This is a genomic window from Cellvibrio zantedeschiae, assembly GCF_014652535.1.
GTDB classification, from domain to species: domain Bacteria; phylum Pseudomonadota; class Gammaproteobacteria; order Pseudomonadales; family Cellvibrionaceae; genus Cellvibrio; species Cellvibrio zantedeschiae.
The window spans coordinates 863,196-920,866 of the sequence record NZ_BMYZ01000001.1; the positions used below are offsets into that span (position 1 = coordinate 863,196).

Here is a 57,671-nt window from a genome sequence, read left to right on the forward strand (position 1 = left end):
TTGCGCAAGCTTTGGTAAAACGTCCACCGATATTATTGATGGATGAACCTTTTGGAGCGCTCGACCCTGATACGCGTGAGCAAATGCAATTGTATTTAATGGAGTTGCATGAAGAATTGGCGCTAACAATCTTTTTTGTTACCCATGATTTGGAAGAGGCTTGCTACATAGGTACACGTTTGCTAATGGTCTCGCAATATTATTCTGATGATCGCGGTCATGAGGATGGTGTGAGGCGCGGAGCAAAAATCGTAGCTGATCATTTGTTGCAAAGACAACCACTTGCAACAACGGTGAAAGATAGCCGCGAGTTCCGTGAATTTATTGCGGAGTTGCGCCAGACCGGTTTTAACCCGGCCAATAAGCAACATGCAAAAGAATTTAATTTGCGACATCCGCAATCGTTTCAAACGTTGACTGATGCAGAGCATGTTAGAACTTAACGAACGATGGAAAATCCTAAATGGATAATGTTTTTGCGAAAATTATTGGTAGTGATTACGCCTTATTGTCAGCCCCTGTTCGTGAGTTCCATGAGGTTCAGAATGCGGTCTACGAAGGATTTGCTGTTGTAAAGGGGTCAAATAATCCGATTTCCAGAATTGTACGCAGAATATTCAGTTTTCCCGTTCCTGCAAAAAATACTTCAGTGTCAATTCTTATAACTCGTACGCCTGAATTAGATCAATGGAGTAGGGATTTTGGTGGTAGAAAGTTTTCTTCTTCGTTCTCACAGAATAATGTTGGCAAGGTTTTAAGTGAGTCCTTCGGGCCATTTTATTTTTATTTTTCGCTCACGGTATCTGATAGTCGCCTGAATTGGAATTTTGAACGTTGGTCGTTAGGTGTACTTCCTTTACCAAAATTTCTTGGTCCTAAAATTAAATCGTGGGAGGGAGAGGGGGAAAATGGGGGATACCGTTTTTTCTCGGAAGCTCATTTTCCGGTACTTGGTCAGCTCATATATTACGATGGTACTGTTTTTAAAAAGACCACATAAGTAACGACTTATCTTAACTTCTATTTGAAAAGCTATTTATGAAAACATCTCGTCGCCCCTTAGATGGCATACGTGTTATTGAAATCGGCCAATTACTTGCTGGCCCTTTTGCGGGTTGTATGCTCGCGTATTTCGGTGCAGAAGTTATTAAAATCGAACCGCCGGAAGGTGATCCTATTCGTGGTTGGCGTGTGTTGGAAAATGGAACATCCCATTGGTGGCGCAGCATTGGGCGCAATAAAAAAAGTATTACCTTGGATTTAAAAAAATCCGAAGGTCAGCAAATCGCACGGCAATTAATTGATAAGGCTGATGTGGTGATTGAAAATTTTCGCCCTGGTGTTATGGAAGGCTGGGGTTTGGGGCCTGATGAAATCAAAAAGTCCAATCCCAAATTGGTTTACGCACGTATTTCCGGCTACGGCCAAACAGGCCCTTATGCAAGCAAACCCGGTTTTGCATCTGTATGTGAGGGTATGAGTGGTTTTCGTTACGTAAATGGTTTTGCTGATCAAGCACCGGTGCGTCCCAATTTAAGTATTGGCGATACAATCTCAGGTATTCACGCTGCGCTTGGTATTGCACTTGCGTTGCTTGAACGTGAAAGAAATGGCGAAGGTGAAGGGCAGGTGGTTGATGTCGCGCTCTACGAATCCATGTTTAATTTAATGGAAGCTGTGGTGCCCGAATTTTCAGGCGCTGGCGTGATTCGTCAACCATCGGGCACTACGGTTACGGGAATTGTTCCCACCAACACTTATCGCTGTAAGAACAGAAAATATGTTGTTATTGGTGGCAATGGTGATTCTATTTTTCAGCGTTTAATGGACGTTGCAGGTCATCCTGAAATGGCGAATGATCCGCGTATGGCTAATAATGCTGGTCGCGTAATTCATGAGGCTGAAATTGATCATGCATTGGCAACCTGGTGTTTGAGTAAAGACGCTGATGAGATTCTTGAATTGCTTGATAAAGCACGCGTGCCTGCTGGACCCATTTATAATGTGGAAGATATGTTTGCTGACCCGCATTTTAATGCGCGGGGGATGTTTGAGCAGGTTGAGATAAATGGCAAGCCGTTAAAGATTCCAGCGATATTGCCGAAGCTTTCGGAGACGCCGGGGAGGACAGATTGGCCGGGGGGAGAGGTGGGGAGTCATACACTTGACGTATTGGAAGGTATTCTGAATTTTAATGCTGGGGATATTGCTAAATTGAAAGAGCAGGGTGTTATTTAACTCTTTGTTTCGCCTCTTGGCGAGTCACTTTTCGTTCGGCAACTGCTCCTGCGTTGCTCTACCTCCTGCATCCATGCAGTCGTGCTTGTCCAACGAAAAGTAACCAAAAGGAAGGACACCCCATTCGTTCCTATTTCCCCGGTAACTGCTCCTGCGTTACTCTACCTCCTGCATCCATGCAGTCGTGCGCGCTTCAGAAAATTGCTGTCGTTCCGACGCGACATCCATGTCGCGTAGTCACTCAAGCGCACGTCCTGTGCGCTTGCCAACAATTTTCTTCCAGTGCTCGGGGAACTCATAAGGGGCCCCGTTTGGTGCCAAAAAAGAAGATCAAGTTTTTTAATTATTAAAAAGCTTTAGCTTTTAGCTGTACTACATCCCATGCGAGTTCCCCGAGCATCGCAGGAAAATTAGTGTAAAACGCACAAGAAGTGCGTTTTAGTGACGATGCGACATGGATGTCGCACCGGAACGACAGTGATTTTCTGAGAAGCACACGACTGCATGGATGCAGGAGGTAGAGCAACGCAGGAGCAGTTGCCGGGGAAACAGGAACGAGACGGGTCGCTTTTCTTTTGGATACTTTTCTTTGGCGAAGCACAAAATTACAGGATAATAATTTTGCACAGCGCAGCTGCCCGCAGGGTGAAAGCCATAGATGGCTTTCATGAACAAAAGTAACTCGCCAGCAGGCGAAAAAAACCTAAAAAATTTAAATTTGAATTATAAAACATGACTCTAAAACCCGGCCTATACCGCCACTACAAAGGCAATGACTACTACGTTTTCCAAGTCGCTCACCACAGCGAAACACGCGAAGCATTAGTTGTTTACCAATGTCTCTACGGCGACTACTCATGGTGGGTTCGTCCGCTTACTATGTTTACCGAAACTGTAGAAATCGGTGGCGAAATAATCCCGCGCTTTGCGTTTGTAAAAGAAATAAGTGCAGATGAAGCTGCGCAAATGAATAGATAGAGATGCAGAGGGCCCGATGACAGATGTTCAGCAATTAAATGACGAAAAATATATGCGTCGCGCCATTGAGCTGGCTGCGCAAGGCGAGCAATTGGGTGAAGTTCCTGTAGGTGCGGTGATTGTTTGTGATGACGAAATTATTGGCGAAGGGTTTAATCAACCCATTACCGGCCACGACCCTACCGCTCATGCAGAAGTAGTCGCTTTGCGTATCGCAGCTGAACGTGTTCAAAATTATCGGCTCGTTAATTCTACTCTTTATGTAACACTGGAGCCGTGCACCATGTGTGTGGGTGCTTTAATTCATGCGCGTATTGCTCGCTTGGTGTTTGGTACAACCGAACCAAAAGCTGGCGTTGTTGTAAGTCAGGCTCAGTTAATTGATTCCAGTTATTTTAATCATCGCATTGCAGTGCAGGGTGGTGTTTTAGCTGAAACGTGTCAGCATCAATTAAGTGATTTTTTTCGGCGCAGACGAGAAGAGTTAAAGCAGCAGAAGAATGAAAATAAATTGGTTGAGTAAATGAAAACTAATCAATGACTAATAGCCGGTCGGCTACTAGTCATTGATTAAATATTATTTCAGTGTGACTTTAGCATCGGCCCAATCTGTGTGATCAGCGTAGGTGCCGTTGGTTTGTCCTTCAGTAGTTACGAGTTTTAATTCAATAACATCACTAATATCAAGATCAACGGTTACGACTGGGTCGTTATCGTATTTGTCGCCACTGCGATACAACAATTTCCCATCACCATAAACAAGGAACTCTGCAGATGAAAGATGTTCTTTTGCATTGTCATCAATTCCAATGTCGCTGGTAAAACGCTTGGCCATTCCGTTGACTTGATAAACGATTGTGCTTGGTGCATGTGGCCCCAAACCTTTAGCATAAGTTTTTTCATCGAGAGACAAGGTGCCGCCACTGGTGCTTTTGTCTATCCCTATGGGACCCCAACCATTGGTCCAAGATTTCATGGCCATATCAGATAAATAAATTGTACCCGGGCCGGAATGAATATTTCTTCCGGTGGCGAGGGTGGCGACTTCCTGATTGCTCATTGCTGTATTGGATACGCAAAAATCAGTCATTTCCCCTTTGAAGTGATCATTGTAAGAACTGGTGTAACCAATACGATTAGGAAAGGGAAATGCGCTACCAATTTTAATAATGGGATTACCATTTAAACGTACGTTGCCGGTAGATACTGAGCCTTCGAGGATTCCATTTACATAGATTAATGTGGTGCCGTTTGTTTTGCTGCGTACTACCGCAATATGTTTCCAGGTGTTGGTTGTGACATCACTGCTTGATTGAACAGATACATTTCCTACGGTGAACTTCAAAGAGTCCGGGCCCGCACTGGTTCGCACACCACGCAATTCGAAACCTGATCCGTTATCGGCGCCTGCGTAAACTAAACCAACTCCCTCGGGAGTGCCTTCGGAAAATACCTGGTCAGACTTGATCCAAAAACTGATAGTAAAATCATCGCCTACGAGATTAGAAATTTTCAGGTAATCGTCTATACCATCGAAAATAAATCCGGAACCTGACCAGGTATTACTTTGATTGGCATTATTTATAATTCCGTGATTGCGGTTAGTACTTGTGTCATAAGCAAACTTGGCTAAAGGTGTTGTTAAATTAAGACAGGTTGAGCGACTGCTAAATCCACCGAAGGGCCCACCGGGAATCGCAGGAGAATTGCGATTACGTATTTTGAAACTATTTGCCCAGACCGGTTCACCGAAACCTGCGGTACCGCTCCATAAAAAACCATTCAAATAATCGCGATAGAAGGCCAACCAGGTTCCGAGGTTATCGGTATTGTCGCGGTAGTTTCCGACAATAGGTTCATCCGCGCCACAGTCGAGCATACCCGCACCTGTAGGAGTACACAGCTGAGTGATTTTTCTCAGATAACCTAAGCCGGGTTGTTCGAAATAGTAATCGAGCTGGTGCATAAATTCATGAACAGATCCACCCAGTTGCGCCATATCATTGCCAAAAAATAACGGACTTGAATCGTCAATAGGTACGTTACTAAAAGCACCATTAAAACCATTCATGGATACTGCAAAAGTCACGAGGCCGCCACCAATGGGCGCTGAGTGATTAATCAGTATTCCATCAAACCAACCTGCGTTAAGAATGATATCCATATCTTCTGGAATATCGGGCGGCGTTACAGCTCCACCATCTACAAAGCTGGTAAGAACGTAAGGAGATTCGTAGTAATAAACATTTAATTTTACGCGGCCATTGGTGTAGTCGTGAAAAAAGCGCGGCAATGCTGTCTCTGACCAGAAGCGTTGTTTTTGACGCGCGCTTGTTGATGTTTTTCGCTCGGGCATGCCCGGAATTTTTGATTCTGGTTTGGCGATGACTAATAAATTGAGTTCAGTTTTGGCTGCTGTGTCTGGCAATTTTCCAACTAGCATCCAACGTTGACCTGAATCACGTACACATTCCGCTTGCTTTGTATTTATTTCAGCAACACTGGATTTTGTGCTGAGCGATAAACATTTAGATTTCTCTCCACTAGAGCGAATTTCATAAATACCATTTCTGGTTTCTGAAGACAGCAGATCCATTTTGCTGGCGAGATTGAATCGCCAAAGGTTGGCGCTAGCTTGCATGCAGTTCGTCATAGTCAAAGTGTCTGACCCAAGATTGGATCGGCCAATACACCAATTATTATCTTGCGACACAATTTGATAATCGCTACCGCTAAGGGGATTAACTTCCCAATTCGCTCTAAATTGCGAGCAATCTGTTTGCACGAGCGCCGCACCTTCATCTGCAGAGTTCATAGCAGGTGCCAGGCACAAGTTGCTAAGCTCTGATTTAAATTGAATTGTGTTTGTGAAACTTCTGCGTGAGCTTGATGAGCTGGACGATGAATTCAATGAAGAAATTGAGCTTGATATTTTTGAGGAAGAACTGGAAGAAATTGCTGATGACGAACTCGATGAAGATTGTATTGAGCTGCTAGACGATGTTTGAGTAATAACGAGAGTTGATGAGCTTGTGCTACTGGACGAACTTGAAATAACCGTTTCAGAAAATTGTGAAGATTCGCTGAGGTTGGATAAAACGCTGGAGCTTGAATTGCTCGTGACAGCACTCGAGCTAGCGGAAGAGTTGATGTTACTGGAGCTGGTTGTTGCAGTGTTAACTGGAGCAGTTGTTGATGTTGAAGGGCTGGAGCCACCGCCACCGCATGCTTGTAATACCGTAATAAATGTTGCTAAAAAAAGCCAATGATAACGAGCCATCATGCATCCTTCTAGAAAAAATATTTGCCCTTATAGTTTTTTTCGCCATAAGTAATGAATTACTTTGTGCGATTTTAAGTGGGCGCAATTTTATCGGTTGGGATAGATATGGCTCAAGCTTGGTAAGCGGCTAATTTGTGAATTAACCGCCATTTACCAATAATGTTCTAATCAATTGTTACTCTTTCAACAAATCAGCAACTGCGTTCGCCAGGAAAATATGAACGGCGGCTTCGTCAACCACGTATTCATTTTCACCCCAGAAGAATGGCCAGTCTTCGTGATTCTCCGGATAATCGGGTTTTAACACTAGAACTCCCGGTACTACACCGCCTGGAATGAACGAGAAGTCTGCGCGGTTCATGCCGTATGCAACTTCTTTTGCATGAGTGCCTACGTTAGAAACAAAGGACAAATTATGCGCGGGGTGTGTGCCGTACAAATAAGTAATTCCTTTGAATACAGCTTCGCGATCAACCAAATCAGGGAATGCTTTGTGTAGGTAATAATTGTTTATCGCACCGCGAATAACAAAACTATTTCCTGCCCAACCACCTTCGGTAATAGTTACTCCGTAAGGGTTTTTCGCTTCGTTAACAGCCATTGCTTTTTTGTAGCCTTCTGCAAATTTGCGCATTTTTGCTGTGTAATCGCTGGGCATGTGTGGCATTGCGCGCATTAGCCAAGGCAAACGAATCGCGAAATCCATAGGTTTGGTTGGCAACAATTTTTCAATGGCTTTTGAATATTTTTGATCGCCGGTGGCAATTAGTAATTCAGTCGCTGCTTTTACCTTTTCATCTTCCAGGCGACCACCGGTGGTGTTGCCGTGATGGAATGAATCAGGTTTTGCTTTGGCATTTTCTTCGTCCCACACTTTTTTCGCGGTTGCTAAACATTCGGCAGCGAGTTCGTCGTTGTAACCTTTTAATGCACGGCTAGCCGCTGCAAGCGCTGCTATAGATCCGTAGTTCAATGGTGTGGATTTGCTGGTGAATGCCCAACGGTCGTCGAAGTTTCCGCTTTTAACGCCATCGGATTCGCCTTCTTTTTTGCTGGAATCATAAACCAGATTATCGGTTTTGGTGATGGCATCGCCAAGGTGCGTGTATTGATCAATATGTGCTTCCACTATGCCGTGGATCGCGTGGCCAACGGCGCGATGTTGAGCGATCAAGCCGAGAGTTCCATGTTCAATTTGTTGCAATAAATCGGGCTTGCCATCGGCAACATGCAAATCCACAAAGCGCTTTTTATAGTCGACAGAAGTTACATCGCGCTTGATACCAAAACGTTCCCAAGTATTTACCAAATTCATTACAACATCGTAATTGGTTTGCGTGCGTATGTCGTAATCGCCCGCGTCAAACCAACCACCAATATCCAAACCGGGAATGTGCTCGCCGGGTTTGTATGGAGTATCTGTTGTTGGGCCCTGGCGATAGAGGTCAAAATGTTCGTGATTAACGGGCGCTTGCAAAGCGTCGTCCAGGTGAGAAACACCGTGCCATACGCGATAAGCTTCGTTAACTGTCACGTGATCCATTTGGATTGGCAAATACATATCGAGGCTTGGGAACCATGCAGACGTATAAACATCTTTTGCGATACGGAAAGGGCCTGCTTGTTGATCTCCATAAACGATTTTGTAAAGGCCTTCTTCCTGAACTTTGCTGAAATCAAATTGGCGATATTCGTAACGCAAATATCTGCCCCAATTACCTAAGGTTTTTTCCAACACTAAGGTTTCCGAGCCATCTGCAGCGATTTTAAATAATTTTGCCGGTGGGTTGGTTTTGTCATTTTTATCCAGTTCAATCACAGCAACTTTTTGTTGTGCGGGGTGATAGCCCACTTGCGAATGGCCAATGACTGGCGTGCGTACCCAATCTTTAATCGTACCTGCATTCAATTGCCATTCGATAACTGCACCGCTTTTGCCAGCAGGAATTTTGCTGCGCACAACGAACCAACCGTTTTGTGCTTTACCGCGGCCATCATAAAGTTCGAGTGGAGTTGAATTGGATTCGATGCTAACTCTGCGCTCTGTATTATTTGGAGCCAGTACCAGATGCTTTCCGTTCGCTAACAAGGTTGGTTCAGCACTACCGTTAACTTCTTTTGCACCGCCGGGATAAATGGGGAAGGTGCCTGTTGTGGTGTCCATCATAAAAGCTTGATGGAAATAAGCGGAAGGTAAAAACTCCAAATTAAAACCGGCTTTGCCCTCCAGAGAAGCGGGTAAGGGTTTTGGAAGATTAACGGCAATGCGCACACCGGTTTCGTTTTTGGTGACCTTAATGGAGAAATCAAATTTCTCGTTCGGGTAATACATGAATGCTTCGATAGATTGTTCAGCGCGGTTAATTTTGCGCTCTTTAAACAGTGGGGTCATATCCCATTGTTCTGGTGTTGCGTTTAAGCGCACGTCACCGTTGGTTGCGGTACGTAAACCATGATGAATTAATTCAACACCACTGGTTTTGGAGTCGCTAAATAAGCCGTCGTACCAGTTGCTAAACACCATAACGTTTAGGCCCGGTTGTTCGAAATAATCTTTATCGTTCAACGTCAGTTTGGTTGAATCTGACCAAGTATATTGCGGCAGTAGAAATGCTAATGAGAATAAAGCGGCACTGAGATGCCGACGTGGAATAGACATGATGCGATCTCCAAGCGTTATTAGAAGTGGCTTATAGTCTATGTGATCATAAGTCGGTGAGATAACTCCTTTTACAAAAAATAACTGCTTGCCCACTCGTTGGGGTGAATCGTTTATTTTTGTAATCAAGCTTTACACAAAACGCGCCAATAAAAATGCCGCAACAAGTGCGGCATTTTTTGAGAACTCAAAATATTGAGCAGCTTTAAAGAAAAGAGAGGGATGAAGCGCTGCTCACGCGAAGCTGATTAAGCTTTTCCAGCGCACTTTTTGTTTGTGCTGTCTCGGTAAAATTTAATTCATCGCTACTGTTGCTGGTGGCGATACGCAATTGTTGTTGAGTTTCTTTGAATGCGAGGATTTTTTGATAATTAGTGATGTTTCTTACAAAAATAACCGGCTCCCACCCACGCGAATAACCATAAGTCGCCTTGGAAAAATATTCTTGCTTGGCTAGGAGGGGAAATACTTTGCTGACATCTTTCCAGCTGTTGGCGTCACCTTTTAAACGTCGGGTTAATGCACGCGCATCGTCCAAATGGCCGATACCTTGGTTGTAAGCGGCGAGCGCCATATATAGACGTTCCTCTTCGCCCTCAATACTTTTGGGGAGAGTATCCAACAAGTAGCGTAAGTATTTAGCGCCGCCGTAAATGCTTTGTTTGGGGTCATCCAAATTTTTAACACCCAACTCCCGTGCCGTATCTGGCGTCAACATCATAAATCCACGAACACCCGTGGGCGATTGTGCATTGGGAATCCATTGCGATTCCTGATAGCCCAGCGCGGCGAGTAACTGCCAGTCCAGATTGTATTGTGCGGCAGCTGCTTTAATGGTGTCTGCCCAGCGAGGGAAGCGCTTGTCGTAGCGCAGGCTAAACATCAACGCATCATCAGTATTAACTTCAATAAACTGTTCGAAGAAGTGCGATGAAATTTTAGCGAGCTCGCCATTAGCCTTAACCTTGGCGATATATTTTTCAGCCGCGTCGTAAAGACTCTTATCGCGCGATGGCTTGAAAGCCCAGGACAAAGGCTGAGCGGCATTCAAATCGAAGGCGACCTGGGTATGGGGATATGAGTAGCGGTGAATATCAAAAATAGCAGAATCAACAACAGCGTAATCCGCATGGCCGCGTTCAACCATATCGAGCAGATCCGTCATTTCCACGTTTTCTACCAGTTCCCATTGGATATCTGGCAATGATTGCTGGAGTTCTTGTAGCGGAACAGGAATAGAAGCCTTGTTCACCACCAATACGCGTTTACCGGCCAAGTCTTTAACGCTTGCAGGGGCTGTCTGGTTGCTGTTGTACACCAACTCCAGATTAAGCTTCATGAAATCTGAGGTGTAAGTGTAGTGCTGCTTGGTGGTATGGGCGTTGATTACGCTTGGGCTAGCAAGATCAAATTGTGGATTGTCGCTGTTGTCCAGCAAATCACTAATAGGTGCTTCATCTTTAATGACGAGCTTTACGCCCAATTCATCGGCAAAACCTTTGAGTAATGTATATTCAAAGCCTGTAATGCCTTCAGGGCCTTGGTAATGGCTGATAGGACCATTGCGGGACAGCACGCGCAATTCGCCTGCAGTGCGAACTTGCTCGAGCTTACTAGCGGGTGCACTGCGAACTAAAAGAGCAGTACAACAAATTAATAATATGGCAATTAATAAATTGGAAATGGAAAAACGTTTTACAACATTACGCTTTCGGCTTTCCATAATATTTAATCCGGCCATGGGGGAATCTCCGGTTTTTGAATTGCATCGCCCGAAATGGGAAATAACTTCGTATATGCACTCATGCCGAATCTAATCCATTACTGACCCGTGCAACATGGGGACCATGGTAAAGCCATAGGATACCCCTGCATAGCTTGTTTTCTGAGCAAAACTGGGGTAGTCACCTGGGTATAAAACAATCAAAAAAACGAAAAAATCTTTATAAACAAATGCTTATGAAAAGCTCTTTGCCTTGCTTCTCAGCATAAAAAAAGGTGAAAAAAATTGGATTTTTGTAGTTTCCTGAGCTACCAGAGCGAGTAAAAGTGGTCAAAACCAAGGTTTTTCTTAGATCTTTTTGTAAAAAACGGTGAAAAAAGTGCACAAAAACAGATCATTTGTCTGATGTTTCAAGTAAATGCGGGGCATTTGTTAACAAAAACAACGTACCTGGGGTTCCAGAATGAAACTTGACCCTCAATTCAAAAGCTACCGATTGAGCTCGCTTAATTGTGATACAAGCTTCAAGAATCAGAATTTGGGCTACTTGTAGTTTTTACACGATTGCTTCTGACAAAAAGATAAACAAGCACAACAGACAACACTGTACCTATGATGCTAGGTAATATTTGGCTCCAAGGTTGAAAGTCGCGTATTAAATTTCCAGAGGCAGCAGAAGCCGCCGCGAAGTAGTTGCCAACAATCTTGAATCCGTGGTCAACCGGCCAAATTTTACGTGTCCATGTTCTTACCCAAAAGTTTCGAGACAAGTCATATAAAGCGATAGCCGAGGTTATTCCCACGAGAGAATATCCCATCGTTGGGGACCAAGAGGCTGAACTATTTTTGGACATAAAGGTAAGCAATAGTGCGCCTGCACCTATGGCACAAACCGACATAGCATTGTCCATCAGCTGTGGACCTGTCGTTTTAATTTTGAGTGCACGAACACTGCTAAAGAACCCGTACCAAGCGGATAGGGTGATGGCGATCAATGCCGGTGGCGATCGAAAGAAAATTATTCCAATCAAGGCGCTGATCAATACAACCAAATAAAGCTTGGCATAAATACGGCCAGCGCGCTTATGCCAAGTTCCGCCTTTTTGGCTAATCAGGGGAATCAACCCCACAACGAGTAATAAGCCGCCGACAATAACATGAGTATATATATTAATTATTTGAAACAGACTCATTGTAGTTTCCTTGAGATTTAAATGGTTGTGTAGAATTTTGCCTTTAGATAATAGCAACGCCAACGACTACAAAAGTGAAGTAACCCAATAGCTGGCCAAGCTGCGCGTGCGAGTACCTTTCACAAGACCCAGTATAAAAAGCCACAACTATGGTGATTACCCTGCAACAGCATGGATGGAGACGTCACCAACAAGGTACTAGCGAAGGTGAATAGTGATATTAGTAGTGGAATCAACCGCAAATTTCGCCTCGGAATAGCTGGGTTGCCCCATGGCGCCACCGTTGTTGGAAAAGCCGTAACCCTCCTTGGGAATACCAATCAGGTTTTTATCAATAGAACCATTTTCGTTTTCGTCCTGAAACAATTTTATCGCGTAGTCCCCACTGGGCACATCAAAGTGGACGGTCATGGTCTTGTCTGTCACCGTCACTTTTTTTCCGCCAAAAGTGTTCTGGTTAGATTTGTAGGTAGCTTCTGAATTGTATAAAGCAATCATCATCACGCCTTTGGTTTTCTCAATGTTATCTATGGTGAGCACCAGGTCGTGAGCGAAACAATTAACAGAAAATAGACTGCTGGCAAATAAACTGCCGAAAAGAAGTGATTGTTTGGTGAGTTTCATCATTTAGCCCTGAGTTGTTTATTTAGGTTTGGAGAGATTAATGTTTAATTGGGTGTTGCGCGCGTGGAATCTGTCATGTTTGACGCGTGACAAATGGCATATGGCGAGCTAAGGGAGAGTTGGTTACTCTGGGAGGCTTCTAACTCGTGGCTCCGCCACCATAAGCAACCACCGATGCTGGCAATTGCATGAAATATATAAAAACAGAACAGCTGTTATTGACCTTGGCTGGAGTTACCACCTGGGCATTGGTCGCTTTAGTGGAGGTTAATGCCGTCAGGGGAAAGCCCTACTGGCATTGGATGGCAATTGGTTATGTGCTGTTTTTGCTCTTCTTTTTGTCTGTTGCCAGCGGTTATCTTCAACAAACTAGGCAGCAGCTTGGCAAGATGTTGCTTGTGCTGCAGCTTTCAATTGTTGCTGCACTCCTATTTGCTCATTCGTGGGTTGTCACCCCTGTATTATTAGTCATTTGGACGGGCTGCCTGCCGGATTTCTTCTCCCGTAAGAATGCCATTCTTCTAGTGATCTTAAGTGCGGTCGTTTTTTGTTGTAGTTTGAAGTTAGCCTGGCAGGGTAGGGCTTCGCTAATTATGGCCCTAAGCTATTTTGGGTTTCAGTTTTTTGCACTGAGTTCATCTTTTGCTCGCGTGAGTGAGCGTAGCGCGCGAGAAAATGTCGAACAGTTAAACCAAAAGTTGCAGGCCACGCGAATCTTGTTGGCGCAATCCAGCAGACAGGAAGAGCGCGTGCGTATTGCGCGAGATTTGCATGACATCCTTGGCCATCAATTGACTGCTTTAAATTTGCAGTTAGAAATTTTGCAACACAAGGTGCCAGAGGAATTGCGTGAATCAGTGCAACAATCCAAAAGTCTCGCCAAAACTCTGCTGGAGAATATTCGCCAGGTAGTTCGCGACCAGCGCAACTTGTTGTCGTTAGATATTCGTCAGGCTATACAAGGATTAGCGGCGAATATTCCCCAGCTTGGGTTAGATATTCGCGGAGAATTGCACCTGGATTCTGTGCAGTTAGCCGAGCAACTGGTGCTTTGCATTCAGGAAGGGATTAGTAATGCATTGCGACATGGGCGAGCCACACGCATAAACGTGCTTCTGCAGCAGCAATCAAATTCTATTCAAATTATGTTGGATGACAACGGCAATGGTTTGGCTGCTAGCACAGCTCATGGAACGGGTCTTCGCGGAATGCGTGAGCGTCTTGCAGTTTATGATGGCAGTGTTGAATTACTTGCGCTTGCAGAGGGTTGCCGTTTGATGATTTCCCTGAATACAGATACGAAGGAAGCTGCCCATGATTAAGGTTGGTTTGGTAGACGATCAGCAGTTAGTACGCGAAGGAATCGCGGGCCTTTTATCTCTATCCGGCAAAACAGAAATTCTCTGGCAGGCTGCTAATGGCGTCGAAGCGCTTGAAAAAATTTGCGTTGCTCCTGTTGATATATTGCTCGCGGATATACGCATGCCCACCATGGACGGCATAGAGCTTGTGCAAAAATTGCGTGAGCAAAATATTGCAGTTCCAATTTTGATGCTAACTACCTTTGATGACAGCGAACTTTTTGCGCGCAGTTTGGCTGCCGGAGCAAACGGCTTCCTACTGAAAGATGTTTCTCTGGAAAAATTAATTCACAGCATTGAGGCATTGGTTGCGGGTGGATTTATTACAGACAATACAGTGCTGAAAAAATGGCAACAAGAAAAATCACAACCGACTGTTTATTTGACTGACCGGGAGTTGCAGATTTTGCGTCTTTTGGTGGGTGGAATGTCTAATAAAGAAATAATGCACGCTGTGTTTTTAGCCGAGGGAACTGTGCGCAATCACGTCTCTAATATTTTAGCCAAGCTTGAATGTCGAGACCGCACCCAAGCTGTTTTGAAAGCACTGGAATTAGGGTTGGTCTAACGCAGGCTAATCAAGCGCTACCTGGTTGCGGCCTTTTAATTTGGCGTCGTAGAGGGCTTTGTCTGCACGTGTAATTAAACTCTCCAATGAATCATTTTCCCTGCGCGAGGTGACGCCACCTGACACTGTGAGTTTGCCTACCACGGGAAATTCTTCACTGCTAATAGAAGTGCGCAATCGTTCCGCAACTTTCATCGCGTCTTGCTCGGTGATTCCGCAAATCAATACCAGAAATTCTTCGCCGCCCCAGCGAATTAAATGACCATCGCTGCGCAATGCGCGGCTTACTCGTTCAGAAAATTGCTGCAACACCTTATCGCCTATCACGTGACCGTGGGTATCGTTAATAGGTTTGAAGTGATCGATATCTAGCATGATGATACTGCCGCTGGTACGGCTACGCATAAATTCATCCAGCAAGCGCTGGCCGCCCCAACGATTGTATTGCTGGGTCAAGGCATCGCGCTCTGCCAGGTTGTGCATGTGGAAATTAGCGTGTTGCAAACGCTCAAGCTGCAAGCGTGCCCTGCGTTGGAAAGGCAACAAAATGAATAAGAGGAAAATCGCCAGGCCATAGCTCATAAACATTTCGCGGCCGCGTGGCGTCCAGAGTTCTTCTTTATGCGTGAGCAAATATCCCAAAATCGGCAGGGCATTTAAGCTCCACACCAAAATCATGAAGGTAAAGGCGCGTCGTGGCGGCAGGAGTACCATCAACAATACGATTAAGATAATAAAGAAGGATGAGATGGGCGGGAAAACTTGTGTCAGCAAGACGTTGGCAGCGTGGGTGGCGTGCCAGGTGAAATACCAGGCAGGCAGTGAGAGCGCAATAATACCTACGCCAAAAGCTGAATAAACAACGCGCAAAATATGCTGCGGGCAACGCACCAGCCAAATCGCCATTATCAGATTGGATACCGCCACCAAGGGTGGGATGATCAAATCCATCAGTTCAGGGTTGGGTTCTACATAATGCAACACAGTGGCTGCAACAGAGGTAAGGCCGGTGAGCGCAAGCAAGGCAAGCACACCGCGGTAAAAGGTGCGCTCATCAGTAGATTGGTTATACATCAATGATCCATTAACCACGGATTGCAACGGGTTAGGGTAGCGAGTGCAATGCCGAAATACATAATTTGGTGCCAAGTATCTTATAGGCTCAGGGTAAAATAACAAGCAATCATTCCGGCCGGATTAGGCGAACCTTCAATAATGACGACAACTTGGCTTTTTATGGCCACTCTTGTGAGTTGCCTCATCTCTTTGTGGTGGGACAAGTGCGATCTTTACTCTCTTGGGGGTGATATGAATTCCTGCCAGCCCATAAATCCAGTACAATGCGCGCCTCGTTAATTCGCTCCTAAATTCACACCCCGACGCTTGAGGCTCAAATCACTATGCTGATTCTGCGTGGCGCCCCCGCTCTTTCTAGTTTCCGTACCCAAAAACTGCTGAACACTGTGCAACAACAGGCTCCAGCTGTAACCGGGATTTCCTCTGAATTCGTGCATTTTGCCAATGTGTCTGCGCCTTTGACTGATGCGCAAACGCACGTTTTGCAGCAGCTATTGACTTACGGCCCTAAGGTAGAGGGCGAAGTGAGTCATGAGGGAGAGCTTTTTCTGGTGGTTCCGCGTTTGGGCACCATTTCCCCTTGGGCATCTAAAGCCACTGATATCGCTAAAAACACCGGTTTGGATTCAGTAAAACGCGTAGAGCGCGGCGTTGCTTACTATGTGCAAGGCGCGATTTCAGCCGCTGAGCGTGCGGCTATTACCGCTATTTTGCATGACCGCATGGTGGAAACCGTGTTTGACCGCCTTGAAGCCGCGGAGCAAATCTTCTCCGCACAAGAACCTGCGCCACAAACGAGTGTAGATATCCTTGGTGGCGGTCGCGATGCCTTGGTTGCTGCGAATAAATCCCTCGGTTTGGCGCTAGCTGATGACGAAATTGATTATCTAGTTGATGCTTTTAAGGGCCTTAATCGTAATCCAGTTGATGTTGAATTGATGATGTTCGCCCAAGCGAACTCCGAGCACTGCCGCCACAAAATTTTCAACGCGTCCTGGACTATCGACGGCGTTGAGCAAGAGCGCAGCCTGTTCAAGATGATCCGCAACACCAACGAAGTGGGCGGCGATAACGTACTTTCTGCCTACTCCGACAATGCTGCAGTTGTCGTTGGCCACGAAGCAGGGCGTTTTTATCCGAACCCTGAAACCAAAGCTTACGAATACAACCAACAGCCTATTCATCTATTAATGAAGGTTGAAACCCACAACCACCCAACTGCGATTTCACCTTTTTCGGGTGCCGGTACTGGTTCTGGTGGTGAGATTCGCGACGAAGGCGCAGTAGGTCGTGGCTCCAAGCCAAAAGTAGGTTTGAATGGCTTTACCGTTTCCAACTTGCAGATTCCTGACTTCATCCAGCCGTGGGAGCAGGACTATGGCAAGCCAGGTCGCATTGTGACCGCGCTCGACATCATGATCGACGGCCCACTCGGCGGCGCTGCCTTTAACAACGAATTCGGTCGTCCCAATATTTGCGGCTATTTCCGCACCTTTGAAGAAGACTTCGACGGCGAGCGTCGCGGTTACCACAAGCCAATTATGTTGGCGGGCGGTTACGGCAATATCAAAGCTGAGCACATTGAGAAACCACCATTTAAAGCGGGCTCAAAATTAGTCGTGCTCGGTGGCCCGGCGATGTTGATCGGCTTGGGTGGTGGTGCTGCATCCTCTATGGCTTCGGGTTCTTCATCTGAAGATCTCGATTTTGCATCCGTACAGCGCCAAAACCCTGAAATCGAGCGCCGTTGCCAGGAGGTTATCGATGCCTGCTGGCAGCAAGGCGATAAAAACCCCATCGCGTTTATCCATGACGTGGGTGCGGGCGGTTTGTCTAATGCCTTCCCTGAGTTGGTAAAAGACGGTGGCACCGGCGGCAAGTTCGAGTTGCGCAATGTGCCTAACGATGAGCCGGGCATGAGCCCCTTGGCGATTTGGTGTAACGAATCGCAAGAGCGTTATGTGCTGGCGATTAAGCCGGAAGATTTGGCGCGTTTCGAAGCTATTTGTCAGCGTGAACGTGCGCCTTTTGCGGTAGTGGGCGAGGCAACTGACGAGAAGCATTTGATCGTAAACGACAAACACTTCGACGCTAAGCCGGTTGATTTGCCCATGTCAGTTCTTTTCGGCAAACCGCCAAAAATGCATCGCGTTGCTGAAAAACACAAAGCGGCCGTGAGCGCGTTTTCGACAGAAGATATCAATATCAATGACGCCGCTGAGCGTGTGCTCAAGCATCCAGCGGTGGCGAGCAAAAGCTTCCTCATTACCATCGGCGACCGTTCGGTAACCGGTATGGTTGCGCGCGACCAAATGGTTGGCCCATGGCAAGTTCCCGTTGCAGACGTGGCGGTAACTACTGTGAGCTACGACAGCATCAAAGGCGAAGCCATGAGTATGGGCGAGCGTACTCCTGTTGCTTTGCTGGATGGCCCTGCATCTGGCCGTATGGCAATCGCAGAAGCGATTACCAATATCGCGGCAACTCGCATTGAAAAGCTCTCTGACGTAAAACTCTCTGCTAACTGGATGTGCGCTGCTGGCCATAAAGGCGAAGACGAGAAAATGTACCGCACCGTGCAAGCGGTGGGGATGGAATTGTGCCCTGAACTTGGCATCACGATTCCGGTCGGTAAAGACTCTATGTCTATGCGTACCGCGTGGCAGGAAAATGGTAAGAGCAAGGCCGTAACTGCACCTTTATCTTTGGTGATTTCTGCGTTCGCGCCAGTGGTGGATGTTCGTCAAACATTAACTCCGCAATTGCGTACCGACAAAGGCGCAACTGATTTAATTTTGATTGACCTCGGTAACGGCAAAAACCGCTTGGGCGGTTCTATCCTCGCGCAAGTTTACAACCAAATGGGCGATGTTCCTGCCGATTTGGATTCCGCTGCGCAACTCAAAGGTTTCTTCAATGCAATGCAAGCAAGTCTTGCGGCCAATGAAATCCTCGCGTATCACGATCGCAGCGATGGCGGTTTGTTCGCAACGCTCGCCGAAATGGCATTTGCTGGCCATGTAGGCGTTGATGTAGATATTGAATGTTTGGGCGACGATGCTCTCGCAGTTTTATTTAGCGAAGAGGCTGGTGCCGTACTGCAAGTTGCGAAAGATAAAACCAATGCTGTGCTAGATCGTTTCTTCGCTGCTGGTGTAACCCACGCGAAAGTGATTGGCAGTTTGAACGATGAAGACACGCTGCGTATCGCGCAAAACGGAAATACTTTGTTCGATCAATCGCGCGCTGTGCTGCAAAGCTTGTGGTCAGAAACCAGCTATCGTATCCAAGCGATGCGCGATAATCCCGCGTGTGCAAAATCTGAGTTCGAAGGCATTTTAAAAACTGATCCAGGTTTGAGCGTAAAACTATCTTATGATCAAAACGAAGATGTTGCGGCTCCTTTTATCAACACTGGTGTGCGTCCTTCTATCGCCGTATTGCGTGAGCAAGGTGTAAATGGCCAAGTGGAAATGGCCGCAGCATTTGATCGCGCTGGTTTTAAAGCTGTTGATGTTCATATGAGCGATTTGCTTTCAGGTCGCGTGTCTCTCAAAGACTTTAAAGGCCTGGTAGCCTGTGGTGGTTTCTCTTACGGTGATGTGCTTGGCGCAGGCGAAGGCTGGTCGAAAACTATTTTGTTCAACAACAAAGTGCGCGATGAATTTGAGCAATTCTTCCACCGCAACGACACTTTCAGCTTGGGGATTTGTAACGGTTGCCAGATGATGTCCAACCTGAAAAATTTAATTCCAGGTGCAGATCACTGGCCGCGTTTTGTGCGTAACCTTTCTGAGCAATTTGAAGCGCGTTTTAGTTTGGTACAAGTGCAAGAATCGTCATCCGTTTTATTTAAAGGTATGGCCGGTTCACACATGCCAGTTGCTGTTGCTCACGGTGAAGGTTACGCAGAATTTCCCAATGCTGATGCGTTAAAGGTTTGTAATGAGAGTGGGACTGTTGCTGCGCGCTTTATCGACAACCACCTGAATGCTACTGAAACCTATCCGGCTAACCCTAACGGTTCTCCTTTGGGTATCACCGCAGTTTCAAGCAAAGATGGCCGCGTAACTATCATGATGCCGCACCCTGAGCGTGTATTCCGCGCAGTGAGCAATTCATGGAAGCCGGATGATTGGAAAGATGATGGTGCCTGGTTGCGTTTGTTTAGAAATGCGCGAGTATTTGTGGGCTAATCGCCTGGCGGTACAAGTAAAAAAGGAGGCGAAAGCCTCCTTTTTTATTGTCTCAATATTTCAATTAACGTTTGGCATCCTCCAGGCGCCAAACCAATTTGGTTTGATGCCAACAGGGAACAGCTTTCTCATTTTCCATGCAGGGCGTGAATGCCCAATTACGTTTGGCGTGTTTGATGGCAGCTTCGTCTAGTCTGCTTGAGCCGCTCGAAGTAACCAATTCAACATTGCTCAAACTGCCGTCGGTATTGACCAGAAACCTTAAACCGGAAGCGCCTTGCTCACCTAAACGTGAAGCAGCGAGTGGGTAGTCTGGTTTGGTCGCTCTAATTAAGCGCGGTTTCGACATGGTCGCGGTCTGGATAATATCGCCACCGCCACGTTTGATAACTTGCGGCCCAGTATCACTTGCAAAATCAACCACTGGCAGATTCGTATCAACGATAATTTGTGTTTTATTGTCGACATTAGGTTTGGGTACGTCAATCGGTGGAGGGGGTGTAACTTTCTCCTCTATGGGAGCTACTTTTAATGGGACCAGCGGAAGTACATTAATTATTCGTTGCGCAAGCCCTGTGGTGAGAGCCCAAATGAGTAGTAGGTGGAAAGCAATAACAATAAAAATTCCGAGGGATCTTTGCTGGGTGTTTTGCTGAACATGATATGACATATTTTTGCTACCATTTTTAGAAGTTTGACCTGCAAGAGAAATGGTATTTTTGAATTAAACTATCCAGTACTGCGGTAGTTGTTTCTACCATTTCACGGAGTTTGTACCCAGACTTAAAACCGTCTGAGTAAATGGAGTATAGTCACTATCGGTAACATGCAAACATTTCTTTACATTTCGTTTATACCCTTTTTTCCTAACCTTGGGTTGTTTATACACACTTTTGGTGTCCAGCTACCTAAACCTTTGTTTAAGGCAAATTCGGCATAGGGAACAATCTTTAACAAAAAACATCTAACTAAAAACACTTTTCTTATGGATGTTATGATCCAATAGGTAACGCAAAAGGTATAAAAATTGTCGTCCACCGATTGGTGCGTTAAAAGAAAAAACTATGCAGGAGAGAGCCATGAAATCCCCCATTTTGTTAGCAATTTTAGTCGTGAGTTTGAGTGCTTGCGGCTACCTGAAATCCCATGAGAAAGCTACCCAAAGCGAAGCTTTGCAAGCGGGGCTGGTAGCGGTTCCAAAGCCACATTTTGATGCTTCTTATGCAGCGCCTAATACCAGCTTTGGGAAATACAAAAAAATTATCCTTAGCGATTTGGATCTTTCCAAAACTAAAATTTTTAAACCTAGCTCAACGCGTTCGTTTGATGAACCTTGGGAGCTGAATGATGAAGATAAAAAGTATTATCAAAAAAAATACGAGTCATCAGCGCAACGTTATTTGTTTGACGATGGGGCCTATTCTGTTGCAACACAACCTGCAGCTGATACGCTCTTATTGAAAGCAAAAATTGTTGATATATCTCCATTAGCATCAAAAGACGATTCCAAAGGTCGCCCGAATTTAATGGACGTTTATAGCGAGGGCTTTGGGCGCATGACCATTGCCTTTGAACTTTATGATTCTGTCTCGAATAAGCTAGTTGTAACAACTAGTGACGAACATGATCTTGGTACTATTTGGGAAAAAAATAATCGTGTGCAAAACAATTTTCAAATCAAGCTCGCGTTTGATTTTTGGATGAGAAGTTTGAAAGAAGAATTGGAATCACTTTCCAAAAAATAATTCGATTATAAGATTGGTGAAGCAAAGCCGGGCATAGCTCGGCTTTGTCGTTTTGGGTATACTGTGGTTACATGAATTAATCAGGTTTACACCATGTCGCAATTAGAAAACTTTCCTATCACAGAATTATCTGTAGGCCTAACCAAAACATACAGCAAAACACTTACAGAGAAAGATGTGATTTTATTCGCAGTATGCTCGGGCGATTTTAATCCAGTTCATTTAGATAAAGCTTACGCTGCGACAACGCCTTTCGGTGAGCCTATAGCCCACGGTATGTGGACTGGCGCGTTGATTTCTGCGGCTATTGCAACTCAATTACCGGGGCCGGGCTCGGTTTATCGCGGGCAAACTCTTACATTCAAGCACCCGGTAAAAATTGGCGATACTGTGACTGTCACTCTAAAAGTGAGTGAAATTAAAGAGCGGGTGAAAATCGTTACGCTGGAATGCGAAGCGCACAATCAGGATGGGAAATTAATTGCGAAGGGTATTGCAGAAGTGATTGCGCCAACAGAAAAACAAGTTATTGCAACGCCTGTGTTACCTGAAATTAATATCAAATAAAAATTAATTGTGTAAAAATAAAAAAGCGCATAGATCTATGCGCTTTTTTTGTAGGTTTGGGGCTTAGTGTTTTGTTATTCCGCTTCCTCATCCTCTTCACAAATCGCAATCGGCCAGCCGCCAAATTCTTTCCATTTGTTCACGATAAAACAAAATAAATCGGCAGTTTTTTCTGCGTCGTAAGCGGCGGAATGCGCGGCGCTATTACTAAATTCCAGGCCCGCACAACGGCAAGCTTTTGCGAGTACGGTTTGGCCAAAAGCGAGACCAGAAAGTGTTGCGGTATCAAACACGCTGAAGGGATGGAACGGGTTGCGTTTGAGATCACAGCGTTCAACGGCTGCGTTCAAAAAATTTAAATCGAAGTGCGCGTTGTGGCCAACAACCACTGCACGGGTGCAGCCATTTTCTTTAACGGAGCGACGCACCGCTTGCATCATATCTGTTAGCGCCATCAACTCCGGCTCGGCCATGCGGTCGGGGCTATCTAAATCTATGCCTGTAAAATCCAGCGCAGCTTTTTCAATGTTGGCGCCTTCAAAGGGTTCAATATGAAACGCAAAAGTTTCATGGCGATGCAAAAGCCCCTCTTCATCAATCCGAACTGTGACTGCAGCTATTTCAAGCAAGGCATCGGTTTGTGAATTAAAGCCGCCGGTTTCGACATCAATAATCACAGGCAAAAAGCCGCGAAAACGCTGTGCAAGAGGCGACGATGGATCTTTTTGGTTTTCAGGTGGGTTCACTAGAGAGCCTTAATCGAGAGCTTTCAATTCAAAAAAATGACTTATGCCTTTTGCAGTTGCCAACGCAAGTTTTCACCCGCTCTTAGCGGTACCAAGGTTATATCTGCAAAAACCAGGGTTTCAGGGGCTTGCCATTGGGTCTTTACCAGGGTGATCTGATCAGCGTTGCGCGGCAGCTGGTAAAAGTCCGGCCCAAAGTGGCTGGCAAAACCTTCGAGCTTATCCAGTGCGCCTGCGTCTTCAAAGGCTTCCGCGTAGAGCTCAATGGCGGCATAGGCAGTGTAGCTGCCAGCACAACCGCAAGCGGCTTCTTTTTTGTCTTTCGCGTGTGGGGCCGAGTCAGTACCCAAAAAGAACTTGGGGCTACCGCTGGTAGCCGCTTTTATCAGTGCAGCCTGGTGGGTGTTGCGTTTGAGAATCGGCAGGCAGTAATAGTGCGGGCGAATCCCACCGGCGAGCATGTGGTTGCGATTGTAAAGCAAATGGTGTGCGGTAATAGTTGCTGCAACATTGGCAGGCGCAGCAGCAACAAACTCAGCGGAGTCGGCCGTTGTAATGTGTTCCAGTACCATTTTTAATTCGGGAAAGGTTTTAACCAAATTGCTGAATGTGCGATCAAGAAACACTTTTTCACGGTCAAAAATGTCAATTGAAGAATCCGTAACCTCGCCATGCAGCAAAAACGGCATTCCCGCTTTTTGCATAGCCTCCAGCACTGGGTAGACTTTAGTTAAATCTGTAACGCCTGATGCAGAATTGGTGGTCGCGCCCGCAGGGTAGAGTTTAACTGCGGTAACGCCAGCAGCCTTAGCTTTCGCGATTTCCGCCGGGTCCGTGCTGTCAGTCAGGTAAAGCACCATGAGGGGTTCAAACTTGTTACCGGCGGGGCGAGCCGCCTTTATGCGCGCTTGGTAGGCGAGCGCTTGCTCGGTATTCATTACCGGCGGCACCAGGTTAGGCATAACGATCGCGCGGGCGAATTGCTCGGCGGCATCGCTAACTGTGCGGCTCAGGGCAGCGCCATCGCGTAGGTGAATATGCCAGTCATCTGGGCGGGTAATAGTGATTTGTTGCGGCGCGGGGGACTGCGACATGAGCGGCTTTCTCTTCAAATTCAAAAACTTGCCGCATCTTACCAAAATTAGCCTTGGGGCACAGCTAGAAGTTCTCTTGCTGTGGCTCCAAGCGCTGTTTACCGAGTTTATTCGTCAGTCGCCGAATAATGCGCGACAACTGGCGAGCCCTGTCTTAAGGTGGCTCCATTGCAACTTGACTTGCAATAGTAAGCAGGTTGCCAACACACACACACATTTACTTTCCCTGAGGCTAATCATGAGTCATCAACAATTAAATCAACGGATTATTTTGGGCGGATTTATTATCGCTCTGGGCATTTTAGCACTCGTCGATAGACTAGGTATTTTCAGTATCGGAAGCATATTTCAATTTTGGCCAACCGTTTTTGTAGTCGTTGGGTTGTTAAAAATTGCGGCGTCCAAAAGCCGTTCGAGTATTGCCACCGGGAGCATTTTTATTGCCATAGGTGTGGTGATGCAGTTGAACAATCTCGGGATTATCCATTTCAGTTGGCACGACTGGTGGCCGGTGATTCTAATTGGTGTGGGGATTTCCATCATATTTAAGGATCATTCGCGCTCTAAGGATTCGTCAAAAACAATTTTAAGTGATGAAGAGCTTAAAAATACCAATTCTGTGCTTGATATCACCGCCATCATGGGCGGCAACGAAACCGTTAATAATTCGCCAGATTTTAAAGGTGGTGAATTAACGGCGATTATGGGCGGTGTTGAATTAGATTTGCGTGGCGCTTCCATTCAATCTGAAGCAGTGCTCAACCTGTGGGCCACCTGGGGTGGAATTGCGTTAAAAATTCCCGCTGATTGGGTTGTGGTCAACCGCTGTACAGCAATTATGGGCGGCATTGAAGATAAAAGTTTTGCATCGCCCGCAACAGCCAAGCGCTTGATTATTACGGGTACCGTGATTATGGGCGGTGTCGAAATAAAAAATTAACAGGGACGATTCAATAAACAAAACCAAAGTTGAATTGCTATGTACCCAATATTATTTCAATTACGTTATTTGCCCTGGTACCTGTGTGCTTGGGCAATTGCCGGAGTCGCGCTGGCCTGGATTTTAGTCATTACCCAAGGCACAAATTGGAACGCGGCATTATTATTTTCAGTACCGGCCTTGTTGGTATACGGGTTTATGGCGACCTCGGCTTATTATATTTGTCGTTCATTGCCCTTGGCGAATCGTACTGCGCAGCGCGTCATATTTTCATTTTCCAGCGCGTCGCTGTTGTCAGCTTTCGTATGGTTATGCCTGTGCCTTCTGTTTAATAATCTGGTAATTGCAATAGGTCTACAGGGTTTAGGTATTGCGATGACACCGCAATTAATTGCGGTATTGTTTAGCGTTGCTTGTCTTGCGTATTTAGTTTCGTTGTTAACGCATGATGTACTCATCGCCTTTGAAAATATCCGCGACGCAGAGCTTAAACGATCAGCCGCACAAGTGTTGGCGCGCGATGCGGAGCTGCAAGTACTGCGTAGCCAGATTAACCCGCATTTTTTATTCAATAGCCTGAACTCTATCAGTGCGCTTACAGCAATCGATGCAAGCGCAGCGCGTGCAATGATTATTGAGTTGGGCAGTTTTTTTAGAAAGTCGTTGGCATTGTCTTCAAATACGTACATTGCTTTAAGCGAAGAGTTGGCTCTGTGTGAGCATTATCTTGCGATAGAAAAAATTCGTTTTGATAATCGCCTGACGACAGATATTGCTATTGAGCCTGAATCACTTTCAGCAAAAGTTCCACCGATGTTTTTGCAGCCTTTGGTCGAGAACGCCATCAAGCACGGTATTTGTAATTTAAGCGAAGGCGGTGTGGTATCCATTATGAGCGCGGTGCATGAAACCTGGTTGTATATGACGATTAGCAACCCGATTGACAGTCAGCCCTCCTCAGCGGCAGGTACAGGTACCGGGCTTAAAAATCTTAAAGCACGTTTGGAAAATTTGTACGGCGACAGGGTGCGCATGACCTGGCAAAAAAACCAGACAAGCTTTCGTGTGGAAATTATTATTCCACTAGATTTTTAAGCACTTTAGAAATGGTCACTGAATAAATGAGTTTTGATAAGCAGAAAAATTCACAAGGAATTTTATCGTTATGACCTTGCAATTGTTAATCGTAGATGACGAACCACTTGCGCGCCGATTGACGCGTGAATATTTGGCAAAGCATAGCGATATAAATATTATTGGTGAATGTGCCAACGGCGAAGATGCGGTAGAGGCAATTCTTAAACTCGAACCGGATTTGATTCTGTTAGATATTCACATGCCGCGCTTAAGCGGTTTGGAAGTTTTGGAAATTACCGGCCGTAGCAATGGTGTGATTTTTACCACCGCCTATGACCAGTACGCACTCAAGGCATTTGATTTGCACGCGGTGGATTATTTGCTTAAACCTTTTTCGCAAGAGCGCTTTGATGAAGCGATTGCGCGCGCAAAAACATTGCAGGGAGTGCAGCACACCAATATTCCAGTGTTAATTGCCGAGACCAGGTTGGAGCGCATAGTAGTGCGTGATCGCGGTCAGGTGCAGATTATTCCGCTGGCTGATATTGATTATATTGAGGCCCAGGACGATTACATTAACATTTGCTGGCAGGGAAAGTCCGTCCTCAAAACCCAGAGTTTGTCGTCATTGGAAGCACAATTAAATAGTCAGGAATTTGTGCGCATCCACCGTTCGTTCATAGTCAGGTTGTCAGCCATTAAAGGATTGGAGCGAATCAGTAAAGATGCTCAAGTGGCGGTTTTGCATAATGGAACCAAATTGCCAGTGAGCCGTACCGGGTATGAGCGCATCAAGCTTCACTTCGTTAATTAAATAGGCGAGTGGGCAGAAGCTTCAGGCAGGTTTGGCTATACTCAAGCCGGGTTCGTTTTTCAGTTAATACTTTTTGGGTTTATGACATGTGGGTTAGTGCGCGTTATGGGGTTATTGCCGGGCTTTTGGTTGCACATGGGGCGAGCGCGCAAATGTATACGGCCGATATGACGTCGTCAGAGTGGAAGCTCGCATCCAATCCTTTCTCTTGCAGTTTGACCCATACAATTCCCGTTTTTGGTAAAGCCATTTTTTCGCGCAAAGCTGGCGGAGCAGAAGCGTTTTATCTGGAATCCCAAGGTAAGGTTGTGTTTCCGGGGAGCGTTGCCGGTGCTGAAACCCTGCCGCCGCAATGGCGAAATGATCTTGTTCCTGTGCCTTTGGGGGCTTTTAAGGTTGAGGCGGGTAATCAGCCCATCAAGTTAACAACAGCACAGATTGCACCTGTTGTTGCACAGTTAACTGCGGGGGTGAATGTTATGTATTCATCCCAGCCAGTAGTAAGCGCATCTTCCAGCTCGTCGATTATGCGGGTGGTCTTGAATGCAAAAAATTTTGCAGCGGGCTTCAAAAGTTATCAGCAATGCATAGCGGATCTTATTCCCTACAGCTTTGCGCAAGTGGCGAGAACTTCTATTAATTACGCGGAAAAACCAGAGGGCTTAACGGCAGCTCAAAAGGCAGAGTTGGGCAAGGTCGCGCGTTATATCAAAGCTGATCCGAATGTGGTTGGTGTGTTTGTGGATGGCCACAGTGATAACTCTGGAGCACCTGAAGCAAACGAAGCCTTATCCAAACAGGAAGCTGAATGGGTAGCGGCTTATTTGACGGAACAAGGTGTTGCAGCAACGAAAATTACCACCCGTTGGCATGGCGACAAGTTTGTTATTGCCGATAATAAAACCGCAGCCGGGCGCGCGCAAAACCGGCGCGTGACTGTGCGCCTGGAAGATGAAGCTGCACACAAAGAATTCATGAAAAAGGAAGAAGAGAAGCGCAAGGCCGATGAGAAAGCCAGCGCCGAAAAAGCAGCCGCTGAAAGTAAAATGGCTGCAACAAGCGCGGCTGCCAGTAGCAGCGCTTCAAGTAAAGCGAGAATGACCCCCGAAGAAATTAGCCGCATGGTGGAACGCTACGATTTAAAAAATCCCAAACGTTAAGCTGAACTTTTCCTGAATATTTACTTCCATCTTTTCCCTATCTAGCGGCGACCAGAATCTTTTTTTATAATCGCCGCGCGGCGCTAAAATTTTCCTGTGTCGCGGAATTTTTTCAAATCGCTTAGGTCTTATTCCCCGAGTTACAGGTTCCGGCATTGTCCTGAGAACCCTGCGGATATTGTCTTAACAGAGGTTATTATGAAGAAATTTTTGTTGCGTACAGCAAGTTTGTTTTTGTTGTCAGTCAGCTTGGTGGTTGCTTCAGTTGAAGCTGCGCCCCTGCCAGATTTTAGCGAGTTAATTGAAAAAGCATCGCCAGCTGTGGTGAAAATTACAGCAGTAACTAAGGCAAAACAAACTCGCCAACTCCGCCAAATGCCCAATAATCAAATGCAGGATATTCCAGAAATATTCCGTGAGTTGTTGGAGCAACGCCAAATTCCGCAAAGGGAACATGGCTCTTTAGGTTCAGGCTTTATTATTTCAACTGATGGTTATGTGCTCACCAATAATCACGTGGTGAGTGAAGCCGATGAAATTAAAGTTATCCTCAGTGATGAGCGCGAGTTTGATGCAAAACTTATAGGTACTGATGATCGCACCGATATAGCTTTGTTAAAAATTGATGCTAAAAATCTGCCGCAATTAAGTTTGGCCAAAAATGAAAAACTAAAAGTAGGGCAATGGGTTGTCGCCATTGGTTCACCTTTTGGTTTGGATTATTCTGCGAGTGCGGGCATCGTAAGTGCTATCGGCCGCAACATTCCGTCTGATCGCGGTTATGTGCAATTTATTCAAACCGACGTAGCCATCAACCCCGGTAATTCTGGCGGCCCCTTGTTCAATATGGATGGTGAAGTTGTAGGCATTAACTCGCAAATTTATACACCGTCCGGCGGCTCTGTAGGATTGTCTTTTGCAATTCCGTCATCAGTTGCGATTGATGTGGTGAGCCAATTGAAAGATAAGGGCCGTGTAGAGCGCGGTTGGCTCGGTGTAGTAATTGGCAGCGTGGATAAAGATCTGGCGAGCGCATATGGTTTGGATAAAGCGCAAGGCGCAATTGTTTCTGAGGTTGCGCCTAAAGGCCCCGCTGAAAAAGCAGGCGTTAAAGTGGGCGACCTGATCGTGAAATTTAACGGTCAGGATGTTCACAGCCAAGCCGATTTGCCGCGTATCGTGGGTCAACTTGCGCCAGGTACCAAAGTGACCTTTGATGTTATCCGCAAAGGCAAACGCGAAACCTTGACTGGTGTGTTGGAGAAGTTAAAAGACGGCTCCGGTGAAACGGAAAAACCAAGTCTTTCCAACGAGCCCAAAACCACCAAAACAGACGCCTTAGGTTTAACTGTTGCGCCAGCAGGAGGCGCTGAAAAAGGCGTTCAGGTGTTGAGCGTACAGGAAGATAGCGCTGCACAACGTGCAGGTTTACAGCGGGGCGATGTGATTACCCAACTGGATTTCGTCGAGCTGGATTCAGTTGCCACTTACACCAGAGTAGTTGGCACAATTCCAAAAAATACCGCTAAAGCAATTCGCTTTGTTCGCAGCGGCACACCGACTTTCCGTTCCATTACGATTAAATAAGTGGGACTAAAATCGCCATTAAAAGGCCAGAGCCAAAACTCTGGCCTTTTTCGTTTATAGCCCAACAACTATCTGCGAATTCTCAGGCTATAATGGCCACCGTCTTAGTTGAACTTGATTATTATGCAGCCACCTGTTTTTACTCGCGCTTTACTTGCACCACGCTACTGGCCTGCCTGGTTTGGTGTGGCGGTTTGGTTTCTGTTGGCGCAGCTTCCCTATCGCATTCAGTTTTATTTGCCGCACTTGTTAATTCCCTATCTCAAACGCAACAAAAAACGTTTGAACCAAGCGCAAACTAATTTGCGTTTATGTTTTCCTGAATTGAGCGATAAAGAGCGTGAAGATCTGCTTTACGAAACGCTTTATTCAACGGCTATGGCGATTTTTGAAACAGGTATCGCCTGGTTCTGGCCTAAATGGCGCTTGCGTCGTTTATTTAGTATTAGCGGTGTTGAACATGTTGAAGCAGCATTAAAAGATGGGCAGGGCGCTTTGTTGTTAAGTATGCATTTCACTACGCTTGATATAGGTAGCGCAATGCTAGGGCTGTACGTGAATTACGATGGTATGTACCGCCCACACCGCAATAAAGTTTACGATTATATGCAGAAAGTTCGCCGCGAAGCTTATGCGCCGGGCGGCACCGCTTTTAGTCGCGATAATGTGCGCGGAATGATTAGCCGTTTGCGTCAGGGCCGTATGATTTGGTATGCGCCAGATCGCGATTTGGGTGAAAAAATCAGCGTGTTTGTTCCTTTCTTTGGTGTACAAACGGCAACTGTAACAGCGACTGCGCAATTTGCTCGTTTGGGGCGCGCGAAAATAATTCCGTTTACGCAAAAACGCTTACCTAACGGCAAAGGTTATGAATTAATTATTCATCCACCCTTTGAAAATTATCCGACCGGTGACGAATATGAGGATGCCTTACGCGTAAGTAAATTTATGGAAGATGAAATCCGTAAAATTCCTGGCCAGTATTTTTGGGCGCAGCCGCGTTTCAAAACTCGCCCTGAAGGTGAGCCTCGCTTGTATTAAATCTTTTTCAATTTTTGATGGGCTTGTCGGAAAAATGGACTTTCCCATCTGCATCTGTCCAGCGATAAAGTTTTTGTTCCGGAGCTTTATCGGTGTTCCCTTCCGCTGGATCTTCACTATTCGTTGTGCTGGTTTGTTTAACGCCATCAGTAATGTCTTCCACAACATAATGCGTGTTTGCAACAGGTGTTGGTGGCGGTAAGTTTTTAGTGGGGCGTTCAAGTGGTGCGGGATTTGAATCACTGCTAAAAATAATTTCCGAAAGTTCGCGCATTTTCGGGTTCATCAAGAGCGGCAATTTGTTCGGTGAATTTAGTTGCGCTTGAAAAGCTTCGTCGCTCACTATGTTCAACACGCGGGGATCATTCTTCAAGGTTTCAACTTTTTGCCATGCCTGAATCATTTTTTCCGCAGCGGCTTGTTGGGAATCTGCATCATTGCCGTCTTCCGATGCAATAATGGCCTGCATGTCGGGGTTTTGCATTAACGCTCGAAAATCGTTATTTTTCATCAGCGAGGCGGTATCGCCTTTGTTTAGTTCTGCCTGAAATTCGGGGTTGTTCATTAGCTCCCTGAAGTCGCCATTGTTTGTCATGTTTTGTACATGATTAAGCATGGCTTGTGGATCTTGCGTTAACGTTTTTGTGAGTTGGGTGGTGGCTTTGTCTGAGGTTATTACACTAACTGCGGTAGAGGCTGCGGTGCTCACTAATTTTTTCGCGGTGATGTCGATAAGAGTATCTTTGATGCTTTTTGTTGGTGCATCTTCCGCAACAACATATTTTTTAATGCTCTCGGCTTCTGCATCGGAAACTGATTTTTCCGAAGGCGCTTCTGCATTGGCGTTTGCGAATGTTTGGGTGTGTGGTTTGGAAATATCTATGAGGTAGACCGCCACTAAACCTATAACACTGCCAAAAATAATACCGAAAGCAGTACCGCCAATTTTTGAGCCGGTTTCCGTAAATTTATTATCAGGTACTAAACGGGCAAGGCTGTTTAATAACAACGTTACCAGCAAACTTGCCACTAAAAAAATGGTACAACCTGCAACTAAAAAAAGGATTAAACCATCCAGCCCGGTAAAAGCACGCAAAATATTGGCGAAAGGTTTGGTAAAGAAAATAGCGGCGGGGTAGGCAATTATGAAGCTCATTACTTTCGTAATGGCACCTACAAATCCCTTTTGGTAACCGCGCCAGGTAAAAAAAGCCAAAATGACTAAAAATACAATGGTGGTTATGCTCATAAATGCATCCGTTTTATTTATTGGTTTTGTTAAAACTCAGCAATCGCGCCTTTATTAATACCTTCAAAAGCTTTTACGCGAATAACAGAGTTGGGTCGCTCGGTTTTTGTTGCAAGGGCAAAGTGTTGGGCTATCAATTCCACAGTGCTGTCGGTATCAATTAAATAGCAGCAGCTTTGCGGAATAGTAAGTTCAAATGGCCCTTGTTGGGAAACGTAAGCAAAATGATAGTAGGGTCTACCGCCATGTACAGGCGCTGATTGAATATCGGCGCGGGTGCCTATATAAATGTCGCGCCAGCGCTCCGCCCAGGAGTGTTCAAGCTCTGCAGACTTAACACCATTTTCCCAAATATCTATACGTGATCTGTGCCCGTGCGCAATGCGCTGGCAATTGCCTAAATGCTTTTTCAAGCCGTGACTGTAATGGTAGCTGGCACCGCTAATATCTTCTTGCGTAAAGTTCAATTCCAGCTTGGCAACTGATTCTGGAAAAAGGCTTTTTAATTGGGTTATACACCAGTCAGCTATGGATTCCGGGGTGAGTATCTCCGCATCAACCAGGGCAATCGCATCGCGTGGTGAGCGGGTTTTCAGAAACTGATCTGCAGCGCCGAATTGCCAGCGAATATCCAGGAAATCACCCTCATCGACAATGGTGATATTGGGCGAGCGAACGGGTACTGCCAGGCGATGGTCCAGCTCGGTATCCAACCAATGGCGCACTATTTTCTTTACTGTACCAAAGTCGCAAACCATTCCCTGCTCATCCAGCTCACCTTGTAGCCCGATATTGGCCAGATAGGTCTCGCCGAGCAGGCCACGTTCCGGGTCCAGAAAACTGAAATCTACATTCGTGAGGTTGTCGACAAAAAGCAGCATGGCAATATTCGCGGGGCAATGAAACGGGCGGCCATAATACCATTGATGGGGCAGTTTTGCGTTCCCGGGCAGCTATTGCCTGCTAGCCCGTGTAATAACAAATATGGGAAATCTGGTCTATTCTCTTGTTTATAGAGCCGTTTATGAATCGTTTATAGAGTTGGCAGGATTTTCTTGCCAGTTGGGCTCAATATTTAAACGCAATTCCTGAAAATGAGTTGTAAACAATAACAAGGAGGCGTGTTAAGACACGCTGAATAGTACCTGGCTAGGAGTAGTTGGTTCTGAAACGGGTCATTCTGGGCTGCATATTAGGACTTTGGTCTTGGTCAGTTGCTGGAGGAGCTTCCAATGAGGCATCCCTTCGGGTGGCTTTCGTCTATAAATTCATGAAGTTTATTGAGTGGCCGGATCAAACCTCCAATCCCTCCTTACGTCTTTGCGCCCTGGGTGCTACGGGCGATGCCAGAGAAGCTCTCAAACCTCTCAACGGTCAACAACTATCAACCCAGGTGGTTGATGGCAAACCTGTGGTCAAGCAAGTCATTGAACTTGTTTACTTCGACGATCCCACTACCGCATTACAGCAGCTTAAAAGCTGCCAGATGATTTATCGCCCTGCCTTCGGAACCCCTATAGCAGTGCCTTCACCTTTGCCCGCAGGCGTGCTTCTGGTGGCAGATGATCCACACCCTTCGGAAGCGAACGTAGCTATAGCTCTTATCCGCAACCACGAAGGTCGCATCGAGTTTTCCATTTCCCTGACCGCAGCAAACCAGGCGGGAGTCAGTATTAGCAGCCAGCTATTGAAATTGGCCAAAAATAGTCGCGGAGGCCGAGAATAATGGTCAGGCATGCAACCCTTACACGCAAAATTAGTCAGCTCACTATGTTTGTATCAGCCATGGCGGTGCTGATTGCTGGCATGGTGGGTGTTTGGCAGCAATATGCATCTGTTAATAAACAAATAGATACACAGCTGACGATTTTGGCCCAGGCGACGGCGTTTAACCTGGCTTCACCCAGTATGTTTAATAATGATAAAGAAGCGACTGACGCGCTCAACGTGTTGCAAGTTGACCCGGAAGTTGTCTCCGCCCGTTTGATTTTGCCGAACCAGCAAGTTCTGGCTGAGTACTATCGCAAGGGAGCCATCGTACAAAATATTGATAAGCAAATTTCTGTTGATGTGCGTTGGAAAGATGAAGTGGTTGGAAAACTTTTTTTGGATGTGGATTTGTCGGCGCCGCGCGTACAGTTTTATCGCCAAATAGGGTTGGCATTGCTAACGGCTTTAATTGCATTGGCCATTGCCGGTTTATTTGCAAATCGGTTTACGCGAATTCTTATGCGGCCCTTACGCCAGCTGAGTGAATTGGCGCAATCCGTTGGCGAAAAAGGCGATTACAGCATGCGTGCAGAAAACACCGAAACACGCGATGAAGTTGGCCTGCTTACACGCCGCTTTAATGGCATGTTGGACCGCATAGAAACCCAAGATAGCGAGCTGCGCAAGCAGCAAGAAATGTTAGAACACAGAGTGGAAGAGCGCACGCTGCAATTGCGTCAGGAAACTCAACGCGCAGAAGCAGCGAGTCGTGCAAAAAGTGAATTTTTAGCGGTGATGAGCCACGAGATTCGCACACCACTCAATGGCATTTTGGGCATGACCAATATGCTAATCGATAGCCCGCTCGACGCAAAACAAAAACGTTTTGCACGCGTAGCGCGAAGTTCGGGCGAGGATTTGCTAGCAATTATTAATGACATTCTGGATTTTTCCAAAATTGAAGCAGGACGTTTGGATTTAGAGCCGCGCCCATTCCACTTAAATAGTTTGTTGGAAGATCTTGCTGAACGTTACGCACCTATCGCGCAAGGTAAAGGCTTGGAGTTGTTGTGTAACACGCCCATTCCACCACTTTCAGTTGAAGGCGATTCAGCGCGTCTTGCGCAAGTGCTCACCAATTTACTCAGCAACGCCATTAAATTTACCGCACACGGTGAAGTTATGCTCGCTGTTGATCGACTGGAAGAAACGCACGATCAAGTGACTTTGCATTTCTCTGTAAGAGATACAGGCATAGGTATCACAGAAGAGCAGCAAGCAAAATTATTTACGGCCTTTACCCAAGCCGACACCTCTATGACTCGCAAATACGGCGGCACAGGTTTAGGGCTCGCCATTTCACAGCGTCTCATTAAATTAATGGACAGCGAAATTTTAATTGAAAGTGAATTTGGAAAAGGCTCTCACTTTCATTTCTCACTTGTGTTGCCGAAAGTGAGCGATTTGCGCAGTTATAAATTAGTCCAGGGTTTTGAAAAGTTGCGCATCTTGGTAGTTGACGACAATCAAACCAATCGTGAAATTTTAGAATATTGGCTCAACTCATGGGGCGCAAAACCGGTGATGGCTGAATCAGGGCCACAAGCGCTTGCGCTCTTACAAGAGGCAGCAGATGCGAATCGGCCATTTGAGTTGTTATTAACAGATTGGATGATGCCAGATATGGATGGTGGCGAATTAATTGCTGCTATCTCTGAAGATAAACGCTTGAGCGGTTTATCAACGGTGGTATTAAGTTCAGCGGGCATGGCTGCCAGCCCGGAGCTCGCGCGAAAAGTCGTTTACTTGTTAAAACCTGTGCGGCAATCAGAATTGCACAATCTTATCGCCAGCGTGCTCATTGGTGATCACCTAAAAAATAATCTCAGTGATGCGCCTGCACTTACAGCTGAAGCGGCGATAGGTGAAAACTGGCTGCCCAAACTCAACGGCAGAATTTTGCTTACAGAAGATAATCTTGTTAACCAGGAAGTTGCTATGGCCATGCTGCAACGCTTGGGGTTGAGCGCAAAAATCGCCAGCAACGGTTTGGATGCGGTTAAATCTCTTGAACAAGAATCTTTTGATTTAGTCTTGATGGATTGTCACATGCCGATTATGGATGGCTTTGAGTCCACGCAAAAAATTCGCGAGCGCGAAATGAGTTTGTCTTTACCAAAAATGCCGATCATTGCATTAACCGCCAATGCAATATTAGGTGATAGAGAAAATTGTATCGCTAAGGGCATGGATGATTATTTAAGTAAACCCTTCACAATCGAGCAGCTGCATAAAATATTGGCGCAGTGGTTACCCAAGCGGGAACAGGACGAGGAATCTGCCCATGCAAAACCGCTGGCCGCTGAAATTGATAGAAAAGTGCTTGCGCAATTGAAAAGCTTGAAGCCCGGGCTTTTGACGCGCGTCATTGATCTTTATTTAGAATCCAGCCCCAAATTATTATTGGATATGGATCAAGCGCTGACGCAACAAGATACGACCAACCTTTATAAAATTGCGCACAGCTTAAAAAATAGTTCGGCAAATTTGGGTATTACTAATTTGACCAATTTATGTCGCGAACTGGAGGTTAATGGCCGTGAAGGAAATTTGAGTGTTGCTACGTCTTTGGTCGCAGACATCAAACGTCTTTATGCTGCCGCTGAAACAGCGCTTCTTACTATTAAAACCGAGGAGGCGGTGTGAATAGATTGAACGCTAAGCCCACAGTTTTAGTTGTGGACGATGACGAAGCTGCACGTCTGATGATGGCCGCTACGCTGGAACAAGCAGATTTCAGTGTGGTGACAGCAGCGGATTGTGCAGAGGCGAGACAGGTTTTTGAACAAAACCACGTAGATATTATTTTATTAGATGTGCTTTTGCCTGATGGCGATGGTTTTACGTTGTGCGCAGAGTTTTTAAAACATCCGCGTGGGCGCGATTTGCCTATCGCCATGGTAACGGGGCTGGACGATGTTGAATCTATTGCCCTGGGTTACCAGAGTGGCGCTACAGATTTCATTACCAAGCCGGTGAGTTGGGGCACACTGCCTTATCGCATCCAATATATTTTGCGTGCAAGCAATGCTTTTTTAGACTTGAGCTTAAGTGAAAGTAAAACTCGCGCTTTGTTATCTGCCATTCCCGATATCATTATGCGTGTTCAGCGCGATGGAAAAGTTCTGGACATGCAAGTCGGTTCCTATGTGTACGACATGGGCGAGTGGCTTACTCATGAAACTGGTGACTTGTTTGGATATTTACCCAAAGGAATTTTCAATTCAGTAGAAGCTGTTATCGACAGCGCATTTGCAAATAATGAAATGCAGTTGATTGAATTCCAATGGTCGCAAGATCCCTCGCGTATACGCTACTGGGAAGCCCGGGTGTTACCGCGCGGAAGCAATGAAGTGCTCATGGTCGTGCGCGAAATCACCAATCGCAAAAAGCAGGACAATCAATTGCGGCTCTGGGCAAAAGTATTTGAAGGCTCCAATGAAGCCATCATGATTACTGATGCGGACTTGCATATTATTTCTGTGAATCGCGCTTACGAAAATATTATGGGCTTTACCGAAGCAGAAGTTCTTGGGGTGGATACCATAGCAGAGGGCGCGCGTTTACATACGCATAGTTTCTTTAGAAATTTGGTCAGCATTTTACGTGAACAGGGTTACTGGCAGGGCGAGTTATTTAATCAGCGTAAAAATGGCGAAACCTTTCCGTCCTGGTATTCCATTAGTCTTGTTTCAAATGCGCAGGGAAAACCTGAAAATTACATTGCTATTTTTAACGATATTACGGAATTTAAAAATTCCCGCGCACAAATTGAGTTTCTGGCTCATCACGACAATCTAACCGGCCTTCCCAATCGTGTGTTATTGAATGACCGTTTGGATATGGCGATTAATACTGCAAAACGTCTGGATGAAAAAGTGGGCGTGCTGTTTATTGATCTCGATCGTTTTAAAAATGTCAACGATTCACTCGGGCACACGGTTGGCGATCAATTATTAAAAGAAGCAGCCAAGCGTTTAAGCTCAACTATTCGCACCGGCGACACAGTATCGCGTTTGGGTGGTGATGAATTCGTCGTACTTTTTCCCAAGATAAAAGATGAAACAAGTCTTGCTGATCTCACGATTAAACTGCGGGATGTTTTGCAGCATCCTTACAATCTTGGCGATATTAGTTTGCACATAACACCCAGTATCGGCATTGCTGTTTATCCCGATGACGGTGAAAACGTTAATAGCCTTATAAAAAATGCGGATGCGGCAATGTATCTTGCAAAAGAAAAAGGCCGTAATAATTATCAGTTTTATACACCGCTTTTAAATGCGCGGACGCTTGATAGATTAAAACTTGAAAGCGATTTGCGCCTGGCCTTGGAACATGGCGGCTTTGAAGTTCATTACCAGCCACAACTTATTTCCAAAACAGGGAGTTTGTGGGGGGCGGAAGCTTTAGTACGTTGGCGCCATCCAGAACGCGGATTAATTTCTCCGGTTGATTTTATTCCGCTAGCAGAAGAAACAGGCTTAATTATTCCCCTTGGCGATTGGGTTTTTGCGCAAGCGGCGCGGCAAGTCACTGCGTGGCGCAAGCAGGGAATGCCCAACCTGGTTGTAGCGGTCAATATTTCAGTGGTGCAATTTCGCAAAGACGATTTTATACAGCGTATTGAGGCAATTTTAAAGGAAGAGGGCGCTGTATCGTCTTCGATTGAATTGGAATTGACAGAAAGTATTTTGATGCACGATATGGAATCGTCAATTCAGACGTTGAATTATTTGCGCGGTCAAGGTTTCCGCATTGCTATCGACGATTTTGGTACGGGCTATTCAAGTTTGAATTATCTGCGTCGGTTACCTGTAAACGTTTTAAAAATTGACCAATCATTTGTGCGTGAAATGTTAGTTGAACAGGCATCGCTCGCAATTGTGGAGTCCATTATTTCGCTGGCGCATTCGCTAGGCAAAGAAACTATTGCTGAAGGTGTGGAGACAAAAGCTGAGCTTGATGTTTTAACTGATCGCGGTTGCCGCTTGATGCAAGGTTATTACTTTTCAAAACCTTTACCCGCGCCCCAGTTTGAAGCCTGGGTTAAGGCGCGTGAGAATCATAGCCTGGCTATGCAGCGCTATTGAATTAACATCTTTCATCGCTATCAGGTAACTGGTACATAAACAGGAAAAATATGCTGAAACTTCGTACGCAAATTCACAAGCTCATACTCGCAGTTTCTGCGAGTTGCGCTTGCGTTTGTGCGCGGGGAGATGAGGGCAATTATTTAACCATGGAGTTAGACCAGCTTTTGCAAGTTCCTGTTACGGGTTCTACCTTGCGCGATGAATCCTTAAAAACGGTGCCCGCAGCAGTCACAATTTTTACTCATGATCAATTGGAAAAGCTTGGGCAGGACTATCTTTATGAGTTACTAAACCTGGTGCCGGGTTATCAATCTACCCGCGCAGCTGACCATGGGGCTAATTACACATTCAGCTCTCGCGGACGCCGTAATAGCGCACAAGCCCGTGAAATTTTGGTGGTCATGGATGGTCGCATTTTGGCAAATCCACGCACAGGATCGGTAGATGTATCCTTACCGCTAATTCCGCTTGAGCAAATTGAACGAATTGAAATTATTCGCGGCCCTGGTTCTGCTATTTACGGTTCAAGTGCATTTACCGGTGTAATCAATATAGTGACTCGAAAAGGGCAAAATGCTGTCAAAGTTGAAGTCGGTAACGATCAGCGCAAAGGTGTAAGCCTTATGCTATCCAAGCCAGTAAATGACTGGACGACTAATCTCTTTGCGCGTGCTTATGAAGACTCTGGTCAAATTTATAATGTGCCGGATTCGTTCACTAGGCAGCCAACCACAATTGAAGACCCACGCAAAACTTTTGATTTGGATCTTGCGTTAGGCAAAGATGAAACTCAGTTACGTGTGGCATACCACCGTTTCACTGCAGACGATTTTTATTCACTTGAAAATAATCAAAGTAATTTTAACGGCATAACCGTATGGTTAAAACAAATTAGTCTTGAACAAGGCATTCATTTTGTTGATGGCGTTACCACACAGATTTATGCAGGTTATTTGGCCAACTCCCAATCATTTAACGTGGCCACAATGGGTGCTGGTAGTTTGGCCGCAATCAGTAACCCTTCCAGCGACGCTCCGCTTTTGACACAAGCAACGCTCGCGGGTGAGAGCTATAACTTGCGGCTTACCAATACTTGGGACATAGGAAAAAATGCTGATGCTTTGCTGGGCGTTGAATGGAAGCATGAAGCAGAAATTGATGCTTACGTGCATGACAATTTTGATTCGGGCCAGTTAGCGCAGAAGCAATTCCCCATAAATTATTACGGCAACTTTGATCATGTTACCCAGATTGGTACGGAAGAATCATACAATGTTGTTGGTATTTATGGTCAATATCATCGCACCTTTGGAGAGAACACAAATTTAACCTTGGGTGCGCGTTACGATGATTATGATAATTTAGGTGGCCATGTTAGCCCAAGGTTTGGATTGGTTCATCAGCTCTCTAAATCACAAACGATCAAGTTGCTTTACGGTGAAGCTTATCGTGCGCCGTCTTTGGGTGAAACTGGCATTCTTAATAATTCAGTTGTGGTTGGAAATCCCGATCTTGATTTTGAAATGGTAAAGGCCTGGGATTTAGTTTGGATGGGAACCTGGGGTAATGCCATCATGAGTGTGGCTGGGTTCCGCAATAATTACAAAGATGCAATTGTTGCCGGGCTCAAAGGTGCCGTGCGTACTTTTGTAAATGCGGGCAACGAATCCAGCAGCGGAATTACTCTTGGCGCAAAATATTTTATAACGCTCGATTGGTCTGTGCGTGCAACTTATACGGATTTTTTAACCTTGCCTCCAACTGCTTTCCGTGAGGCAAGCCAGTTGGCGTCGGTAGAATCTAATTACGCTTACGGCGCCTGGAATTGGAATTTACTGACATATCACCGAAGTGCTCGTTATACTCTGGGTCCAAACAATAGTAGAAATCAGTTAGATGATTATTGGGTATTCAATTCGAAATTACGCTACAAATTTAAAGCCGGCTATAGCTTGAGCTTACAAGCTAAAAATCTCACAGATTTGGATTACTTTTCTCCTGCACAAAGTATTCGTTTGCCACAAGGTGTTCCTAATCGTGGACGTGAGTTGAGCCTTATTTTGGAATCTGCGTTTTAATATAAATCAGTAAATCTCCATTCGAAGATTTACTGATTCTTTTTAATCCATTATCTGATTCGTTCTAATTCCCTATTCATTTCATTAGTCTAAGCATCTGCCAACTCTTTCACAGATGCATCTGTTTGGTTCTTATCCACTTGATCGCGTAATATTTTGGCGGCTTCAACCATACGTACCAAAGCGGCTTCTGTTTCGGGCCAGCGACGGGTTTTCAAGCCGCAATCCGGGTTAACCCACAAGCGCTCAACAGGAATTTTACGTGTAGCACGTTTCAACAAATTCACCATGTTTTGCACATCTGGAATATTAGGTGAATGAATATCATAAACGCCGGGGCCTATATCATTCGGGTAATTAAAGCTTTCAAATGCTTGTAGTAATTCCCCATCAGAACGAGAGGTTTCAATTGTTATGACATCTGCATCCAAATCGGCAATTGCTTTGATAATGTCGTTGAACTCTGAATAGCACATGTGTGTATGAATTTGTGTTTCATTTTTTACACCGCTTGCGCTTATACGAAACGCAAATACCGCCCAATCCAAATATTCTGCGCGATCTTTATTTCGTAAAGGTAAGCCTTCGCGAATTGCAGGCTCGTCAATTTGAATAACCTTGATGCCGGCTTTTTCTAAATCTATTACTTCATCGCGCAGGGCTAGCGCAATTTGCAATGCAGTAGTTGCACGCGGTTGATCATCGCGTACAAAGGACCAGAACAACATGGTGATTGGGCCCGTTAACATTCCTTTAACCGGTTTGTTACTGAGCGACTGGGCATAGCGAGCCCATTCAACAGTAATGGGACCCTGACGCGAGACATCACCATAAATAATGGGTGGTTTAACACAGCGTGACCCGTAGCTTTGCACCCAACCGTATTGTGTAAACGCGTAGCCGTTCAATTGCTCGCTAAAATACTCCACCATGTCGTTGCGTTCGGCTTCCCCGTGAACTAACACATCCAAGCCAATTTTTTCCTGCCTCACAATACATGCTGCAATTTCTGAGCGAATTTTTTGTTCATACTCCTGCGCATTTATGTCACCTTGTTTAAATTCCTTACGCGTTTGGCGAATAAAATCTGTTTGTGGGAAAGAACCAATTGTTGTCGTAGGAAATAAAGGCAACTTCAAAATAGCTTGCTGCTGTTGAATGCGCTGGGCAAAAATGGATTGACGTTGTGCATCTTCGGGCTGAACAGCTTCTAATCGCGCTTGCACTGTTTGGTTGTGGATTTTGGGCGACAAAGACCTTGCCAGTACTGCGTTATTGCTCAAGGTTAATTCTTGTTGTGCAGTGATATCAGACGGGTTTATTAATAATTTTTTTAATGTGGTAACTTCGTGCACTTTTTGTTTTGCAAATGCGAGCCAGCTTTTAATGTCAGCATCCAGTTTGAGTTCACGATTCAAATCTACAGGTGAATGCAATAGCGAGCAGGACGGTGCAATCCACAAGCGATCACCTAAACGCGTGTGAGCCGTATGCAACAAGTTTAATGATTTCTGTAAATCGTTGCGCCATATATTGCGGCCATCAACAATGCCCACTGATAAGATTTTGTGAGCAGCCAATCGATCAACCAATGTTAATACTTGCTCTGGTGCGCGCACTGCATCTATATGCAAGCCTGCAACGGGCAGATTTATTGCGGTGGAAAGGTTTTCTCCCAAAGCACCAAAATAGCTGGCGACAAGAATTTTTATTTGTGGGTGTTTAATGGTGTGGTAGACACGCTCAAATGCTTGCTGCCATTTTGCGGGCAAATCCAGCACGAGTATGGGTTCATCTATTTGCACCCATTCCGCACCTGTATCTGCTAATGCTTGCAACAGTTGTTTGTAAGCAGGCAGTAAATTTTCGAGCAAATCGAAGCGATCAAAATTTTCTGATTTTTCTTTACCAAGCCATAGATAACTTAGTGGCCCTAAAATTACCGGCTTGACTGAGTAACCCTTGGCAATGGCTTCGGCAGTTTCGTCAATAATTTGCGTCCAGCTGAGTTTGAATTCCTGATTGGGATGAAACTCGGGCACCAGATAGTGGTAGTTGGTATCAAACCATTTAGTCATATCTGACGCGCTGCTTGCGGCACCACTCGGCGCACGACCACGGGCGACACGGAAGAGCGTATCTAAATCTATATCCGCACAAGCCTCAATAGTGGCTTGTGCGTGAGATGTGCTGTGCGCAGCGCAACAACCTTCATGAATGGGGTGGTCACTATTAACCAGAATATGGCTCTTGCGATGGCGCAAGGGAATGTTGCCCAAGGTTGCAGACAAGGTAAGCACTTGGTCGTACCAGGCAAAATCTCCGGTGGGGATTAGGTCCAGGCCGGCGTCAGCCTGTAGTTGCCAATGGCGCAGGCGCAATTCGCGGCCGGTAGCTTCCAGGTCATTTTGGGTGATATCCCCGCGCCAGTAGGCCTCCAAGGCTTTTTTTAGTTCGCGGTCTGCGCCTATGCGGGGAAACCCGAGGTTGTGGGTAGTGAGAGTTTGGGTCATTTGAAAAATACCTTTGTATTCCATCGTTGAGTGAATTCTTAAGTGAATCCATTCTTCCTCAAGCATTAATATGAATCAAACTGGTAATTTTCAGTTTAAACATGAATTTTTTTAATGATATGATTTGCCTAGTTCTTTAAGGAGATCGATCATGCTTGAAATTCGCCATCTCAAAACCCTTATAGCCCTGCGCGAAACCGGTAGTTTGGTGGAAGCCGCCGAGCGGGTTTTTCTCACGCAATCAGCTTTGTCACACCAGCTCAAGGAGTTGGAGTCCAAGTTGGAGTGCGAGCTGTTTATTCGCAAAAGCCGGCCCCTGCGTTTTAGTGAGGCAGGTAAGCGCCTTCTGTTATTGGCAGACGACGTACTTGCGCGAGTAGACGAGGCTGAACGAGATATTAAAAAACTGATTCACGGCGAAGCAGGGCGCTTGTTTATGGCGATTGAGTGCCACAGCTGTTTCAATTGGTTGATGCCTACGATTGATATCTTTCGCAATCAGTGGCCTGCAATTGAATTGGATTTTTCTGGCGGTTTTACCTTTGAGCCTCTACCAGCTTTAGCCCAAGGCGAAATTGATTTGGTGATCACGTCTGATCCGCAAGCTATTAAAGGTGTTGAATATGTGCCGCTGTTTTCTTACGAAATGCATATAGGCATTGCCAACCAACATCCGCTGGCGGTAAAAACATTTTTGCAGCCGCAGGATTTGGCGGACCAAACTTTAATTACTTATCCGGTGGAGCGCAGCCGTTTAGATGTGTTTAAACAATTTTTAACTCCGGCAGGCGTTGAGCCGCTCGCAGTTCGTACATCCGAATTAACTTTAATGATGGTGCAGCTCGTCGCCAGTGGCCGCGGTTTGTGCGCACTGCCTAACTGGGTGTTAGCGGAGTATGCAGATAAACAATTAATCAGCGTGCGCTCAGCGGGTGAAAAAGGTATTTGGCCAACGCTTTATGCCGCCGTACGCGAGGAACATGTAAGCACGGGATATGTGCAGGATTTCTTAAACTTAGCCAAAGCGCACTGTTTGAAAAATCTGCAAGGTGTTAAGCAGGTTTGATAAAACTATAAAAACAAAAAAGCCCAGCTTGCTAATCAAGCTGGGCTTTTAAATCGTGCAACCTAATTATTAAGACAATGCTTTTAACGCAGCGTCATAATTTGGCTCGTTAGCAATTTCGCTCACCAACTCAGTGTGCAGAACTTTGCCGTCTGTACCCAATACAACTACAGCGCGTGCAGTCAGGCCAGCCAAAGGACCATCAGTTAATTTCACGCCGTAAGCAGATGCGAAATCAGAGCGGAAAGCAGAAGCAGGAATTACGTTGCTCAAGCCTTCAGCGCCGCAGAAACGTGCCAATGCGAAAGGCAAGTCTTGCGATGCACACACCACTACAGTGTTCTCCAAGCTGCTTGCCTGGGCATTAAAAGTGCGAACAGATTGTGCGCAAGTTGGAGTATCAACACTTGGGAAAATGTTCAATACAACGCGCTTGCCTGCCAGGCTTTCACCGGTTACTTCAGAGAGGTCGGTTTTAACCAAATTGAATGCAGGAGCTTTGCTGCCCACGGCAGGAAGATCGCTATTGGTATGGAATGGGTTGCCTTTAAGTGTAACTGTTGCCATGAGATGAACTCCTTTGGGGTTGTTTTTACAAAATGCATGAGCTTTTACAAATGAACATGATTGATGGAGGCGCTGGCGTCAATTACAAGGGCGTGAACAGACAAATGATAAACATGGTTCGGTTTATGGCGGATTAACCCTGCTTTGCCTGACGTTTTTGCTTGCGCTTTTGCCATGCGCGCGCCACGTGCCAACGCCAGTAGGCTTGCATAATGAAATAGCCCAGGGCGCCTGCAATTAGCCCCGTTATTACGCAGCCCAACAATACCGGCTTCCAGATAATCCCCACACTGCTCATAAACCATTCAAAGGTAATAGCGTGAGGGTCAAACGATAAATGTTCAGACTGCAGAATAAATGCGCCAATAGCGTAACTGATGACGAGTAAAAAAGGTGTGGTAAAAGGATTGCTAACCCAAGCTAAAGCCACGGCGATAGGCATGTTGCAACGGAAAACTACAGCAGCGAGCGCAGATAGAGGCATTTGGCCGGGAATAGGCAGGATTGCGATAAACAATCCCCAAAAAAAGGCAACGGATACTGAGTGGCGATTGAGGTGGAACAGGTTAGGGTCGTGCAGAAACTTTTCAAACATGCGCAGGGCGGGGTTATTTTTAATCATTTCCGGCGTAGGAAAATAGCGTTTCAGTAGATTGCGCGCCATAACAAATCACAACTCTTCAAAATGTGGCTGCATTATGCATAAGTTTGATGACAGGTTCTATCATCATGTCAGGATTGCCCAATCTGATTAGCCGATGAACCGCTTTTTGTATATAGTCGCGCCCTCTCGCACTTTACTCGTAGCTAAGTATGAATACCGACGAACTTTGGGTTATTTGCCAATCGCCTCTGTGTTTGCCTCAAGCACAGACCTTGGCGGAACAGTTGGGGCAGTCCTTAAAGCTGGATATTGATGCCGCATCAATCACCCAACCCGAGTTTGTTGTGGTTTATAACGAGCAGGGCGTATCCCTACAGCAAACCGGCCGTAAAGCGCCGGGGCCTATTCGCGCCGAGTTTGCCGAAGGCTCGGTTGATCACCGCAGGAAATTTGGCGGCGGCAAAGGTCAGATGATTGCAAAAGCGGTAGGGGTCAAAGCTGGTGTTTATCCCATGGTGTTAGACGCGACTGCAGGCTTAGGTAAAGATGCCTTCGTTTTAGCGACTTTGGGCTGCCAAGTGCAAATGCTTGAGCGCTCACCTGTAGTTCATAGTCTGCTAGCCGATGGTTTGGAACGAGCGCGCAATCACGCCGTTTATAATGACCCGGAGCTAGCGCACATTGTGGCGCGTATGGAATTACTGGCAGCCGATAGCCAGGATTACCTTGCATCCATCACCGATGAAAATCGCCCGGATGTTATTTATCTCGACCCCATGTTTCCTGATCGCCAAAAATCGGCGGACGTAAAAAAAGAAATGGCCGCCTTCCATCATGTTGTTGGTAAAGATGAAGATGCCGATTCGCTCCTGGAAAAAGCGCTGGAAAAAGCGAATTATCGCGTAGTGGTAAAGCGCCCGCGTAAAGCCCCTTTTATTGCCAACAAAACTCCCTCATATCAATTAGAAGGTAAGTCTAGCCGTTACGATATTTACACCATTAAGAAAATGCCAGAGCGCTTGGGTAATTTATAATGGAAGCACAGGAAGCCTTGTTTGATGCTATTGCAGATGCTCTGGTTGAGCGAGGTTATTGGATTGCCGATGAGGTGCTGCCTGCGAGTTTGTCCAAAGCGCTTTTAAATGATTTTGATCAATTGCAGGCGAGTGAATTTAAATCCGCAGGAATTGGCCGCCAAACCGATTTTCAATTAGAAGAAAAAATTCGTGCCGATAAAATTCATTGGCTCGCTGGCGACACTGAAGCCACTGCTGATTTTTTGCAATGGATGGACTTATTAAAGTCAGGGCTCAATCGCCGGTTGTTTATGGGCTTGTTTGATTACGAAAGCCATTTTGCGCATTATCCGGTTGGTGCGTTTTATAAAAAACATGTGGATGCATTTCGCGCTAAAGATGGACGCGCCCAATCGAATCGGGTGCTCTCTACAGTGTTTTATCTCAATGAAAATTGGTTGCCGGAAAATGGTGGCGAATTGCTAATCTACGACCAAAGCGATTCAGGTATTTTGCACAGGTTATCGCCGGTATTTGGTCGGCTGGTTATTTTCCTCAGTGAAAAGTTTCCCCACGAAGTTTTACCTGCAAACCGTGAACGAAAAAGTATTGCAGGTTGGTTTCGTGTTAATGAAAGTATTATTTAATAAGGTTGCATGCTAATGGGTGATATTCTTCCGTTTAAACGTCCGTCGCCTTTTGAAAAGCATAAAGGGAAAACGCTATGCAAAAGCGGTTTTCACAAATGGAAAATTAAAACCGATAAAAAGTTCGATGTGAAAGAAGGTAAATTAGTGACTGTGTTTGAATGTGAACGATGCGGTGCTACCAAAGTAGAAGCACGTTAATCCTTTGCGTTATTTACAGCAGGTAATGTAAACCAAAACATACCACCTCCGCCTTCGGCCTCCTGGTAACCCACCTCGCCATTCAAGCGATGAATAATGCGTTTTACAATGGATAATCCCAGTCCGTGTCCATCTGATGAGCGCGTATCAAGCCGTGAAAATTGAACAAAGAGTTCTGATTGCCGTTCTGCAGAAATACCATCGCCGTGATCGCGTACCCAACATTTAATTGTCTTGTCATCTACTGTTGTGCAGCCGATGTGTATATTTGGCGGTGTGCCGCCGTATTTAATCGCGTTGGAAATATAATTTACCCACACTTCTTCAATCCATTGCGAATAGCCCAAGGCGCTTTGCCATTCACCCACAAATGTAATTTGCGCGGAGTGCTGTAAAGCCACTTGTTCCAGCCGTTGGCACGCTTCTTCAGCTAAATCGCGGAGGTTGATTTCACTAGTATTTACTTCTTCCGCACGCCTCACGCTTGCCAGTAGTAATAAGGCATCAATAATGGCATTCATTTTTTTTGCCGTGCGATTAATGATGCCGGAAGATTCTTTTGCCTGCTCCACGGTCAAATTAACTTTGCCAGATTGCATTAGCCCGGAAACACCAACAATCGTGGTAAGCGGGGTTTTTAAGTCATGGGCCACGCTGTGGGCGTAAGCATCCAGCTCGCGATTTTGCGCTTCAAGTTCATGCGATTGCAGTTCAAGTTGACGGGTTTTTTCTACCAACTCTACCGTGCGCTCTTTAACAAGCTCTTCCAAATGCTCCTGGTGTTTAACCAATTCCAATTCAATAAGCCGGCGTTTCTCCAAGCCTTCTTTCAATGTGGCTTGCATTTGGTTAATTGAATTAACAACCATATCCAATTCATCAACCCGGCCATTTTGGTTGCGCGTTAATTCCAAAGGCATATCAAGATTGTTTAGGTCAAGCTTCTCTGCAAATTGCGACATGGTTTCCAAATGTCTGGAAATCCATTGTTTGAAAATAAACAATACACAAACGGCGCCGAGCAAAATGGTGATCAAGGTTGTGATGGCAATGCTGATGGATTTATCGAGCAGCTCCAGCATGATTTGCTGGTTGGTTAATTCTACGCTTAGTGTGCCCAGGTTGTGGGTGAAATCGCCGTCGCGATAGATCAACGGATATTCTTGCTTTGCAATAGCATTTTTAGTCATGAAATTGCTGCGCGTGATCACATGATTGGTTTCATCTTTTAATTCAACAGAACCCACATGCGGTAAATTTGCAATTCCATTCAAGAGTGCATCCACACGCGCATTGTCAACTACCCATAAACCTGAAACCAAATTTGCCAAATAGCCGGATTCAATTTGGTGAAACTGTTGTTTAGCATCGTTTACCGTTTGGTGGTACATAACATAAATTTGTACGGCGCTTACCAGCAGCGCAATTACAATGCTGTACACCGAGGTAACCAGCATAATGCGCATACTCAAATTTTCAGTGAGTTTAATTTTATTATTGGATATGGGCATTAATAATTTTCCTGTGGTGAAAACCAATATCGGGTTTCACCGAGTGGGGTTTGTGCAGGCAAGAGTGGATTATTGATACTAATTATTTTGCGTTTGCGTAAATCGGCTTTGCGAATAGTATCGCTAAAATGATAATCAAATAATTTTTTGAATGAACCGTCTTCCATGGCAGCGAGTAAGCCTTTTTCAAGATCAGCGGCTAGCTCAGTATTGTGTTTGTTCACAAAAAAATACAATGCTGTTGGGTAATGCAATACCAGGTGCGATTCCATCGCTAGATTGTGGTGCGGATGTGACTTAAGTTCTAACTCTACTTCAAGCAATGAGCGTGGAAAATATTGAATATGGTTGCGCGCCAACATATCAAAAAGCCCTTCGTAAGTTGTGCTTCCTGAAATAAGAAAATGGTTGGCTTGCAAAATTTCTGTGTCCGGCCAATCGTGCCCCTGGCCTGCGCGCAAGGCAGCTAATTGTTCAGCGGTTGTGATTTTGTCAAACAACGCCTGATCCGATTTTTTAATTAAGAATAACCGCCATCCAAATAGGCCCCGGTCAATGGGGATGCGAATGGGCATTAGGCGCTCTTCCCTTGCAGTGGTGGTGAACGTCCAAGTCACCTCAAGACCGCGATTGGCTTCAACTAGTTGTAGGCCGCGCGCTTGCTCGGCATGAAAGGAGGTTGGTTCCAGTTGATAATCTTTACCCGTTTTGGACAGGCACAGTGCAAGAAGTTGGGAGTAGTAGTTGACGCGTTCATCTGCGGCGGAATCTGCCCGGGGATAGTGAATCACGATGCTGGCATGGGCGCAGGAGTAAGTGAGGAGTGATAGCCACAGGCCGATTGCCAGCTGGGCACAACTAACGAACTTAAAGAGGGTCTTAGGCGTGTTCAAAAGATTACCAGGCACTTTAATTATTTGATTAAAGCCTAGCACTGCATGAGAGAAAGTCGAGGGGCGCTTTTAGGACTGGGAAGGGCGTCACCGATTTTGAAGCCGGTGACGCAAAACCTCTTAGTGGTGGTGATGACCGCCAGCGCCGTGTGCGTGGCCGTGTTCCAACTCTTCAGCTGAGGCTGCACGTACATCGGCAACTTCTACATCAAAAGTCAGGTCAACACCTGCCAGAGGGTGGTTGCCATCAATAGTCACGTTGTCGCCTTCAACTTTGGTTACGGTCACAACTTGCAAACCGTGTTCAGTTTCAGCGTGGAACTCCATGCCTACTTCAATTTTGTCGATGCCGCTAAACATGTTGGATGGCAATTCTTGCACCATGCTGTCATCGCGAACGCCGTAAGCTTCAGCTGCTGGAATACTTACTTTGAATTTGTCGCCAACGGTTTTACCAACCAACGCTTTTTCCAAGCCGGGAATAATGTTGCCTGCGCCGTGCAAATACGCCAAAGGCTCTTGGCCTTCTGAAGTGTCGATCACTTTGCCTTCACCGTCAGTCAAGGTGTAGTGAATGCTGGCAACTGAGTTTTCTGCAATGTTCATATGTGTTTTCCAATCGTTAAATAAATAGGTAAAAAAATCATCCCAGCGTCATGAGCGACGGTAGTACAAGGCAAAAATGATTTCAAAAGACGGAGTCTACTAAAGTAGATGAGTATTTTTTAAATCATTTTTAACGCCGTAATACCGAGCGTAATAGCTGGGTTAAAAGTGTTCTATTGCTTTGCCGTTCAGCGAGGCTTTACTGATATAGATGGTGTAAGCAGAACCATTTTCTTCTTGCTGTAAACGGACTAACAAGTACTGAAAATCTTTGGCAAACCAGGCGTAAGTTTCGCGTTCATCGCTGGTTTGTACACGTTTGATTTTTACGGTGTTCACTTTTCCAAGCGGTGTATCCAAAACTTCGTCACCAACAATTTCAAATTTGTATTCTTTGTTCTTCTTGGCGTTGGTAATTAAATAGCTGAGATTTTTTTTCTTCGCCATTAAATCCTGGCGCAGTTGTAACTGGTAACTCAAGCTGTCCTGAATTTTTTTACTGGCATCAAGTGCCATGCGGGCGTCATTCTTGGTGTTGATAACTTCGTTTTTCGCCCAATCAAAATTTAAAATTTGTTCTTTGTTTTTGCCAACACCCGTACGCTTGTAATGATATTGCAAGGGTGTTGCAAAATCTTCAGCAGAATTCCATTTAAATTGGCTGGTTTCAGTTACGCGGCCCAGCGTTGAATTCGCATCAAACGAAAACTCGAAAATACCATCAGCTTGTGCATTGAGTTTGCTGGTGACATCAATGGTAAAACCATACAGCTTGGCAGAATATTTATTCTCAAAAGGTGTTAGTTCGCCTGCGTGTGCAAGGTTTGTAATCTGTAGTAAAACAATTCCAACCAACCAGCCTAATCGAGCCATAATCAAAAGTCCGTCAAGGTTCATCCGAACTTATTAGAAAGCCGGAAGGGGGTAAAGGTTCACCTTTTAACACACTTTTTCCGTCAATCATGCGTAAATCATCTTCCGCAAACCATTTTACGGCTAAAGGGTAAATCACATGTTCCTGACGTTGGACTCGTTTAGCAAGTGAGCTGGCATCATCTCCTGCAAAAATTGGCACGCAAGCTTGCACAACTGCCGGGCCTCCATCCAATTCTGCTGTTACGAAATGGACAGTCACTCCATGGTGGCTTTCGCAGGCATCAATAGCGCGTTGATGAGTATGCAGCCCCTGGAATTTCGGCAGAAGGGAAGGGTGAATATTTAACATCCTTCCCAAATAATGCTGGGTAAATTCCGATGTGAGTATGCGCATAAAACCGGCGAGCACGACTAAATCCGGCTGATAGCTATCAATTTTTTCCATGAGCGCGCGATCAAAAGTTTCGCGGTCTGCAAACGCTTTGTGATCGAGAACGTCTGCCGGAATATTCGCTTTAGAGGCGCGCTCCAAACCTAAAACGCCGGGGCGGTTACTAATGACCGCCGCTAATTCAACCGGTAGTTCGCCAGTTTGCACACCATCAATTAATGCTTGCAGATTACTGCCGCTGCCGGAGATAAGTACAACAACGCGTTTCTTTTGGGATTGCATCTAGATTAAAGGCCCTGCAAATCCACTTGCGGTTCATCGCCAACGGTTTTAGCGATATGACCAACCACAAATGCGGTTTCGCCAGCGGCTTTCAAAATCGCCAGGGCCTTGTCTTTTTCGCTCGCAGGAACGGCAATCACCATACCCACGCCACAGTTAAAGGTGCGGTACATTTCGCGAATATTGACGTTGCCGCCTTTTTGTAAAAATTGGAATACGGGTGGGAAAGTCCAGCTCTTGGTGTCGATAACCGCTTTGCAGTCATCAGGCAATACGCGCGGAATATTCTCGGTCAAACCGCCGCCAGTGATGTGCGCCATGGCGTTCACTTGGCTTTCTTTGATGAGCTTAAGTACAGATTTAACGTAGATGCGAGTTGGTTCCATCAATGCATCGCCCAATGGACGGCCACCGCAGTCTTGCGTCAAATCAGCTTTGGAAACTTCGATAATCTTGCGGATCAATGAATAACCGTTCGAGTGCGGGCCGCTTGAAGTCAAGGCAATCAAGGTATCACCAGCTTGCACTTTACTGCCGTCGATGATTTCAGATTTCTCAACTACGCCAGTACAAAAACCAGCCAAATCGTAGTCTTCACCCTCATACATACCGGGCATTTCAGCGGTTTCACCACCTACCAAGGCACAGCCAGCCAACTCACAGCCGTCGCCAATGCCAGAAACTACAGCAGCAGCTACATCTACATTAAGTTTGCCGGTAGCGTAGTAATCAAGGAAAAACAAAGGCTCAGCGCCAGTTACTACCAGGTCATTTACACACATTGCCACCAGGTCTATACCAATGGTGTCGTGCTTTTGCAGTTGCATAGCCAAGCGCAGTTTGGTGCCCACGCCGTCAGTGCCAGAAACCAGAATAGGCTGCTTGTAACCTGCGGGAATCTCCACCAAAGACGCAAAACCACCCAATCCACCCATTACCTCAGGGCGCTTGGTACGCTTGGCCACGCTTTTAATACGTTCAACCAGCGCATCGCCAGCCTCGATATCAACGCCAGCGTCTTTGTAGCTTAAGGATGGGGTAGGGTTTTGATGTTCGCTCATATAGGGGCTCTCAGGCTGATGCAGTCGGAGTAAAACTAAAGGGGTGGCTAAAAAAGGCCGCCATTCTAACAGCTTGTGCGGGTTTTGGCTGCCTAAAAAGCAGGCCTCAGGTATGCAGGGGTGTGCGAGGTAGGGCGGGTTAGTCGAAGCGATCTAACCCGCTCGCAAATTATTTCTCGTAAAAATCCAAATCCCGACCAAAAGTTTCTTTCGCAAAATAGAGCGCTATCAATGTAATCAACATCACACCGCCGCCCACGTAGTAAAAGCTTTTGATCACATCGCCATTGTTCGCGCCCAAAACTAATGAATAGCACCAGGCGATAGGGACGAGGGAGCCGCGAACGAAGTTGGGTACGCTGGTCGCGGCGGTTGCGCGCAGGTTGGTTCCAAACTGTTCGGAGGCGTTGGTGACAAATACAGCCCAGAAACCGACAGATACGCCTAATAAAAAGATGGCTACATAAAAGATTGTGTTGGTGACGGCTTCCAGATTCAGGTAGGTAAGCATCATAAAAATGCAAATACCGTAAAAAATCAGCAATGCCTTTTTACGGCTGCGCAGGATTTGGCTTAAACCACCGCAAGCGAAATCGCCCAATACCAGCCCACCGTAGGCGGCCATGATGCAATAGGCTTGCTGGATTGTTCCCTGCACATGCAGGATTTTGGCAATCTCTGGTGCTCTGGCTACGAGCAGTCCCACCACAAACCACAGCGGCAGGCCGATCAATACGCAAATCAGCAAACGCGCGAAACGTTCGCCTTTGGTAAACATCATAAAAAAGTTGCCTTGGGGGATGTTCGCGTCGTGGGCTTTGTTGAACATGCTACTTTCAAACAAGCCTATGCGCAGGAACAACAGGGCGATGCCCAAAAGCCCGCCAATGATGTAACAGGTCTGCCAGCTCACAAATTGCGAAATTGTGCCCGCCACTACCGCACCGAAAACGCCAACCGAGGCAACAATCATGGTGCCAATGCCGCGTTTGTTCTTGTCCATCAGCTCGCTCACGAGCGTAATTCCAGCGCCCAGTTCGCCCGCCAAACCAACGCCTGCAATAAAACGCAAAATTTCGTAGCTGGTCATGGAGGTAACAAAAGCATTCAGGAGGTTGGCGACCGAGTAGAGAATGATGCTGCCAAAGAGCACCGCCAGCCTGCCTTTTTTATCGCCAATCACACCCCACAGCACGCCGCCAATCAACATTCCCAGCATTTGCAAATCGAGCAGACGCTGGAATTTTTCGAGGAGGATTGGTTGATCTGCCCAATGGGGATAAAGCTCAACCAGGCTTTTTTTGCCGACGATTAAAAACAGCAGCAGATCATAGATGTCCACAAAGTAGCCAAGCGCGGCCACGAGGATGGTAGTAGTAATGACTTTTTGCTGAGCATTTGGTGTAGCTTGTAGGGTTTCTGTGGTGGTCATGGTTTTATCTTTATTAGGTGACAATTTATATGTGCGGGCATTGTACAAAAATCTCGCGGGTTTACATCTAGTTTCCGCATTACAGGGTGGGATAAGGGATTTCACAGGATCTTTTACCCAAAAAATCACCCCAAGCCTGATACAATGCGGCAAATAACCGGTGCACCAAGATGGCAGGAGTTTGCAGTGGCCCGAATTTTGTTACTAGTCATGAGTATGTTTGCCCTGAGCCTTGGTGCCGGAGGCGCTTGGGCGCAGTTGACGGTTGATGCCTACCGCGTGGAAGCAACCGTAGCCAATCAATCTGAGGCAGAGCGCGTTGCCGCCACTAAAGCTAATTTGGGTGAAGTGATTACTCGCGTGCTGGGCGATTCCGCGGCTTTGCAACATCCTCTGGTGCGTCAAGCAATTAACGATGCCCCCAACTACCTCGCCAAATTTAGTTATTCCTCCGACAAAACTATTGTCCTTAATTATTCCCCACAAGCGATTCAAACACTGTTACAGCAAGCACAATTGATTGCCGCTAGTGCGAGTACTGCGCAAGGTTTGACGCTCTATATTGTCGATGTAAAAGATTTCTCTGCCTTTAAACAAGTGCAAGCTTATTTAAAAACCGTGGGTGTTATTCGTAACGCCAATTTGGTTAGTGTTGAAAAAGATGTTATGCAGTTTTCCATATTGTTAGATGGCGACGAACAACTTTTAAAAACTACATTAGCCGCTGGTAATAAACTGCAAGTAGTGAGCGATAAGCCCTTGAGCTTTCGCTGGCAGAATTAACAGGTTTTAACGCATGAATCCGCAACAACTTTCTCTTGGCGTTAGTCTTAATGACGATGCCACTTTTGAAAACTTTTACGCCCCGCCGGCTACGCCTAATGCACAAATTTTATCTGCGCTGCGCCAGCAAATTGAAACCGCCAATGAGCCCTTTATTTTTTTGTGGGGTGCCGCCGGTTGTGGATTAACGCATTTACTGCAAGGTGCTTGTCACCACGCGCAAAATTTTTCCAAGACTTTCCAGTATTTCCCGCTGCGTGATTTAGCAGGCTACGCGCCGGATGAATTATTTGTTGGCTTGGAAGAATTGGATTTGGTTGTGTTGGATGCGCTGGACGAAGTCATCAATCGCCCAGAATGGGAGCTCGCTTTATTCAATCTGTTTAACCGCCTGCGCGATGCGGGAAAATTATTGGTTGTGGCTGCTGTTCAAGGGCCGCAAGAATTGCCCATAAGTTTGCCGGATTTAAAATCGCGCTTGCAGTGGGGCGCAACTTTTCATGTACAAACTCTCGACGACGATCAAAAACAAGCAGCTTTGCAATTTCGAGCTAAAGCACGCGGCTTGGAATTAAGTGATGAAGTGGCGGCATATATTATTCAGCGGTTGCCGCGCGATATGAATGAACTGTTTTGGCAGTTGAATCGTTTGGATCATGCATCGCTTGCAGAACAGCGTAAGTTGACGATTCCGTTTGTGAAGAAAATTTTAGGTTTGTAAAAACCAGAAATAAAAAGCCCGATCTCTGTTATGGAGATCGGGCTTTTTTATGAGCGGCTTATTTAATTAAGCCGCTGGAACTGCTTCGCGAACTTCTTCTTCACTTTTGGTGAGGTTTGCGTACTTGGCACCAAAGTAGAAGATGAACAAATAGCAAGCTGCAGGCAACAAGAAAGAAACTTGCAAGCCAATGGTGTCTGCCAATCCGCCTTGTGCGTAGGGAACAATCGCACCGCCTACAATACCCATACACAATAGGCCAGAGCCTTGGCTGGTGTATTTACCAATGTCATGCAATGCCATGGTGAAAATAGTGGGGAACATGATTGAGTTAAACAAACCAACCGCAATCAACGACCACATAGCCGCAGGGCCAGATGCAAAGGTAGCAATCATGATCAAGGTAATTGTTGAGCCTGCACAAACACTCAATACGATGCCTGGGCGAATGTAGCGCATTACAAAGAATCCAATAAAGCGACCAACCATTGCGCCACCCCAGTACAAATACAAATAATCTTCCGCCGCTTTTGCTGCGGGTAAACCTGCAACGCGCTCAAGGCCAAGGAAGTTAACCAAATAAGTACCAATAGAAACTTCTGCACCCACGTACAAGAAAATACCTAACACGCCTAATGCTAAACGTGGATAAGCTTTTACTGCTTCCAGGTTGGAAAGAATGGCTTGTTTGATACCTTTGTCGTTTTCGTCGTGAGCATCAACAATAGTTGGCAGTTTTGCGAAAGCAAAAATCACAGCGAGGAGTAACAACACACCGGCCAACATCAAATAAGGCATTTGTACAGAAGATGCTTCAGTCAAGTGGTAAGCATGTAACTCTTCCGGAGAAAGTTTTGCTAATTCCTCTGCGCCTAAAAAGGTTGCGCCGCCCAGAATGACACCCGCTAATAACTTGGGTGCTACAGTGGTGCCCAATGAATTGAATGCTTGGGTCAAGGTCAAACGGCTTGATGCAGTTTTGGGTGAGCCGAGAACAGCAACGTAAGGGTTAGCTGCAACTTGTAAAACGGTTATGCCCGCAGCCAAAATAAAGAATGCAAACAAGAAGAAGTTATAGCTTGAAGTTGCCGCGGGGTAAAACAGCAAGCAACCTATAGCGGCAATCACCAAACCTGTTACGGCGCCTTTCTTGTAACCAAAGCTACGTACATACATACCAGCAGGTAAAGACACTAAAAAGTAAGCACCAAAGAACCACAACTGCACAAGTGCGGCTTGCATGTAGGTAAGGGTGAAAACAGATTTTAAGTGTGGGATAAGAACATCGTTGAGTGAGGTAATTGCGCCCCACATAAAAAACAGAATAGTTACAATGATGAGTGGAATTGTATTATTTCCTTCATTGTTTGAACTATGGCTTTGAGCCGAACCTTGCGGAATGCTTGCCATTTTTATTACCTCATTGTTATGTCATGGAGTTTGTCGTCGCCTCTAGTACTTGCTGCAGCAATCTATGAGCCGTCTTGCAAGAGCGCGGTACTATAATTCAAGGGCTCTAGGCTGTCACATGGTTTATAGTGGTTGGAAAGGTAAAAAAAATTAAAGCAAAAGGGCAAAATATTTTATAAGCTAGTGGTCATTTTTACCTTTAGTCTTTCGCGGTTGTAAGCAAGGTA

At 45.8% G+C, this 57,671-nt stretch carries 50 protein-coding genes (1 of these 50 only partly in view); 28 read left to right on the forward strand and 22 right to left on the reverse strand.

Annotated features, from left to right (window positions below; all coding sequences use genetic code 11):
* The 5 genes from IE104_RS03865 to tadA form a co-directional block, all read left to right on the forward strand.
* Positions 1 to 443, forward strand: partial view of an ABC transporter ATP-binding protein gene (locus IE104_RS03865; protein WP_189416170.1) — the 3' portion only. It extends 451 nt beyond the left edge of the window; 443 of the gene's 894 nt are visible here — the last part of the coding sequence; the start codon falls outside the window, past its left edge; it ends in the stop codon at positions 441 to 443.
* Positions 444 to 463: 20 nt separating this feature from the next.
* Positions 464 to 1,000, forward strand: coding sequence for a DUF4166 domain-containing protein (locus tag IE104_RS03870; protein ID WP_189416171.1), 537 nt, complete (start codon positions 464 to 466; stop codon positions 998 to 1,000).
* A 38-nt stretch (positions 1,001 to 1,038) separates the two neighbouring features.
* Positions 1,039 to 2,238 carry a CaiB/BaiF CoA transferase family protein gene (locus IE104_RS03875; RefSeq protein WP_189416173.1) on the forward strand — a complete coding sequence of 400 codons (1,200 nt, stop codon included), beginning with the start codon at positions 1,039 to 1,041 and terminating at the stop codon, positions 2,236 to 2,238.
* A gap of 732 nt (positions 2,239 to 2,970) precedes the next feature.
* Complete coding sequence (locus IE104_RS03880) at positions 2,971 to 3,216, forward strand: DUF1653 domain-containing protein (protein ID WP_189416174.1); 246 nt, start codon at positions 2,971 to 2,973, stop codon at positions 3,214 to 3,216.
* Positions 3,217 to 3,232: 16 nt separating this feature from the next.
* Complete coding sequence (gene tadA / locus IE104_RS03885) at positions 3,233 to 3,739, forward strand: tRNA adenosine(34) deaminase TadA (RefSeq protein WP_189416176.1); 507 nt, start codon at positions 3,233 to 3,235, stop codon at positions 3,737 to 3,739.
* 54 nt (positions 3,740 to 3,793) lie between these two features.
* On the opposite strand, the gene IE104_RS03890 is transcribed toward tadA, so the two are convergent.
* Entirely contained in the window at positions 3,794 to 6,031 is a 2,238-nt protein-coding gene (locus tag IE104_RS03890; RefSeq protein WP_189416178.1) for an NPCBM/NEW2 domain-containing protein, read from the reverse strand.
* 52 nt (positions 6,032 to 6,083) lie between these two features.
* Between IE104_RS03890 and IE104_RS03895 the strand changes: the two genes are divergently transcribed.
* Complete coding sequence (locus tag IE104_RS03895) at positions 6,084 to 6,224, forward strand: hypothetical protein (protein WP_189416179.1); 141 nt, start codon at positions 6,084 to 6,086, stop codon at positions 6,222 to 6,224.
* Positions 6,225 to 6,248: 24 nt separating this feature from the next.
* A complete protein-coding gene (locus tag IE104_RS03900) occupies positions 6,249 to 6,485 on the forward strand; it encodes a hypothetical protein (protein WP_189416181.1) in 237 nt (78 codons plus the stop codon).
* Positions 6,486 to 6,674: 189 nt separating this feature from the next.
* Here the strand turns inward: IE104_RS03900 and IE104_RS03905 are convergent, their stop codons facing one another.
* The 4 genes from IE104_RS03905 to IE104_RS03920 all read right to left on the reverse strand — a co-directional run bounded on the left by IE104_RS03905 (position 6,675) and on the right by IE104_RS03920 (position 12,701).
* Complete coding sequence (locus IE104_RS03905) at positions 6,675 to 9,158, reverse strand: glycoside hydrolase family 9 protein (RefSeq protein ID WP_189416182.1); 2,484 nt, start codon at positions 9,156 to 9,158, stop codon at positions 6,675 to 6,677.
* A 205-nt stretch (positions 9,159 to 9,363) separates the two neighbouring features.
* Positions 9,364 to 10,899 (reverse strand): membrane-bound lytic murein transglycosylase MltF, encoded by a 1,536-nt coding sequence (gene mltF, locus IE104_RS03910; RefSeq protein WP_189416183.1) that lies wholly within the window; start codon positions 10,897 to 10,899, stop codon positions 9,364 to 9,366.
* Positions 10,900 to 11,405: 506 nt separating this feature from the next.
* Positions 11,406 to 12,074 carry a hypothetical protein gene (locus tag IE104_RS03915; RefSeq protein ID WP_189416185.1) on the reverse strand — a complete coding sequence of 223 codons (669 nt, stop codon included), beginning with the start codon at positions 12,072 to 12,074 and terminating at the stop codon, positions 11,406 to 11,408.
* 198 nt (positions 12,075 to 12,272) lie between these two features.
* On the reverse strand, positions 12,273 to 12,701 hold the full coding sequence (locus IE104_RS03920; protein ID WP_189416186.1) for a DUF2141 domain-containing protein: 429 nt from the start codon (positions 12,699 to 12,701) through the stop codon (positions 12,273 to 12,275).
* 185 nt (positions 12,702 to 12,886) lie between these two features.
* Here IE104_RS03920 and IE104_RS03925 point away from each other — a divergent pair, with 185 nt between their 5' ends.
* Together IE104_RS03925 and IE104_RS03930 are read left to right on the forward strand one after the other, a co-directional pair.
* Entirely contained in the window at positions 12,887 to 14,020 is a 1,134-nt protein-coding gene (locus IE104_RS03925; RefSeq protein ID WP_189416187.1) for a sensor histidine kinase, read from the forward strand.
* Positions 14,013 to 14,627, forward strand: a complete 615-nt coding sequence (locus tag IE104_RS03930) for a response regulator transcription factor (protein WP_189416189.1) — start codon at positions 14,013 to 14,015, stop codon at positions 14,625 to 14,627. Before IE104_RS03925 ends, IE104_RS03930 begins: the two co-directional genes overlap by 8 nt.
* A gap of 6 nt (positions 14,628 to 14,633) precedes the next feature.
* Here IE104_RS03930 and IE104_RS03935 read toward each other — a convergent pair whose 3' ends face one another.
* Positions 14,634 to 15,701 carry a GGDEF domain-containing protein gene (locus IE104_RS03935; protein ID WP_189416190.1) on the reverse strand — a complete coding sequence of 356 codons (1,068 nt, stop codon included), beginning with the start codon at positions 15,699 to 15,701 and terminating at the stop codon, positions 14,634 to 14,636.
* 326 nt (positions 15,702 to 16,027) lie between these two features.
* Here IE104_RS03935 and purL point away from each other — a divergent pair, with 326 nt between their 5' ends.
* Complete coding sequence (gene purL, locus IE104_RS03940) at positions 16,028 to 19,900, forward strand: phosphoribosylformylglycinamidine synthase (protein ID WP_189416192.1); 3,873 nt, start codon at positions 16,028 to 16,030, stop codon at positions 19,898 to 19,900.
* A 64-nt stretch (positions 19,901 to 19,964) separates the two neighbouring features.
* Here purL and IE104_RS03945 read toward each other — a convergent pair whose 3' ends face one another.
* A complete protein-coding gene (locus IE104_RS03945; protein ID WP_189416193.1) occupies positions 19,965 to 20,570 on the reverse strand; it encodes an energy transducer TonB in 606 nt (201 codons plus the stop codon).
* Between the two features lie 409 nt (positions 20,571 to 20,979).
* On the opposite strand from IE104_RS03945, the gene IE104_RS03950 reads away from it, so the two are divergent.
* Both IE104_RS03950 and IE104_RS03955 read left to right on the forward strand, forming a co-directional pair.
* The gene (locus IE104_RS03950; protein WP_189416195.1) at positions 20,980 to 21,645 is read left to right on the forward strand and encodes a DUF3313 family protein; all 666 of its coding nucleotides are present in this window, start codon (positions 20,980 to 20,982) and stop codon (positions 21,643 to 21,645) included.
* Between the two features lie 93 nt (positions 21,646 to 21,738).
* Entirely contained in the window at positions 21,739 to 22,212 is a 474-nt protein-coding gene (locus tag IE104_RS03955) for a MaoC/PaaZ C-terminal domain-containing protein (RefSeq protein ID WP_189416196.1), read from the forward strand.
* A 74-nt stretch (positions 22,213 to 22,286) separates the two neighbouring features.
* On the opposite strand, the gene rnt is transcribed toward IE104_RS03955, so the two are convergent.
* On the reverse strand, positions 22,287 to 22,958 hold the full coding sequence (gene rnt, locus IE104_RS03960) for a ribonuclease T (RefSeq protein WP_189416197.1): 672 nt from the start codon (positions 22,956 to 22,958) through the stop codon (positions 22,287 to 22,289).
* A gap of 41 nt (positions 22,959 to 22,999) precedes the next feature.
* A complete protein-coding gene (pyrC, locus tag IE104_RS03965) occupies positions 23,000 to 24,052 on the reverse strand; it encodes a dihydroorotase (protein ID WP_189416199.1) in 1,053 nt (350 codons plus the stop codon).
* A gap of 238 nt (positions 24,053 to 24,290) precedes the next feature.
* On the opposite strand from pyrC, the gene IE104_RS03970 reads away from it, so the two are divergent.
* From IE104_RS03970 to lpxL, 6 genes are all read left to right on the forward strand, one after another.
* Positions 24,291 to 24,992 (forward strand): LiaI-LiaF-like domain-containing protein, encoded by a 702-nt coding sequence (locus IE104_RS03970; protein WP_189416200.1) that lies wholly within the window; start codon positions 24,291 to 24,293, stop codon positions 24,990 to 24,992.
* 39 nt (positions 24,993 to 25,031) lie between these two features.
* Complete coding sequence (locus tag IE104_RS03975; RefSeq protein ID WP_189416202.1) at positions 25,032 to 26,087, forward strand: sensor histidine kinase; 1,056 nt, start codon at positions 25,032 to 25,034, stop codon at positions 26,085 to 26,087.
* Positions 26,088 to 26,157: 70 nt separating this feature from the next.
* Entirely contained in the window at positions 26,158 to 26,883 is a 726-nt protein-coding gene (locus IE104_RS03980; RefSeq protein WP_229837604.1) for a LytR/AlgR family response regulator transcription factor, read from the forward strand.
* An 86-nt stretch (positions 26,884 to 26,969) separates the two neighbouring features.
* Positions 26,970 to 28,043 carry a MotY family protein gene (locus IE104_RS03985; protein WP_189416203.1) on the forward strand — a complete coding sequence of 358 codons (1,074 nt, stop codon included), beginning with the start codon at positions 26,970 to 26,972 and terminating at the stop codon, positions 28,041 to 28,043.
* 198 nt (positions 28,044 to 28,241) lie between these two features.
* The gene (locus IE104_RS03990; protein ID WP_189416205.1) at positions 28,242 to 29,630 is read left to right on the forward strand and encodes a Do family serine endopeptidase; all 1,389 of its coding nucleotides are present in this window, start codon (positions 28,242 to 28,244) and stop codon (positions 29,628 to 29,630) included.
* A gap of 123 nt (positions 29,631 to 29,753) precedes the next feature.
* Positions 29,754 to 30,671, forward strand: coding sequence for an LpxL/LpxP family Kdo(2)-lipid IV(A) lauroyl/palmitoleoyl acyltransferase (gene lpxL / locus IE104_RS03995; RefSeq protein ID WP_189416206.1), 918 nt, complete (start codon positions 29,754 to 29,756; stop codon positions 30,669 to 30,671).
* Positions 30,672 to 30,678: 7 nt separating this feature from the next.
* Here lpxL and IE104_RS04000 read toward each other — a convergent pair whose 3' ends face one another.
* Together IE104_RS04000 and IE104_RS04005 are read right to left on the reverse strand one after the other, a co-directional pair.
* Entirely contained in the window at positions 30,679 to 31,920 is a 1,242-nt protein-coding gene (locus tag IE104_RS04000; RefSeq protein ID WP_189416208.1) for a CvpA family protein, read from the reverse strand.
* 29 nt (positions 31,921 to 31,949) lie between these two features.
* Complete coding sequence (locus IE104_RS04005; protein WP_189416209.1) at positions 31,950 to 32,801, reverse strand: 6-carboxytetrahydropterin synthase; 852 nt, start codon at positions 32,799 to 32,801, stop codon at positions 31,950 to 31,952.
* A 368-nt stretch (positions 32,802 to 33,169) separates the two neighbouring features.
* On the opposite strand from IE104_RS04005, the gene IE104_RS04010 reads away from it, so the two are divergent.
* The 4 genes from IE104_RS04010 to IE104_RS04025 are packed head-to-tail and all read left to right on the forward strand — an operon-like array spanning position 33,170 to position 40,864.
* Positions 33,170 to 33,646 (forward strand): YfiR family protein, encoded by a 477-nt coding sequence (locus tag IE104_RS04010; protein ID WP_189416211.1) that lies wholly within the window; start codon positions 33,170 to 33,172, stop codon positions 33,644 to 33,646.
* Positions 33,646 to 36,336, forward strand: a complete 2,691-nt coding sequence (locus IE104_RS04015; protein WP_189416212.1) for a response regulator — start codon at positions 33,646 to 33,648, stop codon at positions 36,334 to 36,336. The genes IE104_RS04010 and IE104_RS04015 overlap by 1 nt, the downstream gene beginning before the upstream one ends.
* Positions 36,333 to 38,783, forward strand: a complete 2,451-nt coding sequence (locus IE104_RS04020; protein ID WP_229837605.1) for an EAL domain-containing protein — start codon at positions 36,333 to 36,335, stop codon at positions 38,781 to 38,783. The genes IE104_RS04015 and IE104_RS04020 overlap by 4 nt, the downstream gene beginning before the upstream one ends.
* Positions 38,784 to 38,833: 50 nt before the next feature.
* Positions 38,834 to 40,864, forward strand: coding sequence for a TonB-dependent receptor plug domain-containing protein (locus tag IE104_RS04025; RefSeq protein ID WP_189416213.1), 2,031 nt, complete (start codon positions 38,834 to 38,836; stop codon positions 40,862 to 40,864).
* A gap of 89 nt (positions 40,865 to 40,953) precedes the next feature.
* On the opposite strand, the gene metE is transcribed toward IE104_RS04025, so the two are convergent.
* Entirely contained in the window at positions 40,954 to 43,377 is a 2,424-nt protein-coding gene (metE, locus tag IE104_RS04030; RefSeq protein WP_189416215.1) for a 5-methyltetrahydropteroyltriglutamate--homocysteine S-methyltransferase, read from the reverse strand.
* Between the two features lie 151 nt (positions 43,378 to 43,528).
* On the opposite strand from metE, the gene IE104_RS04035 reads away from it, so the two are divergent.
* Positions 43,529 to 44,443, forward strand: coding sequence for a LysR family transcriptional regulator (locus tag IE104_RS04035; RefSeq protein ID WP_189416217.1), 915 nt, complete (start codon positions 43,529 to 43,531; stop codon positions 44,441 to 44,443).
* Between the two features lie 69 nt (positions 44,444 to 44,512).
* Here IE104_RS04035 and tpx read toward each other — a convergent pair whose 3' ends face one another.
* Complete coding sequence (tpx, locus tag IE104_RS04040) at positions 44,513 to 45,010, reverse strand: thiol peroxidase (RefSeq protein ID WP_189416218.1); 498 nt, start codon at positions 45,008 to 45,010, stop codon at positions 44,513 to 44,515.
* A gap of 133 nt (positions 45,011 to 45,143) precedes the next feature.
* Positions 45,144 to 45,674 carry a DUF2062 domain-containing protein gene (locus IE104_RS04045; RefSeq protein WP_189416219.1) on the reverse strand — a complete coding sequence of 177 codons (531 nt, stop codon included), beginning with the start codon at positions 45,672 to 45,674 and terminating at the stop codon, positions 45,144 to 45,146.
* 149 nt (positions 45,675 to 45,823) lie between these two features.
* On the opposite strand from IE104_RS04045, the gene IE104_RS04050 reads away from it, so the two are divergent.
* The 3 genes from IE104_RS04050 to IE104_RS04060 are packed head-to-tail and all read left to right on the forward strand — an operon-like array spanning position 45,824 to position 47,478.
* Positions 45,824 to 46,648, forward strand: a complete 825-nt coding sequence (locus IE104_RS04050) for a class I SAM-dependent methyltransferase (RefSeq protein WP_189416221.1) — start codon at positions 45,824 to 45,826, stop codon at positions 46,646 to 46,648.
* Positions 46,648 to 47,277, forward strand: a complete 630-nt coding sequence (locus IE104_RS04055) for a 2OG-Fe(II) oxygenase (protein ID WP_189416222.1) — start codon at positions 46,648 to 46,650, stop codon at positions 47,275 to 47,277. Before IE104_RS04050 ends, IE104_RS04055 begins: the two co-directional genes overlap by 1 nt.
* Before the next feature lie 15 nt (positions 47,278 to 47,292).
* Entirely contained in the window at positions 47,293 to 47,478 is a 186-nt protein-coding gene (locus tag IE104_RS04060) for a hypothetical protein (RefSeq protein ID WP_189416224.1), read from the forward strand.
* On the opposite strand, the gene IE104_RS04065 is transcribed toward IE104_RS04060, so the two are convergent.
* The 7 genes from IE104_RS04065 to IE104_RS04095 all read right to left on the reverse strand — a co-directional run bounded on the left by IE104_RS04065 (position 47,475) and on the right by IE104_RS04095 (position 54,530).
* The gene (locus tag IE104_RS04065; RefSeq protein ID WP_189416225.1) at positions 47,475 to 48,989 is read right to left on the reverse strand and encodes a sensor histidine kinase; all 1,515 of its coding nucleotides are present in this window, start codon (positions 48,987 to 48,989) and stop codon (positions 47,475 to 47,477) included. The two genes, IE104_RS04060 and IE104_RS04065, sit on opposite strands and share 4 nt — an antisense overlap.
* Complete coding sequence (locus IE104_RS04070; protein ID WP_189416227.1) at positions 48,989 to 49,780, reverse strand: transporter substrate-binding domain-containing protein; 792 nt, start codon at positions 49,778 to 49,780, stop codon at positions 48,989 to 48,991. The genes IE104_RS04065 and IE104_RS04070 overlap by 1 nt, the downstream gene beginning before the upstream one ends.
* Positions 49,781 to 50,002: 222 nt before the next feature.
* Positions 50,003 to 50,488 (reverse strand): FKBP-type peptidyl-prolyl cis-trans isomerase, encoded by a 486-nt coding sequence (locus tag IE104_RS04075; RefSeq protein ID WP_189416228.1) that lies wholly within the window; start codon positions 50,486 to 50,488, stop codon positions 50,003 to 50,005.
* A gap of 162 nt (positions 50,489 to 50,650) precedes the next feature.
* Positions 50,651 to 51,361 (reverse strand): DUF3108 domain-containing protein, encoded by a 711-nt coding sequence (locus IE104_RS04080; RefSeq protein WP_189416229.1) that lies wholly within the window; start codon positions 51,359 to 51,361, stop codon positions 50,651 to 50,653.
* Positions 51,362 to 51,374: 13 nt separating this feature from the next.
* Positions 51,375 to 52,037, reverse strand: a complete 663-nt coding sequence (gene purN / locus IE104_RS04085; protein ID WP_189416230.1) for a phosphoribosylglycinamide formyltransferase — start codon at positions 52,035 to 52,037, stop codon at positions 51,375 to 51,377.
* Between the two features lie 5 nt (positions 52,038 to 52,042).
* Complete coding sequence (gene purM, locus IE104_RS04090) at positions 52,043 to 53,098, reverse strand: phosphoribosylformylglycinamidine cyclo-ligase (RefSeq protein ID WP_189416232.1); 1,056 nt, start codon at positions 53,096 to 53,098, stop codon at positions 52,043 to 52,045.
* A gap of 169 nt (positions 53,099 to 53,267) precedes the next feature.
* Complete coding sequence (locus IE104_RS04095) at positions 53,268 to 54,530, reverse strand: MFS transporter (protein WP_189416233.1); 1,263 nt, start codon at positions 54,528 to 54,530, stop codon at positions 53,268 to 53,270.
* A gap of 186 nt (positions 54,531 to 54,716) precedes the next feature.
* Between IE104_RS04095 and IE104_RS04100 the strand changes: the two genes are divergently transcribed.
* Both IE104_RS04100 and hda read left to right on the forward strand, forming a co-directional pair.
* Positions 54,717 to 55,313: a DUF8605 domain-containing protein gene (locus tag IE104_RS04100; protein WP_189416235.1), complete on the forward strand. Its 597-nt coding sequence runs from the start codon at positions 54,717 to 54,719 to the stop codon at positions 55,311 to 55,313.
* Positions 55,314 to 55,326: 13 nt separating this feature from the next.
* Positions 55,327 to 56,034, forward strand: coding sequence for a DnaA regulatory inactivator Hda (gene hda / locus IE104_RS04105; protein WP_189416236.1), 708 nt, complete (start codon positions 55,327 to 55,329; stop codon positions 56,032 to 56,034).
* Between the two features lie 66 nt (positions 56,035 to 56,100).
* Here hda and fucP read toward each other — a convergent pair whose 3' ends face one another.
* The gene (gene fucP, locus IE104_RS04110; RefSeq protein WP_189416238.1) at positions 56,101 to 57,444 is read right to left on the reverse strand and encodes an L-fucose:H+ symporter permease; all 1,344 of its coding nucleotides are present in this window, start codon (positions 57,442 to 57,444) and stop codon (positions 56,101 to 56,103) included.
* Between the last annotated feature and the right edge of the window lie 227 nt (positions 57,445 to 57,671).

Bases quoted from the DNA above. Each gene is read 5' to 3' on its own strand.
- IE104_RS03870 (WP_189416171.1), top strand. From the start codon at position 464: ATGGATAATGTTTTTGCGAAAATTATTGGTAGTGATTACGCCTTATTG.
- IE104_RS03875 (WP_189416173.1), top strand. From the start codon at position 1,039: ATGAAAACATCTCGTCGCCCCTTAGATGGCATACGTGTTATTGAAATC.
- IE104_RS03880 (WP_189416174.1), top strand. From the start codon at position 2,971: ATGACTCTAAAACCCGGCCTATACCGCCACTACAAAGGCAATGACTAC.
- tadA (WP_189416176.1), top strand. From the start codon at position 3,233: ATGACAGATGTTCAGCAATTAAATGACGAAAAATATATGCGTCGCGCC.
- IE104_RS03890 (WP_189416178.1), bottom strand. From the start codon at position 6,031: ATGAACTCTGCAGATGAAGGTGCGGCGCTCGTGCAAACAGATTGCTCG.
- IE104_RS03905 (WP_189416182.1), bottom strand. From the start codon at position 9,158: ATGTCTATTCCACGTCGGCATCTCAGTGCCGCTTTATTCTCATTAGCA.
- mltF (WP_189416183.1), bottom strand. From the start codon at position 10,899: ATGGCCGGATTAAATATTATGGAAAGCCGAAAGCGTAATGTTGTAAAA.
- IE104_RS03915 (WP_189416185.1), bottom strand. From the start codon at position 12,074: ATGAGTCTGTTTCAAATAATTAATATATATACTCATGTTATTGTCGGC.
- IE104_RS03920 (WP_189416186.1), bottom strand. From the start codon at position 12,701: ATGATGAAACTCACCAAACAATCACTTCTTTTCGGCAGTTTATTTGCC.
- IE104_RS03925 (WP_189416187.1), top strand. From the start codon at position 12,887: ATGAAATATATAAAAACAGAACAGCTGTTATTGACCTTGGCTGGAGTT.
- IE104_RS03930 (WP_189416189.1), top strand. From the start codon at position 14,013: ATGATTAAGGTTGGTTTGGTAGACGATCAGCAGTTAGTACGCGAAGGA.
- IE104_RS03935 (WP_189416190.1), bottom strand. From the start codon at position 15,701: ATGTATAACCAATCTACTGATGAGCGCACCTTTTACCGCGGTGTGCTT.
- purL (WP_189416192.1), top strand. From the start codon at position 16,028: ATGCTGATTCTGCGTGGCGCCCCCGCTCTTTCTAGTTTCCGTACCCAA.
- IE104_RS03945 (WP_189416193.1), bottom strand. From the start codon at position 20,570: ATGTCATATCATGTTCAGCAAAACACCCAGCAAAGATCCCTCGGAATT.
- IE104_RS03950 (WP_189416195.1), top strand. From the start codon at position 20,980: ATGAAATCCCCCATTTTGTTAGCAATTTTAGTCGTGAGTTTGAGTGCT.
- IE104_RS03955 (WP_189416196.1), top strand. From the start codon at position 21,739: ATGTCGCAATTAGAAAACTTTCCTATCACAGAATTATCTGTAGGCCTA.
- pyrC (WP_189416199.1), bottom strand. From the start codon at position 24,052: ATGTCGCAGTCCCCCGCGCCGCAACAAATCACTATTACCCGCCCAGAT.
- IE104_RS03970 (WP_189416200.1), top strand. From the start codon at position 24,291: ATGAGTCATCAACAATTAAATCAACGGATTATTTTGGGCGGATTTATT.
- IE104_RS03975 (WP_189416202.1), top strand. From the start codon at position 25,032: ATGTACCCAATATTATTTCAATTACGTTATTTGCCCTGGTACCTGTGT.
- IE104_RS03980 (WP_229837604.1), top strand. From the start codon at position 26,158: ATGACCTTGCAATTGTTAATCGTAGATGACGAACCACTTGCGCGCCGA.
- IE104_RS03985 (WP_189416203.1), top strand. From the start codon at position 26,970: ATGTGGGTTAGTGCGCGTTATGGGGTTATTGCCGGGCTTTTGGTTGCA.
- IE104_RS03990 (WP_189416205.1), top strand. From the start codon at position 28,242: ATGAAGAAATTTTTGTTGCGTACAGCAAGTTTGTTTTTGTTGTCAGTC.
- lpxL (WP_189416206.1), top strand. From the start codon at position 29,754: ATGCAGCCACCTGTTTTTACTCGCGCTTTACTTGCACCACGCTACTGG.
- IE104_RS04000 (WP_189416208.1), bottom strand. From the start codon at position 31,920: ATGAGCATAACCACCATTGTATTTTTAGTCATTTTGGCTTTTTTTACC.
- IE104_RS04005 (WP_189416209.1), bottom strand. From the start codon at position 32,801: ATGCTGCTTTTTGTCGACAACCTCACGAATGTAGATTTCAGTTTTCTG.
- IE104_RS04015 (WP_189416212.1), top strand. From the start codon at position 33,646: ATGGTCAGGCATGCAACCCTTACACGCAAAATTAGTCAGCTCACTATG.
- IE104_RS04025 (WP_189416213.1), top strand. From the start codon at position 38,834: ATGCTGAAACTTCGTACGCAAATTCACAAGCTCATACTCGCAGTTTCT.
- metE (WP_189416215.1), bottom strand. From the start codon at position 43,377: ATGACCCAAACTCTCACTACCCACAACCTCGGGTTTCCCCGCATAGGC.
- IE104_RS04035 (WP_189416217.1), top strand. From the start codon at position 43,529: ATGCTTGAAATTCGCCATCTCAAAACCCTTATAGCCCTGCGCGAAACC.
- tpx (WP_189416218.1), bottom strand. From the start codon at position 45,010: ATGGCAACAGTTACACTTAAAGGCAACCCATTCCATACCAATAGCGAT.
- IE104_RS04045 (WP_189416219.1), bottom strand. From the start codon at position 45,674: ATGGCGCGCAATCTACTGAAACGCTATTTTCCTACGCCGGAAATGATT.
- IE104_RS04050 (WP_189416221.1), top strand. From the start codon at position 45,824: ATGAATACCGACGAACTTTGGGTTATTTGCCAATCGCCTCTGTGTTTG.
- IE104_RS04055 (WP_189416222.1), top strand. From the start codon at position 46,648: ATGGAAGCACAGGAAGCCTTGTTTGATGCTATTGCAGATGCTCTGGTT.
- IE104_RS04060 (WP_189416224.1), top strand. From the start codon at position 47,293: ATGGGTGATATTCTTCCGTTTAAACGTCCGTCGCCTTTTGAAAAGCAT.
- IE104_RS04065 (WP_189416225.1), bottom strand. From the start codon at position 48,989: ATGCCCATATCCAATAATAAAATTAAACTCACTGAAAATTTGAGTATG.
- IE104_RS04075 (WP_189416228.1), bottom strand. From the start codon at position 50,488: ATGAACATTGCAGAAAACTCAGTTGCCAGCATTCACTACACCTTGACT.
- IE104_RS04080 (WP_189416229.1), bottom strand. From the start codon at position 51,361: ATGGCTCGATTAGGCTGGTTGGTTGGAATTGTTTTACTACAGATTACA.
- purN (WP_189416230.1), bottom strand. From the start codon at position 52,037: ATGCAATCCCAAAAGAAACGCGTTGTTGTACTTATCTCCGGCAGCGGC.
- purM (WP_189416232.1), bottom strand. From the start codon at position 53,098: ATGAGCGAACATCAAAACCCTACCCCATCCTTAAGCTACAAAGACGCT.
- IE104_RS04095 (WP_189416233.1), bottom strand. From the start codon at position 54,530: ATGACCACCACAGAAACCCTACAAGCTACACCAAATGCTCAGCAAAAA.
- hda (WP_189416236.1), top strand. From the start codon at position 55,327: ATGAATCCGCAACAACTTTCTCTTGGCGTTAGTCTTAATGACGATGCC.
- fucP (WP_189416238.1), bottom strand. From the start codon at position 57,444: ATGGCAAGCATTCCGCAAGGTTCGGCTCAAAGCCATAGTTCAAACAAT.